This window comes from Streptomyces sp. NPDC059008 (assembly GCF_042749045.1).
Classification (GTDB): domain Bacteria; phylum Actinomycetota; class Actinomycetes; order Streptomycetales; family Streptomycetaceae; genus Streptomyces.
The window spans coordinates 1-57,671 of the sequence record NZ_JBHYJC010000036.1 but is presented as its reverse complement, the minus strand read 5'-3'; the positions used below and the strand labels follow the sequence as shown (position 1 = coordinate 57,671).

45 protein-coding genes and 2 pseudogenes are annotated in these 57,671 nt (G+C 70.1%); 23 read left to right on the top strand and 24 right to left on the bottom strand.

The genetic code is table 11. The features are described 5' to 3' along the window. Positions 1-194 precede the first annotated feature (194 nt). On the top strand, positions 195-1,943 hold the full coding sequence (locus tag ACFWZH_RS30315; protein ID WP_384438285.1) for a hypothetical protein: 1,749 nt from the start codon (positions 195-197) through the stop codon (positions 1,941-1,943). Positions 1,944-2,058: 115 nt separating this feature from the next. Here ACFWZH_RS30315 and ACFWZH_RS30310 read toward each other — a convergent pair whose 3' ends face one another. Both ACFWZH_RS30310 and ACFWZH_RS30305 read right to left on the bottom strand, forming a co-directional pair. Then, positions 2,059-2,967 (bottom strand): PDR/VanB family oxidoreductase, encoded by a 909-nt coding sequence (locus tag ACFWZH_RS30310; protein WP_384438282.1) that lies wholly within the window; start codon positions 2,965-2,967, stop codon positions 2,059-2,061. 2 nt (positions 2,968-2,969) lie between these two features. Continuing rightward, positions 2,970-3,605, bottom strand: a complete 636-nt coding sequence (locus ACFWZH_RS30305; protein WP_384438279.1) for an MSMEG_1061 family FMN-dependent PPOX-type flavoprotein — start codon at positions 3,603-3,605, stop codon at positions 2,970-2,972. Positions 3,606-3,741: 136 nt separating this feature from the next. Here ACFWZH_RS30305 and ACFWZH_RS30300 point away from each other — a divergent pair, with 136 nt between their 5' ends. The 3 genes from ACFWZH_RS30300 (at position 3,742) to ACFWZH_RS30290 (ending at position 7,317) form a co-directional block, all read left to right on the top strand. Then, a complete protein-coding gene (locus ACFWZH_RS30300; protein WP_384438276.1) occupies positions 3,742-4,404 on the top strand; it encodes a TetR/AcrR family transcriptional regulator in 663 nt (220 codons plus the stop codon). 175 nt (positions 4,405-4,579) lie between these two features. Then, positions 4,580-4,975 carry a VOC family protein gene (locus tag ACFWZH_RS30295; protein ID WP_384438273.1) on the top strand — a complete coding sequence of 132 codons (396 nt, stop codon included), beginning with the start codon at positions 4,580-4,582 and terminating at the stop codon, positions 4,973-4,975. A 251-nt stretch (positions 4,976-5,226) separates the two neighbouring features. Further along, positions 5,227-7,317, top strand: coding sequence for an NACHT domain-containing protein (locus ACFWZH_RS30290; RefSeq protein WP_384438270.1), 2,091 nt, complete (start codon positions 5,227-5,229; stop codon positions 7,315-7,317). Positions 7,318-7,445: 128 nt separating this feature from the next. Here ACFWZH_RS30290 and ACFWZH_RS30285 read toward each other — a convergent pair whose 3' ends face one another. Both ACFWZH_RS30285 and ACFWZH_RS30280 read right to left on the bottom strand, forming a co-directional pair. Then, positions 7,446-8,666: a M20 family metallopeptidase gene (locus ACFWZH_RS30285; protein ID WP_384438267.1), complete on the bottom strand. Its 1,221-nt coding sequence runs from the start codon at positions 8,664-8,666 to the stop codon at positions 7,446-7,448. An 82-nt stretch (positions 8,667-8,748) separates the two neighbouring features. Continuing rightward, positions 8,749-9,174 carry a hypothetical protein gene (locus ACFWZH_RS30280; RefSeq protein WP_384438265.1) on the bottom strand — a complete coding sequence of 142 codons (426 nt, stop codon included), beginning with the start codon at positions 9,172-9,174 and terminating at the stop codon, positions 8,749-8,751. A gap of 752 nt (positions 9,175-9,926) precedes the next feature. On the opposite strand from ACFWZH_RS30280, the gene ACFWZH_RS30275 reads away from it, so the two are divergent. From ACFWZH_RS30275 to ACFWZH_RS30265, 3 genes are all read left to right on the top strand, one after another. Then, positions 9,927-10,640, top strand: a complete 714-nt coding sequence (locus ACFWZH_RS30275; RefSeq protein WP_384438262.1) for a TetR/AcrR family transcriptional regulator — start codon at positions 9,927-9,929, stop codon at positions 10,638-10,640. A 137-nt stretch (positions 10,641-10,777) separates the two neighbouring features. Beyond that, positions 10,778-11,983 (top strand): acyltransferase family protein, encoded by a 1,206-nt coding sequence (locus tag ACFWZH_RS30270; protein ID WP_384438259.1) that lies wholly within the window; start codon positions 10,778-10,780, stop codon positions 11,981-11,983. A gap of 85 nt (positions 11,984-12,068) precedes the next feature. Next, positions 12,069-12,788, top strand: a complete 720-nt coding sequence (locus ACFWZH_RS30265) for a DUF6333 family protein (RefSeq protein ID WP_384438256.1) — start codon at positions 12,069-12,071, stop codon at positions 12,786-12,788. 345 nt (positions 12,789-13,133) lie between these two features. On the opposite strand, the gene ACFWZH_RS30260 is transcribed toward ACFWZH_RS30265, so the two are convergent. From ACFWZH_RS30260 to ACFWZH_RS30240, 5 genes are all read right to left on the bottom strand, one after another. Continuing rightward, the gene (locus tag ACFWZH_RS30260; RefSeq protein WP_384438253.1) at positions 13,134-13,481 is read right to left on the bottom strand and encodes a hypothetical protein; all 348 of its coding nucleotides are present in this window, start codon (positions 13,479-13,481) and stop codon (positions 13,134-13,136) included. A gap of 49 nt (positions 13,482-13,530) precedes the next feature. After that, positions 13,531-13,800, bottom strand: coding sequence for a response regulator transcription factor (locus ACFWZH_RS30255; protein ID WP_384438250.1), 270 nt, complete (start codon positions 13,798-13,800; stop codon positions 13,531-13,533). A gap of 128 nt (positions 13,801-13,928) precedes the next feature. Continuing rightward, on the bottom strand, positions 13,929-14,951 hold the full coding sequence (locus ACFWZH_RS30250) for a hypothetical protein (RefSeq protein WP_384438247.1): 1,023 nt from the start codon (positions 14,949-14,951) through the stop codon (positions 13,929-13,931). A gap of 368 nt (positions 14,952-15,319) precedes the next feature. Then, entirely contained in the window at positions 15,320-15,784 is a 465-nt protein-coding gene (locus tag ACFWZH_RS30245; protein ID WP_384438244.1) for an ATP-binding protein, read from the bottom strand. Between the two features lie 550 nt (positions 15,785-16,334). Beyond that, positions 16,335-16,895, bottom strand: coding sequence for a DUF4232 domain-containing protein (locus tag ACFWZH_RS30240; RefSeq protein WP_384438241.1), 561 nt, complete (start codon positions 16,893-16,895; stop codon positions 16,335-16,337). Positions 16,896-17,265: 370 nt separating this feature from the next. Here ACFWZH_RS30240 and ACFWZH_RS30235 point away from each other — a divergent pair, with 370 nt between their 5' ends. After that, complete coding sequence (locus tag ACFWZH_RS30235; RefSeq protein WP_384438238.1) at positions 17,266-18,717, top strand: MFS transporter; 1,452 nt, start codon at positions 17,266-17,268, stop codon at positions 18,715-18,717. A 277-nt stretch (positions 18,718-18,994) separates the two neighbouring features. Further along, on the top strand, positions 18,995-19,765 hold the full coding sequence (locus ACFWZH_RS30230) for a MerR family transcriptional regulator (RefSeq protein ID WP_384438235.1): 771 nt from the start codon (positions 18,995-18,997) through the stop codon (positions 19,763-19,765). 322 nt (positions 19,766-20,087) lie between these two features. Here ACFWZH_RS30230 and ACFWZH_RS30225 read toward each other — a convergent pair whose 3' ends face one another. Then, the gene (locus ACFWZH_RS30225; protein ID WP_384438232.1) at positions 20,088-21,761 is read right to left on the bottom strand and encodes an amino acid adenylation domain-containing protein; all 1,674 of its coding nucleotides are present in this window, start codon (positions 21,759-21,761) and stop codon (positions 20,088-20,090) included. A gap of 716 nt (positions 21,762-22,477) precedes the next feature. Here ACFWZH_RS30225 and ACFWZH_RS30220 point away from each other — a divergent pair. Next, positions 22,478-22,792: a hypothetical protein gene (locus ACFWZH_RS30220; protein ID WP_384438229.1), complete on the top strand. Its 315-nt coding sequence runs from the start codon at positions 22,478-22,480 to the stop codon at positions 22,790-22,792. A gap of 683 nt (positions 22,793-23,475) precedes the next feature. After that, a complete protein-coding gene (locus ACFWZH_RS30215) occupies positions 23,476-23,826 on the top strand; it encodes a hypothetical protein (RefSeq protein WP_384438226.1) in 351 nt (116 codons plus the stop codon). Between the two features lie 164 nt (positions 23,827-23,990). On the opposite strand, the gene ACFWZH_RS30210 is transcribed toward ACFWZH_RS30215, so the two are convergent. After that, positions 23,991-24,398, bottom strand: a complete 408-nt coding sequence (locus ACFWZH_RS30210; protein ID WP_384438223.1) for an HAD family hydrolase — start codon at positions 24,396-24,398, stop codon at positions 23,991-23,993. Between the two features lie 41 nt (positions 24,399-24,439). On the opposite strand from ACFWZH_RS30210, the gene ACFWZH_RS30205 reads away from it, so the two are divergent. Together ACFWZH_RS30205 and ACFWZH_RS30200 are read left to right on the top strand one after the other, a co-directional pair. Next, the gene (locus ACFWZH_RS30205) at positions 24,440-24,649 is read left to right on the top strand and encodes a hypothetical protein (protein WP_384438220.1); all 210 of its coding nucleotides are present in this window, start codon (positions 24,440-24,442) and stop codon (positions 24,647-24,649) included. Between the two features lie 314 nt (positions 24,650-24,963). Further along, a pseudogene (locus ACFWZH_RS30200) lies at positions 24,964-25,077 on the top strand (e9imm peptide); the annotation flags it as partial. Positions 25,078-25,232: 155 nt separating this feature from the next. Here ACFWZH_RS30200 and ACFWZH_RS30195 read toward each other — a convergent pair. From ACFWZH_RS30195 to ACFWZH_RS30175, 5 genes are all read right to left on the bottom strand, one after another. Beyond that, positions 25,233-25,976: an SDR family oxidoreductase gene (locus ACFWZH_RS30195; RefSeq protein ID WP_384438217.1), complete on the bottom strand. Its 744-nt coding sequence runs from the start codon at positions 25,974-25,976 to the stop codon at positions 25,233-25,235. A 186-nt stretch (positions 25,977-26,162) separates the two neighbouring features. Beyond that, the gene (locus ACFWZH_RS30190; protein ID WP_384438214.1) at positions 26,163-28,196 is read right to left on the bottom strand and encodes a phosphocholine-specific phospholipase C; all 2,034 of its coding nucleotides are present in this window, start codon (positions 28,194-28,196) and stop codon (positions 26,163-26,165) included. A 149-nt stretch (positions 28,197-28,345) separates the two neighbouring features. Further along, the gene (locus tag ACFWZH_RS30185) at positions 28,346-29,191 is read right to left on the bottom strand and encodes a calcium-binding protein (protein ID WP_384438211.1); all 846 of its coding nucleotides are present in this window, start codon (positions 29,189-29,191) and stop codon (positions 28,346-28,348) included. Between the two features lie 275 nt (positions 29,192-29,466). Further along, positions 29,467-30,069, bottom strand: coding sequence for a hypothetical protein (locus ACFWZH_RS30180; protein ID WP_384438208.1), 603 nt, complete (start codon positions 30,067-30,069; stop codon positions 29,467-29,469). A gap of 109 nt (positions 30,070-30,178) precedes the next feature. Further along, a complete protein-coding gene (locus tag ACFWZH_RS30175) occupies positions 30,179-30,982 on the bottom strand; it encodes an LPXTG cell wall anchor domain-containing protein (protein WP_384438205.1) in 804 nt (267 codons plus the stop codon). Positions 30,983-31,659: 677 nt separating this feature from the next. Here ACFWZH_RS30175 and ACFWZH_RS30170 point away from each other — a divergent pair. After that, a complete protein-coding gene (locus ACFWZH_RS30170) occupies positions 31,660-31,896 on the top strand; it encodes a hypothetical protein (protein ID WP_384438202.1) in 237 nt (78 codons plus the stop codon). 14 nt (positions 31,897-31,910) lie between these two features. Next, the gene (locus ACFWZH_RS30165; protein WP_384438199.1) at positions 31,911-32,396 is read left to right on the top strand and encodes a hypothetical protein; all 486 of its coding nucleotides are present in this window, start codon (positions 31,911-31,913) and stop codon (positions 32,394-32,396) included. Between the two features lie 628 nt (positions 32,397-33,024). Here the strand turns inward: ACFWZH_RS30165 and ACFWZH_RS30160 are convergent. From ACFWZH_RS30160 to ACFWZH_RS30145, 4 genes are all read right to left on the bottom strand, one after another. Further along, positions 33,025-33,849: an SDR family NAD(P)-dependent oxidoreductase gene (locus tag ACFWZH_RS30160; RefSeq protein WP_384438197.1), complete on the bottom strand. Its 825-nt coding sequence runs from the start codon at positions 33,847-33,849 to the stop codon at positions 33,025-33,027. A gap of 2 nt (positions 33,850-33,851) precedes the next feature. Continuing rightward, positions 33,852-35,258 (bottom strand): hypothetical protein, encoded by a 1,407-nt coding sequence (locus ACFWZH_RS30155; protein WP_384438194.1) that lies wholly within the window; start codon positions 35,256-35,258, stop codon positions 33,852-33,854. Further along, positions 35,255-42,652 (bottom strand): SDR family NAD(P)-dependent oxidoreductase, encoded by a 7,398-nt coding sequence (locus tag ACFWZH_RS30150; RefSeq protein WP_384438316.1) that lies wholly within the window; start codon positions 42,650-42,652, stop codon positions 35,255-35,257. The genes ACFWZH_RS30155 and ACFWZH_RS30150 overlap by 4 nt, the downstream gene beginning before the upstream one ends. Positions 42,653-43,374: 722 nt before the next feature. Continuing rightward, positions 43,375-43,584, bottom strand: coding sequence for a hypothetical protein (locus ACFWZH_RS30145; protein WP_384438191.1), 210 nt, complete (start codon positions 43,582-43,584; stop codon positions 43,375-43,377). Between the two features lie 136 nt (positions 43,585-43,720). On the opposite strand from ACFWZH_RS30145, the pseudogene ACFWZH_RS30140 reads away from it, so the two are divergent. Together ACFWZH_RS30140 and ACFWZH_RS30135 are read left to right on the top strand one after the other, a co-directional pair. Continuing rightward, a pseudogene (locus ACFWZH_RS30140) lies at positions 43,721-43,873 on the top strand (IS5/IS1182 family transposase); the annotation flags it as partial. A gap of 303 nt (positions 43,874-44,176) precedes the next feature. Further along, positions 44,177-44,944, top strand: a complete 768-nt coding sequence (locus ACFWZH_RS30135; RefSeq protein WP_384438188.1) for a GNAT family N-acetyltransferase — start codon at positions 44,177-44,179, stop codon at positions 44,942-44,944. Positions 44,945-45,128: 184 nt separating this feature from the next. Here the strand turns inward: ACFWZH_RS30135 and ACFWZH_RS30130 are convergent, their stop codons facing one another. Beyond that, positions 45,129-46,814, bottom strand: coding sequence for an MFS transporter (locus tag ACFWZH_RS30130; protein ID WP_384438185.1), 1,686 nt, complete (start codon positions 46,812-46,814; stop codon positions 45,129-45,131). Between the two features lie 65 nt (positions 46,815-46,879). Here ACFWZH_RS30130 and ACFWZH_RS30125 point away from each other — a divergent pair, with 65 nt between their 5' ends. Then, on the top strand, positions 46,880-47,278 hold the full coding sequence (locus ACFWZH_RS30125) for a MerR family transcriptional regulator (protein ID WP_384438182.1): 399 nt from the start codon (positions 46,880-46,882) through the stop codon (positions 47,276-47,278). A 293-nt stretch (positions 47,279-47,571) separates the two neighbouring features. Here ACFWZH_RS30125 and ACFWZH_RS30120 read toward each other — a convergent pair whose 3' ends face one another. Next, positions 47,572-48,537, bottom strand: a complete 966-nt coding sequence (locus ACFWZH_RS30120) for an SUKH-3 domain-containing protein (RefSeq protein WP_384438179.1) — start codon at positions 48,535-48,537, stop codon at positions 47,572-47,574. A 361-nt stretch (positions 48,538-48,898) separates the two neighbouring features. Here ACFWZH_RS30120 and ACFWZH_RS30115 point away from each other — a divergent pair, with 361 nt between their 5' ends. From ACFWZH_RS30115 to ACFWZH_RS30095, 5 genes are all read left to right on the top strand, one after another. Then, positions 48,899-49,858 carry a hypothetical protein gene (locus ACFWZH_RS30115; RefSeq protein ID WP_384438176.1) on the top strand — a complete coding sequence of 320 codons (960 nt, stop codon included), beginning with the start codon at positions 48,899-48,901 and terminating at the stop codon, positions 49,856-49,858. Between the two features lie 95 nt (positions 49,859-49,953). Further along, entirely contained in the window at positions 49,954-51,060 is a 1,107-nt protein-coding gene (locus ACFWZH_RS30110; protein ID WP_384438173.1) for a hypothetical protein, read from the top strand. A gap of 293 nt (positions 51,061-51,353) precedes the next feature. Continuing rightward, a complete protein-coding gene (locus ACFWZH_RS30105; RefSeq protein WP_384438171.1) occupies positions 51,354-51,920 on the top strand; it encodes a TIGR03086 family metal-binding protein in 567 nt (188 codons plus the stop codon). A gap of 624 nt (positions 51,921-52,544) precedes the next feature. After that, entirely contained in the window at positions 52,545-52,862 is a 318-nt protein-coding gene (locus ACFWZH_RS30100; RefSeq protein ID WP_384438168.1) for a hypothetical protein, read from the top strand. 429 nt (positions 52,863-53,291) lie between these two features. Further along, positions 53,292-54,452 carry a YcaO-like family protein gene (locus ACFWZH_RS30095; RefSeq protein ID WP_384438165.1) on the top strand — a complete coding sequence of 387 codons (1,161 nt, stop codon included), beginning with the start codon at positions 53,292-53,294 and terminating at the stop codon, positions 54,450-54,452. 136 nt (positions 54,453-54,588) lie between these two features. On the opposite strand, the gene ACFWZH_RS30090 is transcribed toward ACFWZH_RS30095, so the two are convergent. Both ACFWZH_RS30090 and ACFWZH_RS30085 read right to left on the bottom strand, forming a co-directional pair. Next, on the bottom strand, positions 54,589-55,473 hold the full coding sequence (locus ACFWZH_RS30090; RefSeq protein ID WP_384438162.1) for an SDR family oxidoreductase: 885 nt from the start codon (positions 55,471-55,473) through the stop codon (positions 54,589-54,591). A gap of 42 nt (positions 55,474-55,515) precedes the next feature. After that, on the bottom strand, positions 55,516-57,006 hold the full coding sequence (locus ACFWZH_RS30085; protein WP_384438159.1) for a condensation domain-containing protein: 1,491 nt from the start codon (positions 57,004-57,006) through the stop codon (positions 55,516-55,518). Positions 57,007-57,671: the final 665 nt, after the last annotated feature.

Below are 57,671 nucleotides of genomic sequence, written 5' to 3'. Positions count from 1 at the left end.
GCCGACGAAATAGGCTGATGGTGGATTTACGTGCCGTTTCGGGAGGAAGGAGCCGCTGCGGGCTTGTTGCTCTGCCGGCCACGCGCGGGCCGGCCGACGAGCAGGGCCGATCGCAGAGCAGGGCCGATCGCAAAGTAGGCGCCGGCCGACCAGCCTCGATCGGTGCCTGCGTACATCGCTCTGCAGGAGATCTCATGGAGTACTTCTTCGACCTCGGGGCTCACACCCGGCCCGTATCGACACGTTCGTCACACGCGCAGCGCTGGTTCGACCGTGGTCTTGCGTGGAGCTTCGCGTTCCACCACGAGGAGGCGGTCCGCTGCTTCGAGGCGGCGGCGGCCGCGGATCCCGGATGCGCCATGGCGTACTGGGGTGTCGCGTACGCCCTGGGACCCAACTACAACAAGCCCTGGGAGTTCTTCGACGACGCCGATCTGCGGCAGACGGTGCAACGGGCGCACACCGCCGTCGAACGGGCCGGCGCGCTGTGCGACGGGGCCACGCCGACCGAGCGCGCGCTCATCGCGGCGCTGGGCGAGCGCTACCCCGCCTCGCAGGCCGCGCAGGACTGCTCCATCTGGAACGAGCCCTACGCCCAGGCCATGCGTGCCGCATACGACCTCGCGCCCGACGATCTGGACGTCGCCGCCCTCTACGCGGATGCGTTGATGAACCTCACCCCGTGGCGGCTGTGGGATCTGCGCACGGGCGAGCCCGCCGTCGGCGCGCGCACGCTGGAGGCGAAGGCCGTCCTCGATCGCGCGTTGCTGACCGGGGCCGGCGCCGGTCACCCGGGCGTACTGCACATGTACATCCACCTGATGGAGATGTCGCCGACGCCGGAGAAGGCCCTGGTGGTCGCCGACCGCCTGCGGGGGCTGGTCCCGGACGCGGGCCACCTGCACCACATGCCCTCGCATCTCGATGTGCTGTGCGGCGACTACCGGAAGGTCGTCTCGGGCAACAGCGACGCGATCAGGGCTGACGAGAAGTACCTGCGGCGAGCCGGCGCGATGAACTTCTACACGCTGTACCGCTCGCACAACTACCACTTCAAGATCTACGGTGCGATGTTCCTGGGCCAGTGCGAGGTGGCGCTGGAGACGGCCGCGCAGCTTGAGGCGTCCATCCCCGAGGAGCTGCTGCGTGTGGAGAGCCCGCCCATGGCCGACTGGCTGGAGGGCTTCTTGGCCATGCGGGTGCATGTGCTGATCCGCTTCGGCCGGTGGGGGGACATCCTCGCGCTGCCGATGCCTGGTGATGCGGAGCTGTACTGCGTCACCACGGCGATGCTGCACTACGCGCGCGCCGTGGCGTACTCCGCGACGCGGGCGACGGCACGGGCCGAGGCCGAACGGGGGCTGTTCCGCGATGCGGTCGAACGGGTTCCCCCGACGCGGATGCTGTTCAACAACACCTGCCGGGACATCCTGGCGATCGCCTCGGCCATGCTCGACGGCGAACTCGCCTACCGTCAGGGCGAGTACGACGTGGCGTTCGCCTGCCTTGAGCGTTCCGTCGAGCTCGACGACAGCCTGCCCTACGACGAACCGTGGGGCTGGATGCAGCCGACCCGCCACGCCTACGGGGCGCTGCTGCTCGAGCGGGGCCGGGTCGAAGAGGCCGAGGCCGTCTACCGGGCCGATCTCGGGCTTGACGACACCCTGCCCAGGTCCTTGCAGCATCCGGGGAACGTCTGGGCCCTGCACGGCTTCCACGAATGCCTCGTGCGGCTCGGCAGGACGGGCGAGGCCCGCATCGTCGCCCAGCAACTCACCCTGGCCACCGCACTGGCGGATGTCCCCGTCGAGGCGTCGTGCTTCTGCCGCCTCGAAGCCACGGGCACGAAGAGCGGCTCCGGCCCCGGCTCCGACTGCGGCTCCGGCCCCGGCTCCGGCCCCGGCTCCGGCCCCGGCTCCGGCTCCGGCTCCGGCTGCGGCTGAATCGGTGACGGCAGCCGGCGCTCGGCTCCTGCGGGCGGCGGGGTGGGTGGGTGGTTCGTCCGGTGGGCGGTCGGCGGTCTCAACGGTCTCAGAAGTCTCAGAGGCCTCAGAGGTCTCAGAGGTTCAGCACCAGACGCGGGGTCAGCGCGCGCGACACGCAGGCGTACATGCGGCCTGCGGGGGCGCCGATGTCGTCGCGGTGCTCGGGCTCGCCCTCCAGGACGGTGAGTTCGCAGCTTCCGCAGACGCCCTCGCGGCAGCCGGACGGCAGGGGGTGCCCGGCGTGGGCCAGGGCGTCGAGCAGGGTTTCGTCGGCCGGCACCTGGACTGTGCGTCCGGACTTGGCGCACAGCACTTCGAACGGGGTGCTCGGCGCGAAGGACCGGGCCGCCGGGTGGAACCGCTCCGTGTGCAGCCGGTCGGGCGGGAACGCGGCCTCCGCGGCGGTGAGCATCGGCGCGGGGCCGCAGCAGTAGACCAGGGCGGCGGGGTCCAGCCCGGCCGCGAGGGCGCCGAAGTCCGGCCTGCCCTGTTCGCGTGTGGCGACGGTGCGGACGCGCCGGCCGTGGACGGCGCGCAGTTCGTCGGCGAACGGCATGGTCGCGGCCGACCGTCCCACGTACACGAGCGAGGCCGGGACCTGCGACGCGGCCGCCGCGCGCAGCATCGGCAGGACGGCGGTGATGCCGATGCCGCCCGCGAGGAAGAGGTACTCGGGTGCGGGGACGAGCGGGAAGTGGTTGCGGGGCAGCGACACGTTGAGGGGGTGTCCTGGGCGCAGGAACCGGTGGATGTATTCGGACCCGCCCCGGCTGAGGCGCTCGTGTCGTACGGCGATGCGATAGGACGTGCGGTCGGCCGGGTCCCCGCACAGTGAGTACTGCCGGGTCAGCCAGTTCGGCAGTGTGAGGTCGATGTGTGCTCCGGGTTCCCAGGGCGCCAGTGGTCCTGTGGTGCCGCGCAGGACGAGGCCGACGGCGTTGTCGGCGACCGGGTCGATGCGGTCGACGATGGTCTGTTGCATGGTCAGTAGAGCTTTCGGTAGGTGTCTTCGAGTCCGCGGTCGATGAGGCCGGGGTCGATGTCGAGGCCGAACTGGGCCGTGGCCATCTCGCCGGGCGTGGGGATCTCGTCGGCGAGGGCCTGGCTGGTGGGGTCCCACAGTCGGGAGCGGATGAGGGCGCGTCCGCAGTGGAAGTACGCCTGGGTCACCTGCACGACGAGCGCCAGTTCCGGCGTGCTGGCCTCGGTCCGCATCCTGGCGAGTACGTCGGGCTCGTCGGTGGGGTAGGCGCGTCCGTTGACCCGCAGCGTCTCGCGCAGGCCGGGGATGAGGAAGAGCAGGCCGATGCCGTCGTTCTCGGCGAGGTTGCGGAAGGAGTCGGCGATCTTGTTGCCGGGTCGGTCGGGGATCGCGAGGGTGTGGGTGTCCAGGACTTTCACGAACCCGGGGTAGTCGCCCCGGGGCGAGCAGTCGGCGCGGCCCGCGGCGTCGGCGGTGGCCATCGTCAGGAAGGGCGAGTGCGCGATGAAGCGGTGGAAGTGCTCGTCGATACGGTCGAGGATCTTCGCCTTGGTCGTCGCCTCCGGTTCTCCGAGCCGGACGAGGACCTCGGTGGGTGAGACCCGCCGGGGGCGCGTAGGGGGCTGCGGCTGCGTCACGGGTACTCCTTCTCGGCGGGCGAAAGACCGCGTCAAAGAGCGCCATGCGCCGCTGCGTCGCAGGTCATGGCAGTATTGTGAGCAATTACTCAGGTTCTGCGCTACTCGCATTCGCACGCGCTGTCCAGGAGGTGTCATGGCGTCGCAGCGTCACGGACTTCAGCCACGTAAGCAGCCCCGTCAGGGCCGGGCCGAGGTCACCCGGCAGCGGATCCTCGCCGCCGCTGCTCATGTTTTCGCCGAGTACGGCCATGCCGCCGGGACCACCAACCGGATCGCCGAGCGGGCGCGGGTCTCCATCGGCTCGCTGTACCAGTACTACCCGAACAAGGACGCGATCCTCGTCGAGTTGCTGATCGGGCACCTCGACGCCGGGATGGGCGCTCTCACGCGCGGCGATGACGGTCAGGCTCCCGATTCCCTCGAAGAGGTCGTGCGCCGTTATGTACGCCTGACGATCGACAACCATCGGGACGATCCGCAGCTGCTGCGCGTCATGCTCGAACAGGCGCCGCGCTCCCCCGAGTTGCTGGAGAAGACCTCCCAGTACCAGCAGGCGCGGACGGTCTACGCCCGTGAGCTGATCGAGAACCACCCGGAGGTCGGGGTCGCGGACATGGAGGTCGCTGCCCGGCTCCTGGTCTCCACGGTCGAGCTGGTCGTTCACCAGCTCATCGCCGCGCCCGACCCGCTCGACCCCGCCCGGCTGGAGAGCGAACTGGTCGCCATGCTCACCGGCTACCTCTCGGGTGGGCCGGGCGCAGGACGGTCGAGGAGCGAGGACGTCCGAGACATCTGAGACATCCAATATGTCCGAGACATCCTAGAGATCCGAGACATCTGAGGCGTCTGAGAAGCCAGGCGATGGGCGAGGGGAGGTCGGCGTTGCCGCGGTCCTGGCTGCGTTTCCGGGTGGCCCCCGGGTAGTCGAGGGGTACCGGCAGGTGCGGGCCTGCCCCGGAGGGAGGGTTCAGATGGCGGTCGCCAAGAACAGCGTCCTGGTGCTGGATGCTGCCGAGCCTGAGGAGTTGGCCGAGTTCTACGCCCGTTTCCTCGGGGGTACGTCACGTGTCGGCGGCCACCCGGACTACATCGAGATCGTCGAGACCGGGGGTGTGCGCATCGTCGTCCGGCGGGATCTGGGTGCCGCGCCGCCGAGCTGGCCCCGGCCGGAGTCCTCACAGCAGGCGCATCTGCACTTCCTGGTCCCCAAGGACACCATGGACCAGGCGGAGCGTGAGGCGATCGACCTCGGTGCACGTCCCCTGGAGACCCGGGACAACGGTGGGCCCTTCGACCTTCGGCGTTATGCGGATCCCGCGGGACACCCCTTCGTCCTGGCCGCCCGTGAGGGGCACGGGACGAGGTGACGACGGTGGTGACGACGGTGGTGTCGGCGGGCGCTGTGCACGCCGGCTCTGGCGGCCGTTTTGCGCGGGATATTCGGGGCGCTTCGCATGGCCGTGGCGTCACACTTTTGGGGAATTGACGCTCTGTAAGTGCGACGGATACAAGTGAAGAAGTTGGCGCGGCGGCATCGGAAGGTGCTCATGCCTGTCCGCTCCCCGGCACCGTACTTTCTGGGGGATGTTCGCTATGCCGGACGCCAGGTAGGTCTGTTGTGGCCGCGCGCAGGACGAGGGTTGCCGCTGCGATTGCGCTGGCGTGTGCCAGCGCCAGTTCGGGGGTTGCCACCGAACTCGTACCCGATCAGCTGCCCGACTGGCTGGTGAAGAACTCCGCGCTTTCGTGGGCCGCCTTCAGCATCACGGCGCTGTTGTGTCTGGGGGTCGCGGCATGGCAGGCATGGATGGAGCCGCAGGAGGATTTAGCGCCCGATGCTCCGGTTCAGCAGCAGCACCGCAGGCTGATGCTCCAGCGTCAGCGGGACTTTTGGGTCGACGGGGTCCTGCATCAGTCGCTGGAGGTGGTGACGAGGCTGGAGTTGGGGTTGGAGACCCGGTCGGACGCGGTGGAGCGCCCGTGGAACGTCGTGGTGTACGACGATCCGGACCGGCCGCGTGCGCTTCCGGCGGGGACGTGCGCCATCGATGTTTTCGACCGGTCCGGAGGCTCCCTGCTGGTCCTTGGTATGCCGGGGTCGGGCAAGACGACGTTATTGCTGGAGATTGCCGCGGAGCTGCTTGAGCGGGCGCAGTGCGACGGCGAAGCGCCGATGCCCGTCGTGTTCAATCTCTCCTCGTGGGGGAAGGCGGAGAGTCCGCTCGAGCAGTGGCTTGAGGACGAGTTGCATCGCCGGTACACCGTTCCGCGGCCGCTGGCTCGGCAGTGGCTCCACGACGAGATGATCCTGCCCCTTTTGGACGGTCTCGACGAGGTCAGGGTCGACCGCCGCGAGGGCTGTGTCAGGGCGATCAACGCATTCCTCGGTGCGAACGGCCCGCTGCAGATCGTCGTGTGCTCGCGGGTGGCGGACTACGAGGACATCGGCTCGCGGCTGCGTTTGAACCGGGCGGTTTTCATTCGGGACCTGACGCAAGGTCAGGTGTTGGCGCATCTGGCCGGCGCCGGAGCCCAGCTCGCAGGGTTGCACACGGCGATCGCGCATGACGACCAGTTGCTGTCGCTGCTTGCCTCTCCGCTGCTGCTGAATGTGGCCTCCTTGGTCTATCGGGGATTGTCCGCACAGGAATTGGAGGCCGAAGGCCGGGTCGCGGACCGGCGTTCGCACCTGATCGACAGCTATATCCGGCACACGCTGCGCCGCAGGCCGTCCCGCCGTGCCTACGACGACGAACGCGTCGTGCGCTGGCTGGGTGAACTCGCGCATCAGATGAGCCGGGACGACCAGACGGTGTTCCACGTGGAGTGGATGCAGCCCGGATGGGTCTCGAACCCGCTGCTGAGGGTCGTCACGGCGTGCTTGTCCCCTCTTGTGCTCGGGGTGGCGATGGCTCTGGCGAGCGGGTACGCGATCGACCACGCCAACACCCTGGGGGCCAGGCTCTTCGGCCTGGGCAACGACGTCCATGTGGCGGGGGTGTCGACGGGCTGGCTCACAGGTGCCGCGATCGGGGCGCTGGTCTGCGTCTTTGCGTTCGACCGCGCCATCCGTCCGGCCGAGATCATCTCTTGGTCGTTGCACTCCCTGCGGCACAACGCCGGCCGGCAACTGCGCTCGGCCCTGCCGTGGGGTGTGGCGCTGTCCGCCATCGTCGGGACCATCATGCACGTGTGGGGCCTTGCCACCACCGTGGTCTTCGCGGCCTTCTTCATGGCCCTGCCGATCACCTTCTACGTGGTGGTCGGCGGGGTGTCGCCGCAGCTTCGAGAGGCCCGCATCAGTCCGAACGAGGGGATGCGCCGCTCTTTGGTGAACGCCGTCGCCGTCGGTCTGCCGGGCGGGACGGCCATCGGCATCCTGGCAGGAGTGGCGTTCGGGGCGCGGATGACGTTGCTGTTCGGTGTGATCGACGGGCTGACGTGCGGGACTTCCGTGTTCGTCCTGACGGCGTTGCACACCGGAGGGCGTGCCTGGCTGCACCACTACACCCTGCGGGTGATGCTGGCGCTGCAGGGCCGCATCCCGCTGAGGTGGGTGCGGTTCCTGCAGGACGCCAGCGACCGTATCCTGCTGCGCCGGGTCGGCGGCGGCTACATGTTCGTGCACGGCCTGTTCCTCGACCACTTCGCGGCCCTGCATGCCCGTGGCATGGACGGTTCGGCGCCTGCCGGGCCGTCGGCCCGGTGAGGGCGTCTGTCGAGGAAGACGGCGCCCACCCACTCCCCCGGCGGCCCGAGCCGGTGGCGAAACCACGCCACCGGCTCGGGCCGACGAGGGAAGCGAGCCGTACTTTGCCTCGTCGGCCTGCGCCGTTGCTATGGTGCGGATTCGCAGAGGAAGGCCTCGGTGACCGCGCAGTGCACGGCGGTGCCGACGGCGAGCGCGTCCTCCTCGTACACCACGTGGTTGGAGTGGTTGTCGGGCACCGCCCCGGGGGTACGGCCCGCCGGGCAGGCGCCGAGGTAGGCCATCGTGCCGGGGACGCGTTGCAGGACGTAGGAGAAGTCCTCGCCTCCCATGGTCGGGTGCGGCAGTTCCCGCACGTTCGTGGGGCCTAGGACCGTGGATGCCGCGCCGCGCACGAGGGCGGCGAAGTCGGGGTCGTTGTGCAGCGGGGGGTAGCCGTCGACGAGGTCCACGTCCGCGGTGGCGCCGTGGGCGGCGGCCACGCCGTGGGCGACCCTGGTGATGCCCTCGCGCACGGCCTGCCGGCTGGGTTCGGACAGCGTGCGGTAGGTGCCGAACAGCTCCGCGGTCTCGGGGATGATGTTGTAGGCACGTCCCGCGGTGAGGCTGGTGACGGTGACGACGACGGGCTCGAAGACGCCGAGGGTCCGGGTCACCATGGTCTGCAGGGCCTGGACGATCTCGCAGGCGACCGGAACGGGATCGAGCGCCTTGTGCGGCGCGGCGGCGTGCCCGGCGCGCCCGCGCACGGTGATGCGCAGGGTGTCGGCGGCCGCGAACTGCGGTCCGGGCCGCAGGTGCACCGTGCCCGCCTCGTGGCGGGTGGCGATGTGCAGGGCGAAGGCGCCGTCCACCGGCGGGCCGTCGGCAGGGGCGAGGAGGCCCTCGCCGATCATCCGCTCGGCACCGCCGCCGACCTCCTCACCCGGCTGGAACATGAACACCACCCGCCCCGCCAGCCGGTCCCGGCGGGCGGTGAGCAGGCGGGCCGCGCCGATGAGCATGGCCGTGTGCGTGTCATGACCGCAGGCGTGCATGACACCGGCCTCCTGTGAGGCGAACGCCAGGCCGGTGTCCTCCTGCTGCGGCAGTGCGTCCATGTCCGCGCGCAGCAGCATCGTGCGCCCGGGGCGAGCGCCCTGCAGTACGGCCACGACGGAGCTGAGGCCCGCACCGACGGACACCGCGAGGTCCAGGTCGGCGAGTTCCCGCAGGATCGTCGCCTGCGTCCGGGGCAGATGGATTCCCACTTCCGGTGCGCGGTGGATCTCGCGCCGTACGGCCACGATGCCGGGCAGCAGGGCCCGGGCCTCGCTGAGCAGGGTTGAGGGCTGCGGGTCGGCAGTCATCGGGCGATCACCGCCTCGAGCGGGACGCGGCGGGTGTGCGGCAGGTGTTCCTGCAGGACGCGGTAGCGGTTGCCAAGGCCCATCAGGCCCCCTTTGGTGAGGAGATCGGTGAGGCGGTGTTGCCGGTCATGGACTGCGGCACGACCCTGTTGTTGCTCGATCCGGGTTCCAGGAGGTAGACGTCGGCGCCGGCGTCGCCGGCGGGTGGTGTGACCAGCCAGGTGGTGTCGGGGGCGCTGAGGTATGCGGCCCACGGTTCGGTGAAGGAGTGGGACACCGGCGTGTGCGGCAGGTGCGCGGGTGGAACGAGGGCCGCCAGGGCGGTCTTGGTGTTGAGCATCAGGATCCCGGTGACGTCGTTGATGAACGGCACCTGCTCATTGAGGCACCACGGAGCTGCCAGACCGCTTCCTCGACCGACGGTGGGGTAGTTCACTACCCCACCCGCGTCGATGTCCGAGAAGTCGCGCTGTTCCAGCTTGCCGGAGAACGATGCGAACGGCTCCACGGCCTCGCCGGGCCTTCCCGTGGACAGCGCATCTCGGTACCGAGCACCGAGCACCGAGTACCGAGTGCCGAGCACCGAGTGCCGAGCACCGAGTACGAGTGCCGAGTGAGGACAGCCCGTTCACGGTGCCGTCCACACCTGGTGTCCCTCGGACACGAGGGTGTGCGTACAGGGCGTGGCAGCTGTCCACTTCCGCGGCGGTGGCGATGAGCAGCGCGATGCGCATGGCAGATCCCTCCCAGGCGTCCGTATAGGGCAGATCCCTCTCAGGCGTCCGTATGGTGCGATGGTCCTCCTCCGGGGAGGGTGCATGGTGCTTCAGACGGGGATGAGGCCTCGTCAGCATCGGTGGACGTCCGGAAACGGCCCCTTGCCCGGCGTCTCGCGGCGGTCGGGGCGGTGGAGCCCGCCGCACAAGGACGTCGCGGCCGTGGCCAGCCCACCGCCGCACAAGGACGTCGCGGCCGTGGCCGGCCCACCGCCGCACCGGCTGATCAGTGACGTCAAGGACACCTCCCGCCTCGTCGCCGGCCGGCCCGGCGAGGTCCTGTGCCGAGGCGGCGCAGGCACCCGCACCGATCTTCGCCTCCTGGCGCACCGTGGACGGTCCGGTCTTCGCCTCCTGGCGCACCGTGGACGGTCCGGTCTTCGCCTCCTGGCGCACCGTGGACGGTCCGTGGACGGTCCGTGGACGGTCCGGTGCAACGTGGTCCGTTTGGACAGCAGTTGGCCGTGCGTCTAAGATTTTGGCCATGCGGTCAAAAAATGATCCTGGTGGCCAGTTCGACGGCGGGGAGGGTGAGCCGGAGTCGCGGGAGCCGGAGCGGTCGTTCATCGAGAAGGCGCGCCGCGCCCAGATCATCGATGCCGCCGTCGAGACCATCGCGGCACGGGGGTTCGCGAAGGCCTCGCTGGCGCAGATCGCCGAACGGGCGGGCATCAGCAAGGGGGTGATCTCGTATCACTTCGCCGGTAAGAGCGAGCTGATCGAGCGCACCGTCGAGCAGGTCTACGAGGGGATCGGCGCCTTTGTCGGTGCCCGGCTGGACGAGCGGGTCGGGGCGGGTGCGTGGCTGCGCATCTACATCGAGTCGGTCGCCGAGTACATGCTCAACCACCAGACCCAGCTCACCGCGCTCGGTGAGATCTTCCATCACTTCCGTACTGCCGACGGAGCGCCGCGCTATGGCATCGCGTCGAGCGAGCCGATCTACGTGGCGTTGGAGAAGGTCTTCCTGGAGGGGCAACGAAGCGGTGAGTTCCGCGCGTTCGACGTCCGTGTCATGGCCGTCAGCCTCCAGGCCGGAATCGACCACATGTTCGCGTACTGGAGTGCCCGTCCCGAGAGCGATCTGACCGCCTATGCCGGCGAACTCGCCGACACCTTCGAGCACGCCACGCGTGCGGACGGCCGTGCCTCCACGCGATCGCACGGAGCCGCACCCGACCGCGCCGGTTCGCAGTAAAGCGCGGTCAATCGCGGTGCAGCGCGGGAATCGCGGTGCAGCGCGGTGCAGCGCACTGCGGGCACGCTCAACTGACCTGGTTCCAGCGGGACTTCGGTTCCCTTCGGCTGGCCGCACACAACGGGGAGAGACTTTTCATGACCGGCGATCCGACATCCGCGGCCCTGCAGGCCGGGGCCGAGCCGGCCGCTGCGAGGCCAGCGCGCCCGCGGCTGCTCTACATCGACAATCTGCGGATCACGCTGACGGCGCTCGTGGTGCTGCACCACACCGCCGTCACCTACGGCAACATCCCCGCCTGGTACTACACCGAGCCCGCCAAGGACGGCTCCGGGCTGCTCCTGGACGTCTTCGTCATGTTCAACCAGGCGTTCTTCATGGGCTTCTTCTTCATGATCGCCGGGTATTTCACCCCGGCCTCCTACGACCGCAAGGGCGCACGCCCGTTCTTCCGGGACCGCCTGAAGCGGCTCGGCATTCCCCTGCTCGTCTTCCTGCTGCTGCTCCGTCCGCTGACGGGCCTTGGCGGGTACGCCGACATGCGGGCCGAGTTCGCCGCGCGCGGTGAAGCCCTCCCCTACTGGGTGTACTACGTGCTGAGTTGGGATGCGGGGCCGCTGTGGTTCGTCGAGGTGCTGCTGGTGTTCGCGGTGCTCTACGCGCTGGTCCGGCGCGGTGGCGCGCGTCGGGCGCTCGGCCCGGCCGGGGAGAACCGGCGCGCGGCGGTGCAGGTGTCGCGGCCCTTGCGGCCGCTGACTGTCGTCGCCTTCACCGTTGCGCTGGCCGTTGGCACGTATCTGTGGCGGATCGTGGTGCCCAGCGACACCTACGTGCCGTTCCTCGGGCTGCCCACCCCCAACTTCATGCCGCAGTACGCGAGTTTCTTCGTCCTCGGTGTGCTTGCCTACCGTCGGGGCTGGGCGCAGAGCCTGCCGCGCGTCGTGGGCTGGGGGGGTTTCGCCGTGGCCACGGTGGCGACGCTGGCGTACCTTCCCTTCGTCGTCACGGTGGATACCGCAACGCTCGTGGGGCACGGCAGTTGGCAGTCGCTGGTCACCGCCGCGTGGGAGTCGACGTTCGCGGTGGGTATGGTCCTCGGGCTGACGGTGGTCTTCCGTGAGCGCCTCAACCGGCAGGGGGCCACCGCCGCGTTCCTGTCCCGCCATGCCTTCGCCGTCTACGTCATCCATGCGCCGGTCCTTGTCGGGCTCGGCTTCGCCTTCCGCCTGGTGCACGCTCCGGCGGCGGTCAAGTTCGCGCTCGTCGGCGCCCTTGCCCTGCCGTTGTGCTGGGCCGTGGCCTATGCGGCGCGTCGCCTTCCGCGCGCCGATCGAGTGCTGTGAACGTCGCCTACGGCGCGGCGGGCGCACGGTCGGCGTATCCGGGCCCCCGAGGGGGCGTCGGTGGGGCGTCGCTACGGTGGCGGTCATGACCCCACACAGCTTTTGGACCTCGCCGCCCGACCGTATGGTGCGCGGCTCCATGGGCCACTGCAACATCACCGTCCTGCCGCCGCCGTTCGACGTCGACGCCAGGGCGCTGCCCGCCAACGACCCGGCCGGCGCCGCGCAGTTCGCCGCATCGCCGGGAACCGTCGACGAGGTCCTCGAAGACCTCGGGCCCCGGTCCGTCCTCGAAGTGCCCTACCCCCGCACCCGCGGCGACCTGGACGTCGTCCAGGCCGCCGCATGGGGTCATGTGCGGGGCATGTGTGATCCGGCGCTGGCCGACAGCGGCAACGACACCCCGCTGCTGGGCGAGGCCCGCGCGCTGCGGGAGCGGTTCCCCGACGCCCGCATCGTCGGCCGCGTCCACTTCGACGCCGGCGCCGACCACACCGAGGACATCGTGTGGCTGCCGGACGGTGCCATGTTCCACGCCTCGGGCTGGCTCGGCGACGAACCGTTCGAGATAGACGGCGACCCCGATGCCGTGATCGCCGCCCTGGGCCTGACCGGCGAGATGCTCAGGGACGCCGGGTTCGACCTGGAGGAGGACGAGCCCCATGAGGCCCAGTGGTCGGCGCTGGCCGCCCTCGCCCTGGGCGACGCCGATCCCTGGGGATGGCCCGACCTGCAGACCTCCGCGTTCCGTGTGCGTCACACCGCGTCCGCCGTCCGGGCGATGGAAGGCCGGTACTTCGGCTGAAACGGCTGACAACTCGCTGTTTCCGGGGCCCTGTTGATGCAGGGCGGCGGAGGGGGACGGATGGCGGCGCAGGGGGACGGATGGCGGCGCAGGGCGGTGCAGGGGGACGCAGGGGCAGGGGGACGCAGGGGGCAGGGGGACGCAGGGGGCAGGGGGAAGCAGGGCGGTGCAGGGCGGCGCAGGGGGCGGGCCTGGCCTCGGGGGCGGACGATGCGGGACCGTGTCGTGCGCCGGCGGGGCGTGAAGTCCCGCCGGGCCGCTGCTCCTTGACCGGCCCCCTTCGGCCGCCGCCGCCCTCACCGGCCCCCTCTGCCGCTGCCCTAACCGGCCCCTTCTGCCGCTGCCCTATCGGTAGGTGAACACCTGAAGCACCACAAGGCCCCCGACGACGGTCACGGTCGGCACGGCGATGGCCACCGAGCCGAGCGCCACGCCGGTTCGCGCCCGGCCACGGGCAGCGACGATCTGGCCTCGCATGTCGCGCAGCGCGCCGAGGCCGGAGACCACCGCGCATATCCCCAAGGGAACGACCAGGTAGACGGGAAAGAACCTGATCCAGTTCGGGACGGCGGACGGCAGCCACGGGCACCCGAGCATGACCGTCGCGGCGACGGCCAGGAGGAGCGAACAGGTGCCGTTGCGCCCGGCCGAGACCGGCGCCTGGCACTCGCGTTCCTCTTGCTGCTGCGTCATACGCATCATCGTGCGCCGAATGCCGCACGGTGCGCCTGAGTACCGGTACTCACGTCGGGGTCGGTGAGGCATGCGGGTGTCCGGGCCGCTCGGAGCGCAGGGCCAGGCGGATCAGCTCCGCGTGGGTGCGGGCACCGGACTTCGCACGGATGCGACGCAGGTAGCCGTCGACGGTGTGTACGGAGATGCCGATGCGGCGGGCGGTTGCGGCGTAGGTGCGGCCGTCGGCGATGTGCTGGAGGACTTGCCGTTCACGGTGTGACAGCACCGGGTGCGAGGGGGGCGTTGCGGTGAGGGGGGTGGGGGGTGCGTGGTGCATGGCTGTCGCCTTCTTTCGGTGCGCAGGAAGGTGGGCCGGATAGGCCGAGTGAGCCGGATAGGCCGGGTGGGCCAGGTGGGCCGGGTGGGCCGGGTGGGTCGGGTGGGTCGGGTGGCTGATGTGCGGGGTCAGTTCTTGTGCTGCTTGGCGCGGCGGTTGCGGTGCGTCCGCCAGGCCAACAGGCCGGCGGCGGCCACCGCGCCCATGCCCACCGGCGTCGTGAGGAACTGGCGTGCACGGTCGAGGGAGAACCACGCGGCGGGCTCCCGCATCCAGCCCTGGCCGCCTGAACCACCTGAACTGTCTGGGCCGTTGTGGCCGTTGTGGCCGTAGTGGCCGTAGTGGCCGTAGTGGCCGTTCCTTCCGGTCGGGTCGCCGCCGTGGGCCGCGTCGCCGGAGCCCCGCCCGGACCCCGACCCTCCGAAAGAGCCTTCGAAGGAGCCCTGGGAGGTGCCGTCCTCGCCCCGCGAGCCGGCTTCGCCCGCGGCTTTGCCGCCGCCGCTGCCGGACCGGCCCCCGCCACGGTCACCGTCGCCGCCGCTGTTGCCGCCGCTGTTGTTGCTGTTGCTGTCGGGGCGATCGCCGTCGGGGGTGCGGGTGCCGGCTGTGCCACCGTCCTCCCCGCCGCCCCGGCCTCCTGCGCCGGAGGAGCTGCCGTCGCCCGCCGCACCGCCGCCGGGGCGGCCCGAATCGCCGCCGGCGCTGCCGCCGCCCCCGGTGGGGCCGCCCCTGTCCTCGTCCGGCCCGCCGCCGCGGCTGCCGCCGTGCCCGTCGTCCTCGTCGTCCTTGTCCGCCGGAGGCGGGGGCGGGGGCGCAGTGGGCGGTATGCGGAGGGATCCGCCGGGCGGGATCTTGACGGGGCCGGTCGGCGGGTCCTGATCGCCGATGAACCCTCCGGGCGGGATCTTGACGGTCCCGACCAGCGGGCGCTGCGGCGGCGGCTCGACCGTCGTGTCAGGTCCGACCGGCTTGCCCGGGCCGCCGGGCCCCGGGCCGGGCATCGGCTGGAGCTCAGGGGCGCCTCCCGCCCGGGAGGCGGCGGCCTGTGCCGAAGTGGCCGGAGTCTGTGCCGACGCCGCGGAGGCTGCCAGGGGCGACAGGGCCATGGCTCCGGCCAGCGCGGCGATGATGTGGGCTCGATAGCGACGCATCGTGGTCTCTCCTTCATCGGGGGCCTGGTGCCCCGCTCGTATGCAGGAGTCGCGACCGTCACGGACGCCAACAGGTTTTCTCCGGCCTTTTCCACGAGTCGCGTATCGCCTCGCCGCCGGGCCCGTGGCGCGTCGCCCTTCCGCCCCCCGCCAGAGTCGTGCCACAGCCCTGCTGGAGCCCCGCTGGAGACCTGCTGGAGCCCCGCCAAAGCCCCGCCAGAGCCGTGCCGGAGACCTGTCGGGGCCCTGTCGGGGGGGCGACCGCCGGCGTCGCGACACCTCCCGCGGAGGGCTTTTCGGAGAGCTTGCGAAGAGCCTGTCCGTGGCAGGTGCCGCGACGCCGGCGGTCGGGGCGGTGGGTGCGGGTCTCAGTGCGATGCGTCGGCCGTGACGCGCATGCCCACGCGGACCTCGCGGCCCTCGTCGTGGTCGTGGACCTCGGTCCACTGCGCCAGGAACTCGACGATCCCGGTGCCGCGGCCGTGCTCGTCGGGGGCCAGGTCTGCGTGCCCGTTGGTGTGCCGGACCACGGCGCCCGAGTCGGTCAGGGTGATCAGCAGCTCGCCGGCGTCCAGGGCGAGGAGCAGGGTCATCAGGGCGTGACCGTGCTGGACGGCGTTGGAGGCCAGCTCGTCGACGATCAGAGCGGCGGAGTCACGCGCGTCCTCGCCGACGCCCCAGCTGCTGAGGAGATCTTCCGCGAAGTGGCGGGAGGCGGGTACGGAGGCCTCCTGCGAGGGCAGGGTCAGGACGGCCTGGTGGCCGTCGTGCGGGGCGTGAGCTGCCGTATGCGAGGTGTTGCGCTTTTCGTCCAGGGGGTCGGAGAGAAGCATGGCCGCGATCTTTCAAGAAGGGGGTCGACCGGCTGGGAAGTCCCGTTGCCGTGTCCTACACCTGTGAGATCCGCGGCCCTGAACAGGGCCAACACCTTTCCGTGGCGCATTCCAAGAATTTTCCGCACGGTTCCGACAGCAGCATGGGCATGCGCGCGCGGGGGTGCGGCCGTGCCTGCGGCTTGCCGCAGGCGGGCGCGTCCTGCCGCAGACGGGCGCGTCCTGCCGTGGCGTTACCCGGCGGCGGGCTTCTTGGCGAGGCGGCCATAGTGCGCAGGCAGCAGCGCATGCGTGCGCGGAAGTCGGGTCGAACGGCGGCTTGTCTTGCGGGTATGCCGGGTCGGGCTCCCCTTCGTCCGCTTCTTGGACCTCCTACATCAAGGCGGTCAGACCGTCGGGGACGAGGAACCGGCCGTCATCCCACGAAGGGGTGTCATACCTGCAGCCGTCCAGCTGTCCAGCCGTCCAGCTGTCCAGCTGCCTCGTGCCGGTGGAAGAGGCCGATCGCCGACTTCGGCCTTCTCATTGTGCGGTCGGCGCCCACACGCGCTCAGTGCGTGGCGGCCTTGAGCGCGGTGTCGGCCTGTGCCCAGGACGGCTGCCACCACGTGGTCACCGGCTCCCACACCGCCACACCCCGGGGCAGATCGAGGGCGTCGGCGTCGATGGTGCGGCCGCGGTGGGCGGGGTCGGCGGCCACGGTCACAAAGGCGACGATCCGGGGTCGCGTGCCGCCGGCGGGGTCGACCGTGCGCACCGCGGCGTGGGCGGTGGCGCCCGCGGCGAGGCGGTAGGGGGCGCTTGAGGTGGGCGGTACCGGCTGCGCCGCACCGTCCAGGTCGCCGAAGGTGACCGTCGGGATCCGGTCGACGACACAGGCACGGGCCGCCTTGTTGGTGACCTTGATGTGCAGTACCTCGGAGCGTCGCGTGGCGGTCGCGGACACGCTCACCGCGGGCTCCTTGCAGGTCGGTGTCGGCGCCGCGGTCGCGGTGGCCGCATCGGCCGTGGGAGCGAGGCCAGCGAGAGCGGCGGCCGCAGCGGCGGCAGTGGCGGCAGTGGCGGCAAGAGCGGCGGCCGGGGCCGTGAGAAGCGAACGAGCGGCGCGCATGGCGGTTCCCCTGTGGTGGTTGGTGTGTCACCAGCTGTGGTGGTTCGGCATGTCACCAGCGATGACCGACGGGGCCGCCAACTGGTTGCACAGCGGCGCCCGTTCGGCGGCAGACGCGCACGGCGCTCGGGTCGCTGCGCTGTGCCGACCCTTCTAGGAGCCGACGGTGAAACGGCCGGTGCGCAGCCCGGCGGTGCGCAGGCTTCGGGCCCGGCGGTGCGCAGCCGGGTGGTGTGCAGGCTCCGGCCCGGCGGTGTGCAGGCTTCGGGCCGCCCGCCGCGGAGGCCGGGGGCTTTGTGCGGTATCTGCTGTTTGGCGGCTTATGGTGATCGTTGTGGCTGGGCGCTGGTGCGCGGGAGGAGTTGAGGCCGTGGCGTGCGCGGAGCCGGCTGGTGGTGGCCGGTCCACCTCCCCTGCGCGGCCGGGCGCGGGGTTTGGCGGGCGGTCCTTGGTTCCGCTGCTGGCCGTGTGTGCCGGGTACTTCATGGTGATCCTGGACGTGACGGTCATCAACGTGGCGGTGCCGGTCATCGGCCGGGAGATGTCGGTCTCGGTCACCGGCATCCAGTGGATCACCGACGGCTACACCCTGGTCTTCGCCGGGTTCTTGCTGATGGGCGGCGCGTGGGGCGACCGGTGGGGCAACCGTCGGGTCTTTTGCGCCGGGGTGGCGGTGTTCACCCTGTCCTCCGCCGCGTGCGCGGTGGCCTCCAGCGGGCTGTTGCTGATCGCGGCCCGTGGGGTGGAGGGGCTGGGCGCGGCGTTGATCGTGCCCGGTTCGCTGGCGTTGCTCCAGCAGGCGTATCCGGCCGGGGCGGCTCGTTCGCGGGCTTTCGGGTTGTGGGGGGCGATGGCCGGCATCGCGGCGTCGGCCGGGCCGTTGCTGGGCGGGCTGCTGGTCTCCACTGTGGGGTGGCGGTGGGTGTTCTTGATCAATGTGCCGATCGGTGTCGCCTGCCTGGTGTTGACGCTGCGGCAGGTGGCGCCCTCGGCCCGGCTGGTGTCGCGGCCGGTGGACTGGCCGGCGCAGTGCGCGGTCGTGGCGGCGGTGGCGTTGCTGACGGCGGCGCTGAACGAGGCGGGGCGGCGTGGGTGGTCCGATCCGGCGGTCGTGGCCGGGCTGGGTCTGTCGGTACTGGCCGCCACGGGGTTCGTGGTGCGTGAGCGGCTGGCCCGCTTGCCCGTCGTCGCGCCGAGCCTGCTGCGTTCGCGTGCCCTGGGCGGCGGCGCCGTCATCGGTTTGCTGTTCAATTTCGGTTTCTACGGCATGGTGTTCACCGCCAGCCTGTACTTCCAGCATCAGCGGGGCTTCAGCGCGCTGGGTACCGGGGTGGCGTTGTTCCCCGCGGTGGCGATGACGATGTTCGCCTCCGTACTGTCGGGACGGCTGGCCCGCCGTACCGGGGATCGGCCTTTGGTGGTCGCCGGCATGCTGCTGGCCGGGTGCGGGCTGGCCGGCTGGGCCGCGGCCGGCAACGATCCCGCCTACCCGCTGCTGATCGCGCCCATGATGGCGGCGGGATTCGGGACCTCCTTCGCGTTGACCGGCGCCACCTCCACGGTGATGGGTGCCGCGTCCACGGCGTATTCGGGGACCGCTTCGGCCCTGTTCAACACCGCCCGACAGATCGGCAGTTCCACCGGCGTCGCCCTCGGCGGCACCCTGCTGGCCACCGCCGCCGACTACGGCCAGGGCCTGCGCGTCAGTATGACCGTCGGCGCGTTCGCCTACGCGGCGGCCGCTGCTGTGGCATGGCGGTGCGTGCCGCCGAAGGCGCAGAAGGAGACTCCTGACGCGGGGAGAGCGGGCGGGACGCGGTGAGCATGCCGGGCGCGGTGAGCGTACGAGACGCGGTGAGCGTCCGGGCGCGGAAGGTGGGCTGGGGCTTGGGCCTGGCCTGGGCTTGGGCCTGGCCTGGGCTTGGTCCTGGGCTTGGTCCTGGGCTTGGGCTTGGGCTGGGGCTTGGGTCTCCCGCAGGGGGAGAGTGGAAGGTGGGGCATGGACAGCGGCACCCTTTACTCGATTACTCGATCGGTGAACTGGCCGGTGTACCGGGCTGAGCGTAAGGACGATCCGGTTCTCCTGCGACCGCGGCATCGTGCCGCCGGCCGATCGCATCCCTGCCGGATACCGTCGCCACGGCCCCGATGCCGTAGCTCGTCTGGCTCTGGTGCGCACACTGCGCGAGCTGGGTGTGGGCCTCGACGCGATCCGGCAGGTCACCGATCGCGAGCGCACGCTCGGCGACGTCGCCGCGGAGCATGCCACTGCCCTGGACGTGCAGATCAACGTGCTGCGTCTACGGCGAGCAGTGCTGGTCGCCGCAGCCAGGGGTGAGCGGAGGTGGAGGAGAGGGAACGTGTGCATCGGCTGGCCGCCTTGTCGACGCCGAACGGCCCCGCCTGGTGGAGGACTTCCTCGGTGCCGTCTTCGAAAGCCCGCACGGCGACTTCGCGCATGCCGCCCCGCGGCGTTCGACGCCCCCCAGCTCCCCGACAGCCCCACACAAGAGCAGGTCGCAGCATGGGTGGAGGGGCGCAGCTGTCACTGGACGAGGACTTTCGCGCCACTGCGGGGCGTGGTCTGCGACCAGGCAGCCGACCTGGCCGACGGTGCCGCCACTCCGCCACGCCGCCACGCCGCCACGCCCGGACATCGTGGCCGTGGCCGCGACCTTGCGGGGCGGCCGTGGCCCTGGGCGTCAGCCCCGACTCACCACAGTCCGGCTCCGTTGTCACCGGGCTCACCGCAAGGTGTCCGCCGGCCGACGGACACCGTGACGACGCCCGGCTACGTAGCCGGCTGCTGCACCGGCTCCAGGCCACGCACAATCCGCGCCGGGACCAGTACTTCACCCTGCCCACCGTGAGCAACAGCTGCCGGCCCGGAACCCCTGGCACCAATGATCGACTGGTCCGTTCAGGCCCTGAGGACGCAAGCGGCCCCGATGACGCGGCCGTCGGACGGACGAAAGGCCCGGTCACCTCCGCCTGCCCGGCTCACCAGGACCTGCAGTTCACCAGAGCCTCCGGCTCACTGGAGCCTGCGCCTCGCCGGAGCGTGCGGCTCACCGGGACCTGCGGCCCACCGGGGCCTGCGGCTCGCCGGGTTCGTGGCCCCGCTGCAGCGTCTGCGCGGCTTTGTCACCGCCATCGGTGCGGGCTGCCACGCGTCGTCCACGGCCAGCGGGTTCAGAAGTGGCTGGGGAACGGGCCAGCGCCGGGGTCGAGGTCAAGGTCGAGGTCGGGGTCGGGGTCGGGGTCGGGGTCGGGGGCAGGGTCGGGGGCAGGGTCGGGGGTTTTGGCCCGGTCGTCGAGCCAGCAGCGCAATGCGGTGCGGTCCACCTTGCCGTGGGGGTTCAGCGGCATGGTCTCGATGGTGTGTACGGACGCGGGCAGCATGTAGGACGGCAGACTGCGGGCGGAGGCCTCACTCACCGCGGCCGGGTCCGCCGCACCGGACAGCACGGCAGTGATCGTCGCCGCGTCCGGCCACATCAGACACACCGCCTCCACCGCTCCGGCCCGACGCAGCACCGCCTCGATCTCGCCCAGTTCGATCCGGTAGCCGTCGATCTTGACCTGGTGGTCGTTACGGCCGATGCAGATCAGCTGGTCGTGGTGGGTGCGCACCAGATCGCCCGTGCGGTAGTACCTGTGACCGTCGCGCTCGAAGAAGCGCTCGGCGTTCAATCGGGGCGCCTGCCAGTAGCCGGGGGTGGTCTGGGGGCCGGCCACACACAGTTCGCCGGTGGCGCCGTCCGCAACCGGCGTCAGGTCCTCGTCGACGATCAGCGTGTGCAGGCCGGGATAGGGACGGCCGATGGGAACGTTGTCGTGCACGCACTGCGCGGGACTGGTGTACGGGTCCCAACGGTAGGCCGTACAGGCGATGGTCAGTTCGGTCGGCCCGTAGAGGTTCTCCACGACCGAGGCGGGCGCGGCGGCCTGCCAGGCTTCCGCAGTGGCCTGGGGCAACGCCTCACCACAGAACAGACTCCAGCGCAACGTAGGCATCGAACCAGGCGTGAGCAGACCCCGCCTACGCAGTGCCGCCGCCACCGAAGGCACCGAGAACCACACGGTGATCTGCTGACGTTCCAGGTAGTCGAAGGGCCACGACAGCTCCTGGGGATCCATGACACAGACCCGCGCCCCGTTCTCCCAGGCCATGAACAGGTCGAAGACCGACAGATCGAAAGTCTGCTCACCGATCTGCGTCAACCGGTCCCGAGGCGTGATCCGGTAACGGTCCTGGTTGACGGTCAGGAAAGAGCGGATGTTGGCGTGGGTGATGGGCACCGCCTTGGGCTCACCGGTACTACCCGAGGTGAACAGCACATACGCCGCCTCGCCGGGCTCGGGCTCGGGCAGTTGCTCCAACCCGGTGACGCCCGCGAGGTCAGCGGCATGCAGAACCGGCCCATCACCGAGGCCCCCCACCAGGCTGGTGGGTGCGCTGTCGGGCAACAGGACCGCCGGACGGCGGGGCAGGCCGTCCAGGAGCTGGGGCAATTGCGGCAGCGACGCCGCATCGACGATCAGCGCATCGGGAGCAGACCGTTCCAGCATGGTACGGGTACGCCGCAGCGGCAGGTGGCGACTCAAGGGAACGAAAGCCGCCCCGGCGAACAGCGCAGCAGCCACCCCCAAGTACGCAGCCGGACTACGTGCGGCCAGGACACCGACACGCCGCGGCCGAGGGCCAGCCGCCTCCACAATCGCAGCCGCCCACCGACGAGCGGTCTCAGCGACCTCGTGATAGCTGTACTCGCGCCCATCCAAGCTCAGCGCGACATGGTCGGGCAGGCTATCGGCATGCTGCAGGAGCCCGACGCCCAAACGTCGGTCCGGCACTGTGACCATCTCAGATCCGTGGACGTGCGACGGACCGCCCGCACCGGGGGCCGACGGTGGCCGACGGACGCGAGACGGCAGGGGCGGCCAAGCCCAGCGAGGCCGGCGAGGCCAGCGGAGGCGGCGGGGGCGGCGGGGTATCACGGTGCAGGGCCCGGGGTGTGGGGGTCATATCTCCACCCTGACCAGTACGGGCCATCGGCGCCTGTCGACAACCGCACCGAGCCGACAGCAAGAGCGAGCCGAGGACAGAAGCGGGACCGACGGCAAGAGCGGGACCGAGAGCAGGAGCGGGACCGACAGCAGGAGCGGAGCCGAGGACAGAAGCGGGACCGAGGACAGAAGCGGAGCCGACGGCAGGAGCGGAGCCGACGGCAGAAGCGGAGCCGACGGCAGAAGCGGAGCCGACGGCAGAAGCGGGGGGCGAGGGCAGGAGTGGGGGCGAGCGTCGGGCGTGCGTGTGGGGGTCGGCCACGGAAAGTCCCCGGGGCGCTTCCGGCTCATCAGGCCGAGGAGGGGCGGTGAAAGTGCAGCGAGAGGCAAGCGAAATGGCTCTTCGAAAAGCCGGTCCGCTGGACGTCCAATTTCACTGAACGGCCGGTCTATTTGACGCCCATTTCACTGGCGGACGGTTCACTGCACGACCGGTTCGCCGGAATGCCGGGGCTCACTCGATCAGCCGCACTCGAGGCGAAGCCGCCCACGGGGACGTGCATGGTGATTTCATGAACACTACTCAGACGAACCGCCCGAAGAAGGCCGTATCGCGAATACTTGCGGCCAGCGCCGCCCTGGGCCTCGCTCTCGCCGCCACGGCGGCCACCGCCACCTCCGCCACGGCCGTAACGCCCACCCCCCACGGCGCAGCCGCCTCCAAGTCCAGCCCGGCCGGCGACCACGACGACGGCTGGGGCAACACCTGGGGCTACGGCGGCGGACACTCCGGCGGCCACTCTGGCGGCCACTCCGGAGGCGGCAACCACGGCGGCAACGACGGCGGCGACGACTGCAGCGGCCTGATCGTCCTGCTCTGCCTGTAACGACACCCCACACAGCCCGACCCGACGGACGACACACCACAGCAGGAAAAACAACAGCAGGAAAAACAACGCCGGACAGCAGGAAAGACGACGGCGGACGGCGGACGGCAGAAAGGACCACGGCGGTCGGCAGGAAAGACGACGGCGGGCGACGGGCGACGGGCGAGCGGGGACCACGCGAAAACTGCCGCAACCCGGCAGACCGCAAGGCGCCCCCCTCGCGTCCCTCCACGCGCCTCGCCGCCGGACCACGTGCCCCCAGCGCCGGCGGGGGACCAGATTGGTGGCCCCCTGCGAGGTGCGTGGGCGAGGCCTCATAGCCTGCTTCCACGCGCCTCGCCGCCGGACCGCGTGTCCGCAGGGGCGAGCGGGAACCTGGGCGGTGGCGGTGGCCCCCTGTGAGGTGCGTGGGTGAGGCCTCATAGCCTGTGGGTCGCACTCGAAGCGGTGCCAGGCACCACCAGCAGTGCCAGGTCGACCGCGCATCACAGGGGGATCCGCATGTCCGCGTACTCACCACCACCCCAAAACCCCACACCCCAAGGCCCGGTGCCCCACGGCTCGGCGGCCCATGGCCCCGCACCCCAAAGGGCGGTGCCCCCGGGGCGACTGCCGGTGGACCACTCCCCCACGGCCAACCCCCCGCCTACGGCCAACCCCCCGTACAACAGCCGGGCGAGCCGATGTTCACCCCCACCGGACCCGAGCAACGCCCGTGGCTGCGACCACTGATCGCGGTAGCCATCCTGGCCGCTGTCGGAACCGGCTTTTGGGGGCTCAGCGCCCTGACCGACGACGGCAAACCCCCCGTGAAAGCCGCCCGCGACGCCCGAGTCGGCGACTGCCTGGAAAACCGCGGAACACACACCGACCCAGTGCTCTTCACCATCCCCTGCAACGACACAAAAGCCGACTACAAAATCGTCATCGACGCAACACTCCAAGGCACCTGCCCACAAGAACTGGACAAATACACCGAACGCGGCGGCCGCCAAGGACAAACCACACTATGCCTCAAACCAATACGACACTGACCCAAACCCACACCCACACCCCGACCCGGCCCCAGGCCCGGACACAGACACAACCACAGGCACGGGCGTAGGCATGGACACAACCACAGTCGCAGGCGTAGGCCGGGCCAGGCCAGGCATGATCCGGCCGGGCCGGACCCGGCCGGTGGTCACTGACTGAGACATCAGGCGATGACGCCCACCAGATGCTGCCAGTAGGGCCGGGCGAACTCAACCAGCAGTTCAGGATCGCTACCGACGACAACCGGGCAGCCAACCAGATCCAGCAGAACCAGACCGAAGGCGCGGTCGCCGTAGGCGTAGCAGTCGGCGGGCGGCCAGTTGTGTGCGGTGAGCAGGGTGCGTGCGTGCTCGGCCTTGGCGGGGCCGATCATGGTGGTGAGTACTTCGCCGGTGTAGCGGCCGTCTTTGACTTCCAGGTCGGTGCATAGGATGCGGTCGGCGATGGGGTCGAGGCAGGCAGTGAAGGACCCAGAGACCAGGACGGTGGCCAGGCCGTCCGAGCGGTGGATGTGCAGGGCGTGCAGGATGTCGGTGTGGAAGAGGTGCGCACCGCACACACCAGGGTGCACCCGCCCACACCTCCCAACGCCCCCCACTGCGCCATGCCGAGATGGCGGCGCTGGATGTGTGGGACCGCGGCCCCTCCCCCGGCCGCACCCGACGCATGGCCCCCATCATGCAGGCACTGACCACCGTATGGCTGACACCGCTGGGCATCACCGCACACCTCACCAACGGCGGAGCCACCTTGATCCTCACCAGCCACGAAGCCACCCGCCTGCACGCCGAGGCCTCCGCCGCCGACGCCCTACCACCCTGATGCACCTCACCGGCTCCGCCGAACTGCGCATCCCCCCGAGCCCACCACGGCCAACACACCCAACTGTGGGAAGTCCTCGCCGAACTACGCGACGCAGCAGCCATCTCAGCCGGCCTGGCCACCACCTCCTTCCCCCCACGTGCCCTACACCACCGGTCCAGAGCCCGACTGACACCAACCGAACACACCACCGAGGCCGTCGCCCACCGACACCGACCCGGGCAGCCCAGGCCGGCGCCCGGTTGAGGCCAGTACGCGGAAAGCGCGCGCCCGCCGCCGCGGGGGCCACCCCGGTTGCTTCCATGAGCTCGGGGCTGGACACACTCGACAGGGCCCTGGGATGTAAGAGTGGCTATGTCAGTGATTTGATCTTCTGGCCGCCGGAACAGGAACTCTCGGCCGATGAGGTGGTCGATCAAGCCCTGGCGCCCCCGGCCTGCGGGGCGGTCTTCGAACGTGCCCGGGCGCCACGTGGGAGGCGGCACATGCGGCGGGACCGTCGCGGCAGTCTTCCGCCGGCTCCAGCCGTGGCCCGTCAAACCGCTCCCCAAGGCCTGTCCGACCCCGCCCCATCGGACAGGTCCTAGTTCGGTTGCCCGATCGGCCGCACGACCAGCGTGTTCACGTCCACACCGGGTGGCTGGGAGATCGCCCACACGACGGTGTCCACCAGTTGCTCGGCGGAGATCATCGGGCCCGCCGCGTCGGCGCCGCCGGGGCGGTCGTCCCAGAACGGCGTCAGCACCCGGCCCGGTGCGATCAGCGTCGTACCGACCCCGTACCCGGTCGTCAGCATGCGGACGTTCTCCGCCAGCCCGGTCACCGCGAACTTCGTCATCGAGTAAAGGTTCCCCGGCGTGTTCTTGAACCCCGCGACGCTCCCGATCAGCACGATCCGGCCCTGCGACGCCTTCAGTGCCGGGAGCGCCGCCCGCACCAGCAGTGCGGGGCCCAGGACGTTGGTGAGCACCATGCCCCGCCACTCCTCGGGGTCGCCGGTCTCGACGGTGCCGTTGGTCGCGTACCCGGCGTTGGCGATCGCGTAGTCCAGTCGCCCGAACACGCGCACGGTCTCCTCGACCGCCGACGACACCTGTCCCCAGTCGGCCGCGTCCCCCTCGAATGTCAGCAGCCGGTCGCCCGCGCCCGCCTCCGCCGCGGCCTCGGCCAGCACGGCCAGCTTCTTCGTGCTGCGTCCGGTCGCCGCGACCCGGTGGCCGAGGCCCAGCAGGCGGCGCACGGTCTCCGCCCCGATCCCGCTCGACCCTCCGGTGACGAAAGCGACGGGCGCTTCGGTGCTCTCGATGGACACGTTCCCGTTGGACATGGTCTCCCCGTGTGCTGGTGCGCTGCGCGCGCAAGTGCGGCGCGTCGCTGCCCGACGCTAGATCGTCCCGGCCCGCGCGTCCACGCCATTGCCGATCACGGGCACCGGCACCGGCACCGGCACCGGCACCGGCACCGGCACCGGAGGCGTCTTCCCACGCCGTGACCGGGCCGGCCTTCTGGCCGGCTAGCCGGTGATGCTCGGGCTCCCGGTTTCGATGTGCCCGGTGAAGCGCCGCGACCAGACGGCGTCGGTGTTGAGGGTGACCGTGAAGTCGTACCACCCGTCCGCGCGGGAGACGGCGTTGAAGTAGTCCTCCGCTTCGGCGCCTCCGGCGACCTGGTAGGTCCAGGGACCGTCGGAGCGGTAGTGGTGGGAGGTGACGGTGAAGGTGACGGGCTGGGCTGCGGAGTTGGTCATACGGAACCAGATGGCCGGTTTGCCGGTGTCGGGGGCGGCCGCGTAGCGGCTGTGGACCTCGGCGGTCCTGCCTGCGGTGGTGGCGTTTCCGGCGAACCGGCGCAGGAAACGGTTGGGGCCGAGCAGGGACAGGTCGTACTTGCCGTCGCCGTAGCCGGCACCGATGTTGAAGTAGTCGGTGGTGGTGCCGCCCGCGTCGACGGTGTACTGCCACGGGACACGGCTGCGGTAGGCGTTCGGGTGGACCGAGAAGTGCACCGCGTTCTTCGCCGCTGCGCCTTCGTTGGCCATCTTGATCCAGGCCAGGATCTGGCCGCTCGCACCGACTTCGAGCCGGTCGAGGTATCCGTCCGGCTGGTAGGGCAGGGCCCTCGCCGGCCTGGTGCCGGGCTCCTGAACCGGCAGCGCGTTGGTCGTCGGGGTCGGGTTCGGCAGCGGGCCGCAGGTGGCCTGGCCGATGACCTTGGCGGTGTCGGGGAGCGAGGGCAGGCCGTACACCGGAGAGTCGAAGTCGAAGACGCCGGTGAGGTCGCCGGTCACCTTCCGGCGCCAGGCGCTGATGTGGGGGCCGGCCGCGGGCTTGCCGAGCGACGCGGTCCACTTCTCCAGAAAGCGGAGTACGGAGGTGTGGTCGAACACCTCGGAGCTCACCCAACCACCGCGGGTCCATGGGGATATCACGATCATGGGGACGCGGAAGCCGAGCCCGTACAGCACTCCGTTCAGGAATTCGCCGCCGGTTCCCGCGGGCGGGGCCGGCGGCGGGACGTGGTCGAAGAAACCGTCGTTCTCGTCGTAGTTGAGGAACAGCACGGTGCTGTCGAAGACGGCCGGGTCGGCGGCGAGCGCCCGGATCACCAGGTCCACGAAGTGCGCTCCGTCGCCGGGCGGGGCATAGGGGTGCTCGGAGAACGCCTCGTCGGCCACCACCCAGGAGACCTGCGGCAGCGTCCCGCCCACGACGTCCGCCTTGATCGCGGCGGCGATGTCATCCGGGGTCGAGCCGGTGACGCGGGGCACCGAGGCCATGCCGCGGTCGTGCAGCGGGTCGCCGGACTTGGCGTCCACGAACTTCTTGAAATACGCCAGTCCGTTGTCGCCGAAGTTGTCGTTCGCGTTCTCGTAGACCTTCCAGCTCACTCCGGCGCTCTGCAGCGCCTCCGCATAGGTCTCCCAGGTCAGGCCGGACTCCTCGCCGCCGTCGTAGCTGGTCGAGTCGACCTTGCCGCTCCACAGGTACGTGCGGTTCGGTCCCGTCGCGCTCAGCGTCGAGCAGAAGTACGCGTCGCAGATGGTGTAGTTGTCGGCGAGGGCATAGTGGAACGGAATGTCGTTGCGGTCGAGGTAGCCCATCGTGCGGACGTTGCCGACGCCCGACACCCAGCTGTCGAGCTGGCCCTTGTTCCATGCGGCGTGCTGCGAGGTCCAGCTGTGCGGGAGGTCGCCGTTGCACTGGGCGAGGGTCTCCGAGTCCGCGCCGCCGGCCGGAGGCGTGGCGCTCAGCTTCCACGGGTACTGCCGACCGGCGCCGTTGACCTGGTTGAACACCGAGTGGCCGCCGGGCAGCGTGATGCCACTGCGGTCGGCGAATCCGCGTACGCCCTTGAGCGTGCCGAAGTAGTGATCGAAGCTGCGGTTCTCCTGCATCAGCACGACGACGTGCTGCACATCGGCGATCGTGCCCGTCGGGGCGGATGCCGCGTACGTCCGCGTACCGGCCTGCGCGGCCGTCACCCCGACCGCTCCCGCTGCGGCGCCGGCCGACAAGGCCACGAAATTCCGACGACTCATCCCCGCCACGTGCTCGCTCCTCATCAGTCCGATGCGGCCGGTCACTCGGCGGACGAGAAGAGTGCCGGGGATCGGCGAGGTTCAACAGACAGTCGACGATGACACCGGGTGAATCGGGGATGAACGGAAGCCTGTCACCAGCCGTGGGGGGAACCAGCTCAGTCCTGGTGCAGTTCGTTGCGGCCGGGGCCGCCGGAGAGCTTGTCGGTGCCCGCGCCGCCCCACAGGACGTCGTCACCGCTGTTGCCCCACAGCGTGTCGTCACCCGCCTCGCCGTACAACCGGTCGTTGCCCTTGCCGCCGTACAGGACGTCGCCGCCGCCCTTGCCGTGCAGGACATCGTCGCCGTCGTCGCCGTGCAGGTTGTTCTCCTCGTCGGTACCGGTCAGGGAGTCGTTGCCGGCTCCGCCGGAGCAGTCCTGCCCGCAGTGGGTGAGGGTGTCGTTCCCCGGGCCTCCGAAGGAGCCGAACCCGAACGGACCACCGCCGCCGTCGAGGCGGTCGTCGCCGTCGTCGCCGTGGAGTATGGCGGAGGCGGACCCCTTGAGCACGTCGTTGCCCATGCCGCCGTAGACGCCGGCCCATGCGTCGCTGTCCGGTTCGAGCGTCGCGGTGTCGTCCTTGTCGCCGAGGTCGATGTCGTAGCTGTCCGAGTCGTCCGAGTTCTGCGGGATCTCGACCGCGCAGCGCACGACGGTGCGGTCGTCCTGTGTGGGGTACGTGCACTCGTCCGCGCTCGCCGCGCTCGTGTCGATGGCGATGTCGTAGCGGTCGTGGAAGGTCAGGACGTAGTACGACTCGAACTCACCGCGGTGCTCGACCTCTTCGTCGACCGTCAGCTCGTTCTGCTGACCGGCGGCGGCCCTGTACCAGAGCTCGCCGTCCTCGTGGACGACGGTGGCCACGGCCCTCGGGGCTGCCTGGGCGGCCGGCGCCGCGAGCGCGGTTGCGCCGAGGGCGAGGGCGAGGGTGGCGGTAGCAGCGACGGTGCTGTAGGTACGCATGCGGAAGTGGCCCTTCGGGATGTCAGTGCGCCGTGGTGCTTGAGGTCACTGGGTTAGACCAGGGTCCCGAAAGCGGAGTTGCGCCATCGATCATGAACAACGGCGGACCAGGCAGTGGCCGGGACGTGGCCAGCTCGCCGAAGCCCTCGGCGCCCCTGTCGACGCTGGACCGGTACCAGGATCCGTCCGTCGTCAAAGACCATCGAGCGGTGAATCATGGTCGGGCTGCCGCCGTCGGGCCGCGACGGCGGCAGCCCTAGCCCTCCCCGCAGGTGTCAGCCCTTGCGGGGGTAGAAACCGCCGCCGGCGTCGCCGTGGGCCGTGCAGTCCATGTCGCGGTAGCGGTCGACGAAGGTGCCGGTGAGGCCGGTGAACGCGTCGTACGACTGGTCCAGGGGCAGGTCTTTGCTCACCCTGAACCGCAGCTGCACGTGGACGGACTCGCGGGGCTTCAGCGTCTTCGGGCCGGGGATGGTGCCGCGGGCGTCTCCATCGGCCTGGCGCAGCGTCTTCCAGGCGCGCTGCGAGGTGTCCCAGTACTGCAGATCACCGTACGGGCTCAGGTCGCGCTCGCCCTCGTTGTAGACGTAACTGCCCAGCTTGGCGCTGAGTTCGAACGACTTCAGCTCCTTCGCCGAGGCGTTGGTGAGCGTGGCGGTGTAGGTCGTCCAGTGAGTGCCGAGGGTGATCGACTTGGGTATGCCGAACGAGCGGCCCACGAAGGTGTTGTTGTGGTACTTCCCGTAGGCGGTGTCGAGGTCGTAGCACGTCGGGATCTCCGCGGCAGGGGCTGCCTGGGAGGCGGGCGCGGCGGCCACCACCACGGGGAGCAGGGCGGCCGTCGCGGCCGAGGCCGACAGGGCGCGGCGCAGTTTCATGAAGATCTCTTTCCCGGTTCTTCGGACCCTTGGAGCCTTGTTTCCAGTGCCGTTGAGCTCTCAGGCCGTGGATCCTTTGGTGATCAGGTTCTTGGAGAAATGGTGGGGCTTACGCGGTGACGTCCGTGGCGCCCGGACCGGCCGCGCCCTTCCGGCGGCGCACGCCGATGACCGCGCCCGCGCCGACCACCATCGCGGCTCCACCGGCGAGAGCGATCCCCGGGAGCGCGGACGAGGAGCCGGTCGCGGCGAGGTGGGCGCCGCCCTGCGGGCCGAGGCCACCGGTGGAATCGGGACCACCCGTACCGCCACCGGACGCAGCGCTCTGGCCGGCGTCGGCCGTGCCCCCCGGCTTGCCCGGCTCACCAGGCTTGCCCGGCTCCCCCGGCTTGGCGGTCGGGGGCTGCGTCGGCTTCGCGCCCGCGGGGAGGATGGTGAAGTCGTACCAGGCTTCCTTGGCCGAACCACAGGAACCGTCACGGTTGCGGTAGTCGCCGGCGGCGAGCGCGTACCCGGCGCCGGGCTTGGCGTCCTTGACCACGCGGGTGCGCAGTTGGAGCGTGATGGTGCTGCGCGGACCGACGGCGAAGGAACCGAACAGGTCGTCGGGCTCCGCGTCATGGAAGGTCTTCCACCGCCCGGTCCTGGCGTCGCGGTACTCGGTCTCCAGCTCCCAGTACGGCCGGTCGACATCTTCGCCGGAGGACACGTGCAGGAAGGGCTGGGCCTCCGCCAGGGGCTTGCCGGTGGTGTTGGCGAGCGTCATGGAGAAGGGGGTCCAGGCACCGCCCGCAGTCAGCTGGCGCGGCAGCCCGCGGACGGCCACGCGCAACTGGTCGGACTCGAACGCGCAGGACTGACCCACCCCGTCGGAATCACCGCCGTCCTTGCCCCCACCGGCGGCACCACCCACGCCGGCGGCTTCCTCGGTGGTCCCTTCGGCGGCCCCTTCGGCGGTCCCGGCGGCTTTCGGCGGCTTCCCGGGGGCAGGACGTGCGGCCCGGTCTCCGTCCTGGGAGGCCGAGCCACCGGCAGCGGCTTCGCCCGGGCGCCGCACCTCGTCCGGATTACCCGTTCCACCCCCGCTCGTTGCGGAATCCGCCGGCCGGTCCACCGGTCTCGCGGCATCGGGTAACTCGGGAGAGGCGGGCGTGCGACGACCGGCGTCTGACACCGGATCCGACGCGAACGCGGCGGCGGGCGCGGCCAGTACGGCGGCGGGCGCTAACACGGCAGCCGCTGCGGCGGCCGTCAGGGCTCGGCGAATCTTCATCCAGGAGACCTCTCGAATCCCAAGTGCCGTCTGGACGGCACAGATTGACGTTCGTCATGGTCAGGCCGTGCATGACGCGCAGTGTGGGTGAGCGCGCCCGCAGACAGGCGTTATTGCGCACATACGCACACCTGCGCCTCTTGTAGGAGCACTCGCACTGCGAAAAGGTTCCACACTTAAGTCACTGAAGTGGCGCATAAGGTGGGAGGTGTCCTGGGATTTCCGTTAGGGGGCCGTCTCCAATCGAGACACCGCTTTCGGCACCAATGTGCTTGCCGGAATGGCACGGCAGATGCTCTCCGGGAACCGCCCGCAAGATGCCCTGGAACTCGTGCGTCTCGCGCAAGACGGCGTCCGCACCACCGCAGAGCCGCGCCTACGGGCGATGCTCCACACCCGCGAGGCGTGGGCACGCCGTTGGTGCCGCCGCGCACACTCAGTCGGGCCGAGTCCGTCAGCAGCTCGCACAGCTCTACCCGTATACGGTCGGCAGGGACGTCCCCGGCCCGCTGCGCGAGGCCCGGGACCACATCCGCGAGCTGCTGGCGACGTAGGAGATACGGAGCGAATGACCACCATCGCCGTAACGGGGCACATGGACCTGACGGAAAGCACTGTGCTCCTGGTGCAGGAGGCGCTGCGGGATCTGCTGCGCGAGCACCGCGCGAGCGACCTGATCGGGGTCAGCTGCCTCGCACGCGGCTCCGACACCCTGTTCGCCGAGGCCGTGGTTGAGGTGGGCGGCCGGCTCGTCGTCGTCCTCCCCTCGCGTGACTACCGGCAGGCGAAGGTCAAGCCCGACCACGCCCCCGCTTTCGATCGCCTCGCCGCTGTTGCCGAGGTGGTGACCATGCCGTACGACGCCGCGAGTCGGGAGGCCTACGAAGCGGCCAACGGCGAGTTGCTGAAGCGGGCCGACCGGCTCGTAGCGGTGTGGGACGGGGTGCCGCCCACAGGCAAGGGAGGGGGCACCGCCGACACCGTCGAGCAGGCCCGCGATGCAGGCCTTCCGGTGGATGTCGTATGGCCGAGCGGGGCCGCGCGCGGCGCCTAGGGGGTGTCCGATGGGTCAGGGTCGGATAAGGCCGCGGCGTCTGGTGCACTGCGTTCGCTGCGCGAACTCCGTCTCGGCTCCTCATGTGCTCCTTTGGATGCCGAGTTGCATCGCAATGCGCCGGAGCGTCTCGATAGCGGAGCACTGCCCCTGACGAGTCGCGATGGCCGGGTTGCGGTAGTCGCCATCGTCTACGACACGTTTTGCCGGCTTGCTCAGTGATGCGTGCCAAGTCCTGACCGACGTTGAGCGTCGCCACTTCGTCCTCGTCGAGCGTTGCCCCGTGCTCCTCTTCAGTGGTGCTGTTCGATGTCCAGTCGGCCGGACGGGATGGCGGAGGACGACGCACCCTCAGGTGGCCTGACTTCCGGCTGTGCCCGTGCCCCCTTCCCCGCCGTACTTCTTCCAGGTCTCCCGCACCCTGTCCTGGGAGTGCTTGTGCTTCCTACGCGAGCAGACGACTCCGGCCGACCCCAACCGGGCCGGAAGGCAAACTCCACATCAACGAAGGCGATGACTGAGGAGGACGCGAAGGCCAGCCGTTCGCGAGCGTTGCCATGGTTCCAACTGAAGCAGGCTGGGCCGGTGAAAGGGACTTTCCACGTTGTGGCCCGCGCGGCAGGGGTGGTCAGTGGATGCGTCTGCCATCCCGGCGATGACGAGGAGGGGTCCAGACCGTGCTCGGATTGGTGAAGTCCCAGGTGAACGGGCGGATGAGGGGGTGTGGCAGGTGGCGCAGGGCCCAGCTTGCGCATTTGTAGCGGCGGCTGGGGATGCTGACGTAACGGCCACGGGCAAGGTCGCGCAGGGCAGTGGCAACCACGTGGCCGGGGGTCAGCCAAGCCCAGGAGGGAAGGTTGGGGGTGCCCAGCTGGTTGCGGTCGAAGAAGTCGGTGGTGGTGAAGCCCGGAAGGAGTGCCATCATGCGAACGCCGCTGGCCACGACTTCTTGGGAGCGGGCGACGGCCTCGGTGAAGGCGAGCACCCATGCCTTGCTGGCGGGGTAGGTGGTGGCCAGGCCGCCGACGCCCAGGGCGGTGAAGGAAGAGACGTTCACCACCTGGCCGGATCCGCGCTCGATCATGCGGGGCAGCGCCGCGTGGGTCAACCGCATGACGGCACGGATGTTGAGGTCGAGCAGAGCGGCTTCGGCGGATACGTCGTTGGCGTGGAAGGGCCGGCTCAATACTGTCCCGGCGTTGTTGACGAGGAAGTCGACCGCTTCCCCGGTGGAGAGCCGATGTTCCACAGTCGCGCAGCCGTCGGCGGTGGCGAGGTCGGCGGGGATGGTCTCGACGTGGACTCCCACCGAGGTACGGAGGGTACGGGCGAGGTCGTCCAGGGCGTTGCGGGTGCGCGCCACGGCGACGAGGTCGTAGCCGCTCCGGGCCAGTTGTTCCGCGAAGGCCCGGCCAATTCCGGAGGACGCGCCGGTGATCAGTGCGGTGGGCACGGTCACACCGGCTGTTCGATGTGGTCGGCGCGGAAGCCGACGGATGTGGCGAAGATGTCGAGCAGTCCGCTCAGTGGTTCGGCGGGCAGGCCGGGCTTCCACAGCTCCACGCCCATCTCACCGTGGTAGAGCATCGGCCAGCGCACGTAGCACCTCGGGTCGTCGGGGGTGTGGACGGCACGCGAGCGGCGCACGGTGTCGGCCGCGACCTGGGCGGTCAGATCGCTGCCGCAGCCGAAGCCGTAGGGGTAGCGTTCCCGGTTCGGCGGCACGGTCTCGATGTGCGCGTCGTCGGCTCGTTCCACGCCGACGTGGGCGTGGATTCCGGCCCGGATGAGCGGGACTTCACGCTCGCCTTCCGGGTGCGGCTCCCAGGCGCCGGACGTCGTGCGGGTGACACGGACCTTGGGGACGGCGTGGAGGAAGGCGCGTACCTCCCATGCCTCTACTGATGGCCCGAGCGGGTGCCGGCCTTCGGGCGCGAGGACGCGCAGGGGACTGTCGGGCGGGTCGAGCGCGACGATGGTGACGTCGTCGGGGCCGAGGTTGCGCTTGTCGACGTCCCAGCTGCCGGAGGCGCTTACCACCAGAGCGTCGAGGTCGGGGGCGACGAGGAAGAGCATGCCCTCGCTCATGCGTTTCCAGCCCATGTACTGCTCGTACAGGCGGGCCAGTTCGTCAGACACGTAGCGGCCGATGGCGGTGGGTGGTGGCAGCAGTCCCAACTTGCCCATCGTGCGGCCGGCGCGTGCCAGCTGGGCGGGGGCTGGGCTGGCGTCCCACGTGCGAGCAGGTACGGCGTCCGGCACCACCTCGTAGGCGTCAGAGATGTCGCGGGCGCAGGCGGCAGCCACCAGGCGGTCACGCATGCGGTCCGCGACCTGAGGCGCCGTCTCGGTGGGGTGCCCTCCCTCCATGGTGCAGAAGGTGACTTCCGTGATCTGGCCGGGGCGGTCGCCTCTGGTGACAAAGAGGATCTTGGGTGCCGCAGTACGGGCCATGGCGGTGCGGGCGGTCTCCACCACGTCCGCGTGCGGCAGCAGGCTCAGCCGTTCAGGGATCTCGGCGAGCACCACGACCTGGCGGGAGCCGACCCGCAGGCCGTGTTCCTGGCAGGCTGCGACGGCCACGGGCGGCATCTGTTCGGGCAGCCGCTCTCGCAGTGGTCCCGGTCCGTCGGGGATGCCGACGGCGACCAGCAGGAGGTCGATATCACCGCGCGAGTGCTGCATGACGGTGTGTCCCTGCTCCTCGAAGGCCGTGAGGAGCTGTCGGCCGAAGGCGGCCAGGGTGGGGCCGGCGTGCTCGCCCAGTCCCACGGCCTGGACGAGCAGGGGCCGCCACCAGGGCAGTGCGGACAGGTCGTGCGGCGGCGCCGAGGCTGCGGGGCCGAGGTGGGTGTCGGTCACTGTTCTCTCCGGATCAGCGGTAGAACGCGGCAGGCGAGGTCGTCGAGACAACTCAACGAGGTGAGTTCGAGTACGGAGATGTCGCAGCCGAGCCGCTTGCGGACCAGCGCGGACAACTCGACGACCATGAGGGAGTCCATGCCCAGGCGCTCCAGCCGGCAGGTGCGGTCGACGCGATCGACCGAGGTCTGTAGGACCCTTGCGGTCAGCTCGGCCAGGATCTCGGCAACCGTCTCGGTGGCGTCCTCGGGCGGCAGGTTCTCCAGCCGGGTCCGTACGTCCTGCGGGCTCTCGGCGGCGCACTCGGGGCCGGTGTCTTCGACGCCGTGGAGCAGCCGGGCGTCGAGGGCCGGGAAGAGCTGACCGAGGCGGTGCCAGTCGAAGCGCCCGACGAGCGCCGTTTGCGTCTCACCCCCGATGAGTTCCCGCAGGGCGGACCATGCCTCGTGTGGTGCGAGCCCCTCCAGGCCGCTTCGTGCGAGGGTGTCCATCAGGCCGGCCCGCTCGGCGTAGCCCGTGCTGCGGATGGCACCCCACTCCACGGCCAGTCCCGGGAACCCCGCCCGGCGCCGCTCGCGCACCAGTGCCTCGGCGAAGGCGTTGGCGGCGCCGTACGGGCCCTGGTGGCGGTTGCCGAGCGTGGCACTGACGGAGGAACAGGCCACGAAGAAGTCCACGCCCTTTGTGCGGGTGGCGCGGTCCAGGACGAGGGTGCCGGTCACCTTCGGATGCAGGACCGCACTGAAGCGCTCGGTCGTCAGTTCGCCGAGCGGGGCGTCGTCGATGTGCATGGCTGCGTGAATGACGCCCTTCACAGGGCGGCCGGCGTCCGCGGCCTCGGCGAGGATATGGGCGACGGCGTCGGGATCGGCGATGTCGGCCGCGTGGACGCGCACGTCGACTCCCTGTGCCAAGAGCCGCTCGAGCAGGGCGCCGGCTTCGGGGGTGTCGGCACCGCGGCGGCCCACGAGGACCAGGTGCCGGGCGCCCTCCTCGGCCAGGTACGCCGCGAAGGCGGCACCCAGCCCTGACAGGCCGCCCGTCACCAGATAGCTGGCGTCGGCATCGAGGCGCAGGCCCTCGGCGGGGCGCTCCACGAGTGGGGCCTGTGCGAGATCGATGACGACCTTTCCGATGTGCTGAGAGTGCAGCAGGGTCTGGAACGCCTCCGCGATCCGGTCGGCTGCGTAGATCTGGTGCGGCAGCGGCCGGTATCGCCGGTCGGTGACACGCCGGGTCAGCTCAGCGAACTGCGCGACGGCCGTCTGGGGGGCCTGGGTCGCCAGGCCGGCGACGTCCACGCCGAAGTAGGCGATGTTGTTGCGGAACGGGCCGAGCAGCAGTGGCGTGTTCGCGTACAGGTCACGCTTGCCGAGTTCGACGAAGCGGCCTCCAGGGCGCAGGCACTCCAGGCTGCGGGCGATGGCTTCCCCGGCGAGGGAGTTGAGGACGACGTCCACGCCGCGGCCCGCGGTGGCTGTACGCACGTCCTCCGCGAAGGCGAGGTCACGGGAGCCGAAGACGTGGTGGACGCCCAGAGTGCGCAACAGTTCCCGCTTGGCCGGGGTGCCGGCGGTGGCGATGACGTCGGCGCCCATGGAGTGGGCGTACTGGACGGCGGCCAGGCCGATGCCGCCCGCGCCGCCGTGGACGAGCACGGTCTCCCCGGGGCGCAGGCGGGCCTTCTCCTCCAGCGCGTACTGCACCGTGAGGAACGCGGCGGGCAGGGTGGCCGCCTCGCTGAAGCGCATGCCGTCGGGGATGCGTCCGGTCTGGTCGGCCCGCACCACGACGTGGGAGGCCAGGCAGCCGTAGCCGGAGGCGTAGACCCTGTCGCCGGGGGCGATGGCGGTGATGCCGGGTCCGGTCGCCGACACGATGCCGGCGCACTCCAGGCCGAGGCGTGGGCCGCCTTCGGGGGGCGCGTTCTCGTCCGGCACCAGTCCGGTGGCGACCATGACGTCCCTGTAGTTGAGGGCGGCGGCCCGGACCTCGATCAGGAGCTCTCCCGCACCCGGCGCTCGCGGGGGCTCGGGGATCCAGCTGAGCTGGTGCCGGAGGCCGAGTTCGCGGAGCTGCAGGCGGAAGCGGTCGCCCTGGGCCGGGCGTCGGGACGGCGGGGCGGAGGAGACCAGACGAGGCTGGAAGCGACCGTCCGGGGTCAGAATGGTCTCCGGGGCGTCGTCCGGGGCGAGCAGGTCGCCGACCAGACGCTCGGCATCGCGCCCGGGGTCGTCGCCGGACTGCAGCGAGACGCAGCGCACGCGTACCGCCGGATACTCGGTGGCCAGGACGCGGCCCAGACCCCACATCGGCGCGTCCGCCGGGCTGAGCGGGCACTCGGGAGCGGGAAACAGACCAGTGGGCGGAGTGACCAGACACAACTGGCCCCGCACTGCGCTTAGTTGCTCGGCCAGTTCCCGCAGCGCGCGGGCCCGGCAGGCCGTCAGGTCCTCGACGCGGTCGGCTGTGGTCGTGTCGCCCGCGTTCAGGAGCACCACCACGCGGGGCGGGTCATCGGGGACGGCCGCGGCGAGCACGGACAGCGGGGCAGTGTCCCCCAGGCGGTGCAGCGGCGCCGCCAACCTCGTGGCCACCGCCTCGCCCAGTTCCGCCGCGGTGGGCTCGGCGGCAACCGCCCAGCAACCCACTTCCTGGTGCGGCCGGGCGAGCGCCGGTACGGCCCGGCTTCCGGCGCGGCGGGCAAGGAACACGGTGGTGTCCCGGCGCGGGTCATCGGGGGCGACTCCCGTGTGCCCCACATCGTCGAAGCCGGCGCCGTACAGGCACCGCGTCCACGCCTCGCGCGACATCAGGGGCGGCCCGCCGCGCCGGTCGTCCGCGCAGTCCCCGTACTCGTCGAGCAGCCCGAACAACGAGCCGACCAGATCGGCATCCAGGCTCTCCAGGCCGAGGAGGAGCCCGCCCTCGGGGAGCAGACCGGCGACCCGATCGGCGGCGCGGTGCACGTCGGCAGCGCCGTGGAACGCGTTGGCGGCGAGGACCAGATCGAAGCTCGCGTCGGCGAAGCCCTGGTCCGCGGGGTCCTCGTCGAGGTCGAGGGTCCGGTACTCGATGACGTCGTGGTCGCGGAAACGGGCCTCGGCGCGAGCGAGGAGCGCGGTGCTGACATCGGTGAAGGTGTAGCGCGTTCGGTCGGCGGGCAGCTCCGGCAGGACCGCGGCGGTCAGGCCGCCTGTGCCGGCGCCGATTTCGAGCACCCGCAGCGCTCGCCCCTCGGGCCAGTGACGGACGATCTCGCGGATCAGGCCGCGAGCGTAGAGATGGTGCAGCCTCCAGTGCGGTGCGTCGCTGTACAGCTGGGACATCAGGTGCCGGTCGGCGTCGGCGAAGAGCATTTCGCGCGGGCCTGCCGCACCGCGCAGGATGTCGGCCAGGTGCGGGCGACACCGGTTGAACAGCGCGCTCGTGGCCCCCCAGTCCGGCAGTTCCCCCAGTTGGGCGCGGACCTGTGCTTCCGGGTCGGGCGGGATCTCGGTGAATCGCCAACGGGCGGGGTCGATTCCGGATTCCTCACGCGGGGCGAGCAGTCCGCAGTCACAGGCAGCCCGGGCCATCAGCTCCAACAGCGGACCGTACTGCGTCCGCACCCCGACGGCTTCGAGGTTTCCGATCCCGAAATCCTCTATACCGGGGAGGAGTTCACGAAAGGCGACGCCGGCATAGTGGCCCAGCACACGCCAGTTCAGCTCCGCGAACCTCGGGTAGCGGTCGTCCGCGGCCGCGGTGAGCCGGCGGCGTTCCTCACGGGTGGCCTCCAGCAGCTGCGCGGGGGCGGGCAACGCAGGACATGGCGCGGGCCCGCCAGGCAGAGGCAGAGCGCGCAGGGCGACCTCATGGCGGGCAGGGGGTTTGGTGCCCTCGTGGTCGAAGCGGCGTAGCCTGCATCCGGTCAGCTCCAGGCTCACCCGGCCGTCGGGATCCAGCACGTGCACGTCCCACACCGCCTCCCGGTCGCCGACCGTCACGGCCTTGACGTGGACGAAGCCACGGGCGGCGGGCTCACGCCACAGACGGGCGCCCTCGATCCCCACGGGCAGGAACAGCCGCACGTCACCGGGCCCGGCCAGCGTCCGGCAACCGGTCTGCAGGGCCCCGTCCACCAGGGCGGGATGGGCGAGGTAGCCGGCGGTGTCCGCCTGGAGGTGGTAGGCGGACAGGACCTCGCCGTCTCCCGTACGCAGCTCGGTCAGCACCTGGAAGGCGGGACCGTGTCGCACCCCGGCCCGGCACAGTGCCGCATAGTGGTCGGCCACCGCTTCCGGAAGCTCCAGCCGAGCCGTGAGCGCAGCGAGGTCTACACGGTCCGGCGCGGCTCGGTGCAGACGCCGCACCCGTCCCCGGGCATGCTGCTGCCAGCTGCCCGTCCCGCCGGTGCGGCTTGCGACGCTGACCGTTCCCGTCTGCGGCTGGAGGGAGGTTTGCAGCAGCACCTCATCGGTGCTGTCCTCACCGGGCAGGACGCAGGCCGCCGTGATCAACAGGTCCGTCACTTCCAGCGCTGCCGTGTCGAGGGCCTCACGGCCTGCCTCGAACGCCGCCTCCAGATAGGCGGTGCCCGGCAGCACGCGGGCGGTGCCCACATGGTGGTCGTCCAGCCACGGCGCACGCGCCGACGAAAGAGGGCCGTGCCAGACCGGATCGGCCACCGCGGCCCGCTGCCCGAGCAGCGGCCGCTCCACCGTCCCGTCGCTGGTGACCCTGCCCCACCAGTTCGGTGCGCCGTTCCAGTGCCGTTCACGCTGCCACGGATAGGCGGGCAGTGCCACGACGCGTCCCGGGCGCGGGAAGAGAGCGCGGGCGTCGTAGCGTGCGCCCGCCGCCACGGCGTGTGCCACGGCGGAACGGACGCCACCTGGGCCGTCGCCACGCCGGGTGCAGGTGCGGACCACGGCCACGGTGCGCTCGCGGCGCCGCGGTGCGAGACGACGGAGGTAGGGGCTGAGGACCGCGTGCGGACCCACGTCGACCAGCACATCGGCCCCCAGATCAAGCAGGGTCTGGGCCGCAGCGCCGAACAGTACGGGGCGCCGCACGTTGTGCCACCAGTACGCCGCGTCGAGGCGCTGGTCCTCCGCCAACAGGGCGCCGGTGACCGTGGAGACGAACGGCAGGCTCGGCCGCCGGGAGTGCAACGGGGCCAGCGACGCGCGCAACGGCTCCTCGACCGCGTCCATGGCCCTGCTGTGGAAGGCGTGATCGAGGTCGAGGGGGCGGAAGAAGACACCGCGGGCCGTGAGTTCCTCGCCCCATGCGGTCAGTGCCGCGGTGTCCCCTGCGACGGTGGTGTCCGTGTGACTGTTGATCCCGGCGAGCTCCAGTCGGTCTCCGTACGGGGTCAGCGCCTTGAGGGTGTCCTCCTCGGACATACCGACGGCCGCCATGCTTCCCTCACCCGCGGTGAGCGCCTGAGCCCGGCTGCGGGCGGCGACGACCAGCGCGGCGGCGTCCAGGTCGAGCGCCCCGGCGGTGTACGCGGCGGCGATCTCCCCGACGCTGTGCCCAGTGACCGCGGCCGGGCGGACGCCGCGGGCCGCGAGCAGTTCCACCAGCCCTACCTGGAAGGCGAACAGCAGCGGCTGGGCCACCTCCGTGGCGCGGATCCGGGAGTTCTCCGCCCCCGCGCACATCTCCTCGACGACCGACCAGTCCAGGTGACGGCCGAGTGCCGCGTCCACCTCCTCGACCGCCTCACGGAATATCGGCTCGGCGGCGAGCAGGTCCGCCCCCATGCCCGCCCACTGCGAGCCGTTGCCGGCGAACGCGAAGGCCACCGTGCCGTCCTCGACCGCCGACGCGGAGGCCAGACCAGACACCGGCCGCTCGCCCTGGGCCGCGCCACGCAGCGCCCGCGCCGCCTCGCCGGGGGCGGAAGCGAGAACCACCGTGCGGTGCTCATGCAAGGTGCGTCGCCGCGCTGAGGTGAAGGCAAGGTCGTGGAACTCCCCCTCGTCACACGTCTCGAGCCGCGCGGCCATGCGCCCACACGCCTCATCGAGCGCCTCCGGAGACCGGGCGGACACCACCACCGGCACGGGGCCGCCGGAATGGGCCCGGTCGGCCTGGTCCTGCTGCGGGGCAGGGCCGACGACCACATGCGCGTTGGCGCCGCCGAACCCGAAGGAGTTCACCCCGACCACGGACTCCGGCCCCATCTCCACGGATTCGGCGCCGGTGACGGGCCGGAGGCCGAGGCCGGCGAAGTCGATCTCGGGGTTCAATGGTTCGGCGTGCAGGGTGGCCGGCACGATCCGGTCGCGTAGCGTCACCACGGCCTTGAGCAGGCCCGCAACGCCTGAACCGGCCTCCATGTGACCGATGTTGGACTTCACCGAACCGATCCGCAGCGGGCCGGTCGCACGATGCCGTGCCAGGGCCTCGCCGATCGCGATGCACTCGATGGGGTCCCCCACCGGCGTCCCGGTCCCGTGCGCCTCCAGGTACACCAGCCGGTCGGCCCCGATCCCGGCGTTGCCGTACACCTCCCGCAGCAAAGCGCTTTGAGCCTCGCCGTTGGGCAGGGCGAGGCCCGCCGTGCGGCCGTCGTTGTTCGTGCCGCTGGCCACGATCACCGCGTGTACCCGGTCACCGTCGGCAAGGGCCGCCGACAGCGGCTTGAGCAGCAGCAGCCCGCCGCCCTCGGCCCGTACGTAACCGTCGGCATCGGCGGAGAACGCCCGGCAGCGTCCGGACGGCGACAGCATGGCAGCGCCGGAGAAACCGCTGTAGACGTATGGGTCGAGCAGGATGTTGATGCCGCCGGCCAGGGCCATCGCCGACCGTCGGGTGCGCAGGTGTTCGCACGCCTGGTGGACCGCGGTCAGCGCCGAGGAGCAGGCCGTGTCGACCGTGATGCTCTGGCCGTGCCAGTCCAGCAAGTGCGAGATCCGGTTCGCGGTGTTGCCACCGGCCGTGCCGGAGACGGTGTACGCGTTCCCGCTCTCGGGCCGCGCCCCCTGAAGCGTTCCGTAGTCCTGGCTGGAACACCCGATGAACACGGCGCCGTCCGACCCGGCGAGCCGCCCGGCGTCCATACCGCCGTCGTCGAGGGCCTCGACCGCCATCTCCAGGAGCAGCCGCTGCTGCGGGTCCATGCGGGACGTCTCCCGCGGCGAGATCCACGAGAAGTACCCGCAGTCGAACCCCGCGATGTCGTCCAGGAACCCGCCCGCCACGGTGTAGGTCCGCCCGGGGCGCCGCCGCCCGCCGTCCAGGAACGACTCGGCGTCAAAACGGTCGTGCGGCACGTCGGTGACGGCGTCCCCACCCGACAGCAGGAGCGCCGCCAGCCCGTCGAGCGACTGAACACCCCCCGGCAGCCGGCACGCCACGCCCACAACGGCGATCGGCGAACCACCCCGGTTCTGGTCCATCTGCACGCGAAGCTCCCTACGTCGAACCACCAGCACCGGCGCCATGGGACAAATGACAGGTCTTCCCCATAGGGGATAAATAGTATTAACCACCATTTACATAAATATGCGCCATTGACCTGGATGGACGCTCCCCCGCGTGTCGTGCGGCACTTGCGGGAGTCGTCGCCCTTCTGGCGGCGTTCACCTGTTTGCCGCTGACGCGGTGACCACCGGAGCGCGGACGTGCAGCACGGGCCACGCGGACGAGGGCAGCGAGTCGTACCGGCCGGTCCGGCCTCCAGAGAAACGCCTCGGCTGCGGATCCCCACAGATGCAGGCCGTCGCCCGCGGCCGTCCGTACCGGTCGACAGCGCCGGGGGCGACGGCCGCGGGCCGAAAGTTGACCGAGCAGGTCGCACCCTCTCCATCCGCGGTGACCTGCATACTCGGCCAGCTGCCGGCTTCTTCCGCTCTACCGGAGCCAGCAGACCTCGCACGTAGTCCCGCATCCGCCACCGCAGATCCACCCGAGACAACCGGCCCGCCACCCGCGCGAAAGCCGTCTCCAACTCCGTCGCCGACAGACCGGCTTCGCCACCCCCACCATGCCCATGACAACGAGCCGACCAGCTCAGGCAACGGTTTCTGACTGGAGTACCAGGGCCAAGGTAAAAGCGGGGTGCCCCGCCCGGTCCGCACCACCGACTACGGCGCCCGCACCGACGCTGCCCGTGGCAGGTTCAGCCCGGAGTGCATCGGGCGGAGGTGGGGGGCGTGCTGCGGATCATCGGCTCGATCTGCACCGGCGTGGTGCGGGCCATTGGGTCTTGGGTCTGGCACCGACAGCCGGGCTCGTCGGCCAGGCACAGGATGTGCAGGGCTTTGGCGATGCAGCCGTAGCGGGCGATGGCGTCGCCCGGCGAAGTCGACCGGCCGACACGCGAGAACATCCGGATTACGTCCATGGAGAACCAGATCAGGGCTCGGCCTGGCACTCAACGCCCTGGTGCTGATTAACAGCCGTCTCCGCGACCGCCTCGTTAGGGTGCGTCGTTTCAATGAGCCGAAAGAAATGAGAATCTGCGCCTGGGCCGCCACCGTTGGACCGTGGAGCGGACGGTGGCCTGGCTATTCGGCTGCCGCCGTCTGCACCGCCGTGACGAGCGCAAGGCCGCACACTTCCTCGCCTTCGCGGGCGTCGCCGCCACCCTCATCTGCTACAGACGCCTGGTCCGGTGACACCGTCCGTTCCCCGGCCGGCTGGGAAAAACCACTTGTCCGCTCCGGTCGGTCATGGAAGGGTGTGCCGCGCTCTGCGATCTTGCAGGCATTCTCACGGTGAGGAACGAAGCCAATGTTCTCGGCGCCCCCCAGCGGCCGCCGTCGGCACTGAACGCCCGCTCCGCAGCAGCCTCAGCCTGCCGCGCTGTTCCCTACGGCGGCCCCACGACACGGTGCCTGACGCACCGTCACTCTCCCTCGCCCCGAACTTCCTGAGTTCGCCAGGGCTCCTCCAGAGACTTCGTGAGGTCAACACCCACCATGGACATCCAGGTCCAGAGCTTTGCCGTCACCAACCTCCGCCGCCGTCCCGTGGTCGTCGAAACCGGCGGCTTCGTCGCCGGCCTCACACCCGATACCGACAACCCCTACCTGAACTACGCGACCCCGCTACCCGGCGCCGAACCGAATGGGCAGGACGTCGCGGCGCTGATCGGGATCTTCCGGGAGCGGGGTCTGCTGCCCCGGCTGGAGTTCGCACCGCAGGCCGCCCCCGCCGTGGCACCGGCCCTGCGGGCGGCAGGCTTCGGCACCGAGGCGGTGCACGAATACCTCATCTGCACACCCCACACGCTCACGCTCCCCCAGCCCTCCGGCTCTCCGCGTGTGGACAGCCCGACCACCGACGAAGAGTTCGCCGAGCTCGATGCCGCGCTGGCCGAGGCATTAGGTGGCGTCTTCACACCCTCCGCGCAGGGTGCGGCCCGACTGCGCCGCACCCAGCAGAGCGGTGGAGCAGTGCGCTTCGTCCGCACCCCGCAGGGCGGCATCGTCGGCGGGGCATCCTGCTCCCCGTCGGCCGAGGGCACCGCAGAGCTGTCCGGCGTCGGCACCCGCCCCGCCCACCGTGGCCGCGGCATCGCCGCCGCAGTAACCGCCGCGCTGACCGAAGCGATGTTCGCCCAGGGAGCCGGATCAGTCTGGCTGGAGTACTCCGGGGAAGGATCCCGCCGCGTCTACGAGCGCGCCGGCTACCGGCCGCAAGGCACTCGCCTCTACCTCTCCTTGCCCCCGGCGCAGCAACCCTGACAGCACCAACATGCTCGGGGCCGCGGCCGCCTGCCGCCCCGAGTGCAACTCCTTGCAGGCTATCGGCGGGTATTGGGCCCGGACCATCCGTATACGCTCAGGGCTCGCGCTCATCTTGCCCGCCGGCAGGGCAAGGCGAGTGCCACAGCAGGCGTTCACCAATCGACGGCGCAGGAGTCGGCTGCTACCGGGCCGGGGCCTCGCCGGTGGCGATTTTCGTGGTGCCTGCGGCGGCTTTGGTGCCTGCGGTGGCTTTGGTGGCTTCGGCCTTTGGGGTACCAGTACCGTCTGTGGTGGGTTTGGTGTCCGCGACGCCGCTCGGCTCTGTAGTGGTGTGGCCAGGGCGGGTTCGCGGCAGCAGCCATACGGCCAGTATGGCCAGGGCGGCGACGAGCAAGGCGCTGATGCCGCTGATGACGTTCAGGCCGTGGGTGAAGGCGGCGTGGGCGGGGTCGAGCAAGAGGCCCTGGAGCCGGCTGGGGAGGCCGTCCATCATGGCCATGGCGTCGGGCAGGCTTTCGCGGGCGGACTCGGCCTCCTGCGCCGGGACGTCGCTGGGGAGGGTGTCGGTCATCCGGTCGCGGTAGACGGCTGTGCCTACTGTGCCGAGGACCGCGACGCCCAGGGCGACGCCGAACTCGGTACTCGTCTCGGACATCGCGGCGGCTGAGCCCGCCTTCTCGGGCGGGGCCGCCCCGACGATCAGGTCGGTGCCCATCACGAACATGGGGCTGATGCCCAGGTAGACCATGACGAAGCCGGCCACGAGGACAGGCAGCCCGGAGGCGCTGTCGACCTGGGTGAGTACCAGGTAGCCGACCGCCGAGATCGCCAGTGAGGCCCCGATGACGTACGCGGCGGGCACCTTGCGGGCGAGTGCCGGAGTCAGGGCGGACGCCAGGATGAGTGCACCGGCGGCGGGCAGCAGCCATAGCCCCGCCTTGACTGGCGAGAGCCCCTCGACCAGTTGCATGTACTGGGTGATGAACAGGTAGACCCCGCCCATGGCCGCGATGCTGAGCAGCTGGATTCCCAAGGCGGCGCTGAACGAACGGTTCCTGAACAGCGTGACGTCGAGCAGAGGGCTGGCCAGCCTGGACTGCCGGTGCACGAACAGCACTCCAAGGACCAGACCGCCGGTCAGGGTGGTCACAGGCAGCGCCGCGAGGCCGTCCTTGGCCAGTTCCTTGATGCCGTAGATGATCGGCAGGATGGCGGCGAGGGACAGCACGACGCTGGTCAGGTCCAGTCGACCGGCCTGGGTGTCGCGGTACTCGGGAAGCAGCACCGGGGCGGTCACCAGCAGCAGGATCATCACCGGCACCCCTAGGAGGAAGACCGAGCCCCACCAGAACGCCTGGAGCAGCAGCCCGCCCAGCACCGGCCCCAGCGCGACACCGGCCGAGAAGCAGGTCACCCAGACACCGATGGCCGTGCCGCGCTGCCTCGGGTCACGGAACATGTTGGTGATCAGCGCGAGGGTGGACGGCATCAGGGTCGCCCCGGCTATCCCGAGCAGCGCGCGAGCCGCGATCAGCATCTGGGGGCTGGTGGAGTACGCGGCAAGCGCCGAAGCGACGCCGAACGCGGCCGCCCCGATCATCAGGAGTTTCCTGCGGCCGATCCGGTCGCCCAGCGTTCCCATGGTGACCAGGAAGCCGGCGATCATAAAGCCGTAGACATCGGCGATCCAGAGCAGTTCGCTGCCGCCTGGCTGGAGGGCGGCGCTCAGGTGCGGGACGGCCAGGTACAGCACGGTGGCGTCCATGGCGAGCAGCAGGGTGGGGAGCGCGAGCACGGCCAGCCCGAGCCATTCTCGTGGCCCGGCCAGCTGTCGGGGGAGGGTCGTGTGGGGCGTTTCCGTTGACATGCCGCGTAAGCTAAACCCTCACGCCGACGTCAGAGTCAACTCGCTTTCGGGGAGCTTGTGATCACATGCGTATCGGGGCGTTGTCGCAGCGGACCGGAGTCAGCGAACGGGCACTGCGGTACTACGAGGAGCAGGGGCTGCTGAATCCGCTGCGGCGTCCGAGCGGGTACCGCGAGTACACCGATGAGCATGTCCACACCGTGCGCAGCATCCGCACACTGCTCGCCGCCGGTCTGGGCACCGCGACCATCGCCGACGTACTGCCCTGCATGGTCGACGAGGGCGGGCAACTCGCGGCCGCCTGCCCCGACCTGCTGGTCGACCTGACCAAGGAGCGGAATCGGATCACCGCCGCCATGGACGAACTACAGGCCGCACGCCAGATGTTGGACGCCATCATCGCCGCGCCCGTCCCCCTTGAGGCAGCCCAAGCACTGGACTGCAACGAGGTGGTCGGCCACTGAGGGAGGTGCACCGCAGGCCCGTCGTTCTGAGTCACCAGCCCCTCAGCCGTCAGTCCATGAACCATCGGCGGAGGTGGCCAAGTGGCCGGTGGTGAGCGTCGGTCGTGTACGCGGCCTCTCTTCTCATACCTGGCGAGTTCCGTTTGGAGCACCGAGCGGACCAGAGGAAGATGCCTGCGACGTGGAGGCCCTCGTCCGACGCGGCACAACACGACACGACACGGTCGCCGGCACGACGAGACGGTGGGACCAGCCGTCATCTCATGTGGCGCCGCGGTTGCAGCGCCTGGCCGTCAATCGCCTCGCCCGATGAGCGCCCGCAGGGCTCCCTCGGGGGTGTCCGCCAGCAACTCGGCGTAGTCCATGCCTCGATAGATCACGCCATTGGGGGTCATGGCCAGATACTGGTTGCGGCCGTTCGCCATGCCGAGGGGGTAGAGACGGGGCTCCCCGGTCTGCTCGCCGAGCACTTCGAAGATCTCCGCGTCCCACTTGGCCAGTAGGGGGTCGAACCGGAACTCCATCCAGGACGAAGCCTCGACCGGTTTCCCGGGGGCGAACGCCAGCCCTCCGAACTCGGTGAGAAAGCACCGCGCCGCGTCGTGGATCTCGAACCGATCGTGCTCGAGCAGGATGGCTTCCCATGTCCCGGTGGGCACCGACCGGCCCGGGTACCACCCGGCGGCACGCAGCACCCGGTCGGTCGTTGCGGTCCACCGCTGGTCGCTGTTGCCGCCCTCCACCCGCTGACCGTGTGGATCCCGCGCCGGGGTGGACTCAGCCGCGACCAGGGGCAGGGGGACGTTGAAGCAGCGTGTCTCGACGAGCTTGTTCAGCGCCTCGTCAGGAGCCTCCGCCAGCAGCTGGACGGTGTCCTCCCCGAGCGGCGCCAGGTAGACCGCGCCGCTCGGGGCGATGGCCAGGTGGCTGGTGCGGCGGTTGGCCTGGCCGATGGGGTAGAGCGAGACCCCGGCTCGTTGACTGAGCCGGGCGAAGGTCTCCGCGTCCCACTCGGCCGTGAGGGGGTCCAGCCGGAAAGGCGACTGAGCCGTGACCGGACCCGGCGGCCAGCCGTCGTTCACCAGCGCGCCGAACTCGGCAAGGAAGCGCCACGCGGCCTTGTGCATCTCGAAGCCGCCGTGCTCGCGCAGGATGGCTTCCCAGGTGTCGGTGGGGACCGAGCGGCCTGGGTACCACCCCGACTTCCGCAGCACAGCATCGGTCGCTGCGGACCACCGCGGCTGGTTTTCCACTGGCATCCTTGAGGTGAAGTCATGTGGAGTCACATGAACGTGAACTGGTGGAGGTTGACGATCGCTGCTGGATCGCCTGGAGCTTCCCACGCAATTATCTTCTGTCGGCACCGATCGTGGGCTGTAAGAGACGGTCGGCGCCCAGTAGGACCGGATCCTGTACTAGCGTCAAGTGACCAGGTGTCAGTCATACGCGGAGACGGGATATACCAGGTTATGGGGGACGGGCATGACGACGACCGCGTCATCGGGCAGTACACCGGAGCCGGGCAGTGGCAGTGGCACGCCTGGTGAGCCCACCGGGCAGAGCGGGGACTCGCCGTCCACTCCTGCTCCTGCGCAGGTGCCGCAGCAGAGCTCTGCCGGCTTGGGGGGCGGCCCCCGGGAGAGCATCTGGGCGATCGTCACCGAGGCGCTCGGCCTGGCGCCCGGAGCCTCCCGGCGCAGGAAAGTCGTGTTGTTGCTGGTGATGGTGGCGATCCCGCTCCTGGTCGTTTTCCGGGACACGCTGATTGACTACGTCATGATCAAGCCGAACGTGGCCAGAGAGAACGATTCCAACAAGGAGTACGACGCCTCCCAGTTGCCCTTCACGGTGTCCGTACAACCCGAGAACGGAGAACCCCGTCACTGGGCCATGGTTCTCGACCGGGAACTGACCGCCGACGAGGCACGGAAACTGACGTCCAGCAAGGACAGTTCGACCGCCTTCTCGTATATGAAGGCACTGGGCGGCCATCCGCTCTCGTACGCGGCCGTGTTGGAGCACGCCCCCAAGCGGTACACACAGCAGCAGACGTCAACGGGGCGCCTGGAACTCTCCGACACGTTCAAGATGAACGTGCTGAGCACTCGGTCCTCCCCCGTGGTCATCAACGACTGGAAAGTCACCGACATCACGTGCCGGAAGAGCACCGCGCGGACGGTCGTCGGCTATCCACCTCAGGGCGGAACCACCTACCAGGGGATCCGGCTCCACATTCCACCCCGCGCTGACGAACCCGTGCTGACCGACGATGCCGAGGGACAGGGCGAGTCCTACTTCGGCACCCACTACATCGAGGTCGGAGGGGGCCAGCCCTCGGGCGGGATCAGGGCGGAGGCGATCGCGCCACCGGGGCAGTCGTGCGAGTGGGGCATCAGCGTCCACTACAACGACTCCTACCAGAAGGGCAGGTGGGTCCAGCTGAAGGACGGGAAGGGGAAGCCGCTGCGCACCCGGACGGAGTCCGTTCCCCTGGACCCCCGGCAGAAGTGGGTCTTCGGCTCCGTGCCCTGGACGCAGTGCCCTGAGAAGCCCAAGGAGCCGATGTGCGACCTGCTGTAGCCGGCAAGGCCGTGGCGCTCGTTCTCCTGGCCTTACTGTGCGTCCAGGCATGCAGCCCGCAGCCGACAACTGAGCAACGGGACTCCAGGCCGTCAGTGCCCTACCTGGGCAATCGCGAATACGCCCTTCCGGACAGCCCGTTCACCCGCAAGGGCACGGTCATCACCGCCACATGCAATATGGGCGCACGCTATGCCAGCATTTCGGTTCAGGCCTGGGATCCCGAGACGTGGCGACCGCGCGCGGAGCGGCAGTTCCCCATTCCGAGCGACGCCGCGTTCACCAACTATCCGGGCGCCAAGGCGGTCAACAGCCCTCTCGTGGACCTCTGCGGAGTGAGTCCGGACGCACCGTCCCCCTATCCCGTGAGCAGTTTGGAGTACACGGCTCCCCGGGTACGAGCCCTCTTCGACCTGGCGTTTACGCGCATGGCGGTAGTTCTCCGGGACCCCGCCGGCAAGACCACCAGCCACGTCGGCTTCGTGACGGGTGGCGCCGACCAGGACGAGGTCGTGCGCCTGGGCGGTACGGCGCACGACGACGAGCAGAACGCGGTGATGTCGCCCGACGGGCGCAGTGTGTGGTTCACGTACACGGCTCATGACGGCAAGAAGAGGATCGGATCTCGGTCCGTCGCGGGGGACCACCGCCTGTCGGACGAGGGCCCGGCCGCCGGACACGGCGTCCCCCTCACCATCTCGGGCAAGCCACCGCGTGCTGTCCAGGCGAACATGGTGCGCCTCGCGCCGAACGGCCGCCGGCTCACGGCGAACGCGCCGAAGGTCTTCGGGAACGTCTTCGACACCTGGAACTCCTCGGGTCCGCTCACGGGGGCATCGGCACACGGCGCCACTCTGCTGAGCGGATGTGTCGGCGTCGTGGGCTGGATCGGTGACGACCGGGTGCTGTGCCGCACATCGTCCGGCTCCTTCCAGGCTGTGGACGCCCGTACCGGCCGTGCCTCAGGCGCCCCGATCAGCGTGGTCGGCCCGTATGACGGGACCGTCGCGGAGGGGATGCTGGTCTCGGCGGACGGGAAGAAGTCCATCGTCTCCGTTCATCAGCCCAATGGTCGGAAGAGGGAGGGGGCGGAGTACGAGGGCCCCGATTTCAGGGTGGTGCCGACCACTTCCGGAGGATCGACGAGCCACATCTCCAGCAACCTCCTGAGCATGGAGACGATGTTTCTGGAGTGGTGGTGAATTCGGTGTGGCTTCGGCGCGGTGGCTGCGGCTGCGGCTGCGGTGTTCAGCGACTACGGGATCACAAACTCCGGCGCATCGAGCCATCACAGCTCCCCGAGGACTGCCCTCGGGCGCCCACTGCCAGCTACTTCCCGACGAACCCATGCGGACACTACCTGTCCGCATGCTGGTGCACTCTCCAGTTGCCGGCGCCTCTGGCCCGTACTTCGAACAGGTGCCAGCCGGCAAGCTCCGCGGCCCCTTCGCCGCGCAGGCTTCCCCAACCCATCCCACAGAGAGGCGCAACCACCGTGTCCCAGGACATCGAGCTGCTGGAAAAGGCCCTGAACCACACCACGCAGCTGCTGAGCAACGTCACCCCGACCCAGTACGGGCAGCCCACCCCGTGCGACGACTTCGACGTACGGGGCCTTGCCAACCACCTCGTGGCCGGAAACCCGTACTACGTCATCCTCGCCCAAGGCGGTGGCCCCGACTTCTCACTCTTCGCGCGGGACCAGATCGGCGACCAGCAGCCCGGTGAGGTCTACGCCAAGGGCGCGAAGGACGTACTCGCCGCCTGGCAGACCGAAGGGGCGCTGGACCGGCAGATGCCGCTGCCCGGCGGCGGCATGGGCCCGCGGATCGCCGAGCTGCACCTGCTGGAGGCCGTCCTGCACGGCTGGGACCTGGCCACCGCGACCGGGCAGGACCGGGCCGGCGACCCCGACACCGTCCAGGCCGCACACGACCGCTGGTACGGGAACTTCCCCGACGAGGCCCGCGCCCACACCGGCATGTTCGCCCCGTCCAAGCCCGCACCTGACGACGCACCGGCCCTCGACCGGCTCGCCGCCTACTTCGGCCGCACCATCTGACCCGACAAACCCCGGACACCGAACCGGAGACCCCTCCGGCAAGCCACCCCGCTCCCTCGGTGGGGCCCCGTCACCCCGGATGGAGCCCCACCTTCCGAGGCTCGTGCTCGCACGCGCTCCCCCTCCGTTAGGCGGGGAGGCGAAGGCGCACCGAGTAGCCCTGGCCGGATTCGGAGAGGTGGATATGTCGCGCCCGGCCGGCGCTGCGAGCGCCTCCTGGTCCTTCACCATCCCGCCCGTCGACTCCGCCTGTGCGCAGTCAGGGCGGTGAAGGTAGGCGTCAGCCCAACCGTCCTGACGTGCGGGCGGAGCGAGCCACCACCGCTTACGTCTCTCTGTCGGGGGAAGATCGAGACTGGCGGAGTTCTCCCCTGGCAGGCCTTGGACGACGGGGAACGGGGCGCGGAAGGTGATCGTGCGGGAACCCAGGGACGGCCCGTGCCGGCGGCCATCGTTTGGGTCTGGCAGCTCCATCTGCAGGGTGTACCACCACACGCCCGAGCGGTCCCGGTGCCAGCGGACCACGGCGGCCTTCAGGTGCTGCCCGTCCGGCAACGTGACGTCTGCCCGCGGGGCCGAGACGTCCGGGGGGGAGCTCGTCCTCGTCATCCCTCACGACACGTCATGGTTCTCGCCAAGTGCCTCGGCACCCGCTTTCTGCCCACAGCCGCCCACTTGAGCCTGGCGGGCATCTGGCTCACGCCGATGCTTGACGTTCCCGAGGTTGCCCAAGCGGTCAAGGTGTCAACGGCGCACTCCCCCATTGTCGGCGGAACCTGGGATCCGCATGGGGACGCGGCGGCCCGCGCGGGCAAAGCGCAGGTGCTGGAACTGCCTGGGGCTGATCACGGCCTCGAAACACCAGGCGACGTCCAAGGCTCCTTACTCGCCTTGGCCACCGTCATCCGTGCCGCCGAAGACTTCGCCGCCGACCTGACCTGACGCACCGCCTGAGCGTTCCGGTCGTACCGCTCAGTGCTCCAGCAGTGTCCCCTGCTTCGGCTGCGGTCTTGCGCGGGGAGCGGCAGTCGCTAGCGTGTGGACCGCGGCGGATCCACAGCCGCGGTCAGTTGGCAGCCAGCACGATGGAGGGACGCATATGGGTGAAGCCTCATCTGACATGGCAGTCGCGCGGCAGCCGGAGGGCACCGCGCTGACAGACGGCGAAGCGGCGCTGGCCGCGGAGCTGGACGAGACCAGGATCGAGCCGACTACCAAGGACGCGTAGGGGTGTTACTCGGTGGGGCGGGTGCCGAGGAAGGGTCGTGCCGACCGCGACGACGGGAAGCGTCAAGGCCCGCTGCACCAGCCCCACCGGCCACCACCGCTGCCCAGCGGACCAGCACCACGGTCGAGCGGGCTGCCCGGAGCATGGGACTGCACCCCTGCTGGCGACGACACGCCCACATCGAAGGAGTGGTCTGCCTGTGGGAGTGCTCGCTGGCCGACAACACCGGTGCACCGGTGCCGGGAGCGAGCGGGATCGGTAAGGGACATGACCAGGCAGAGGCCCGGCTTCGTGCGCTCACCGAGGCTCTGGAGAGGTTCCTGACCGGTCCGGCGAGACTGAATGAGTCGCCCGTCCACTTCGTGGGTGCAGGAGAGCTGGCTGCCGGCCCACTGTCCCGGGACGCGAGCGCGCCCCTGCTGACTCGGCTCTCCGGCAGCGAACTCGCCTGTCACTCCTACCAGTCACTCCACCCAGGGGACAGCGCGATCAGCATCCCGCTCTACTTTTCAGCCCCCTGGTACACGGACCAGGACGGGAAGCACTACCGCGATCGGGTCGGAGACCGGACCGACTACCGGGACCTGTCCCGGTACTCCGTCAGCTCCGGCTACGGCTTGGCGCCCACCCCTGACCACGCCACCGTCCACGCGCTGCTGGAGACCATCGAACGTGACGCGTGCTCTCTCCTGATCCTGCGCGTCCTGCTCTCCGGCCGGCCGCCCACCGTCGTGGACCCGCGCACCCTTCCCGACGATCTCGTCATCCTGCACGGCCAGGTCGAGCACGAAGCCGACGGCCCAGTCCACCTCATCGACGCCACCAGCGACCTGGACATCCCCACCATCCTCGCCTACCGCGCACCCGCCGACGGCCGCCCCTACCTCCGCGGCCAGGCCACCTCCCTCTCTCCCGCCCAGGCCGTCGCCGGCGCACTCACCGAACTACTCGAATCAGCGGTCGCCCGCCGGCACACCAGCCCGCCGCCCCTCCCATTGACCGATCTGGAGCCGTACCCGGCCCTGCACCGCTGCGCCCGCTTCGATCTCACAGCTGCCCTGCACCGGGCACGCACGACGGCATTCGCTGACCGGACGACGTTCCCTCCCTGCCCCGGTGCACAACTGGACGAAGTGCTCAGCCGGCTGACCGCCCACGGGTTCACCGCTTACCGCCGCCGCATCGCCACACTGCCGGGGAACGTGAGTGCCGTCCACACCGTGGTGCCGGGCCTGGAACGGTTCTTCGCCGTCGTCAAAGGGGCGCTCACCCTTCCCGGACCACGAGGACGATCCTCCCGCTGAGGCCGCAAGAGGAGAAACAACGCCACTCCCTGACGGGTGCCTGACGAACGGCGAAGGGCGACCTTCCGGATCGTCCGCGCGATCCGGGTCTGGGAGAGTCAGATCGCTGTGCGCCCGAGCTGTCTGACGCTCTTTCCTATCGGTCTACCACCACGCTCAGGCTACGGTCCAGGACGGCGTCCGGCAGCAGCCGCGACAGCGTCGTGGCTACCCGAGCGTCGGCACCGACGCAGTAGCGGGTCCTGGGGCGGGCAACAGTCAGCGCCCGGAAAATGGTGCGCGCGAAATCCTCCGGGCGCGTCTTGCTCGTCAGGGCCCGCTGCTCGTTCGCCCTCAGGAACTGCTCGAAGGACGCTCGGTAGTTGTCAGCAATGGTTTTGGGGGCCTTGCTCATTATCCCCTCTCCGGACTGCCGCACCTTGCCCCAGATTGGGGTTGAGATTGCGCCCGGCTTAACGACCACGACCGAGACACCGAACGGCCGCAGCTCGCGGCGGAGCGCGTCGCTCAGCCCCTCTTTCGCGAACTGCGCCGTGGCATATACCCCCAGATATGGGACGGCCACACTGCCCACGCCTGAGCTGATATTGACTATGCGTCCGCGGCTGCGCCGCAGTTGCGGTAGGAAGGCTTGAGTGACGGCGACAGTACCGATCACGTTGGTGTCCAACTGCTGGCGCAGGCTTTCGGGGGGCACGCACTCAAGAGGGGCGGAGACACAGCTCCCGGCATTGTTCACCAGCGCCCACACGCCCTCGTCGCCCATGGTCTCGGCGACCTCGGTGGCGGCCGCCCGGATGGAGTCCTCGTCGGTGACATCCATGACTACCGGGCGCAGCCGTGCGGAGGACGCCTCGTCGCGCAGCCTCTGGGCGTCCTCGAGTTTGCGCACAGCGGCGAAGACCTGGAATCCGCGCTGCTCCAACGCAAGCGCGGCCTCCTTTCCGAGTCCGGAGGAGGCACCGGTGATGACGACGGCGCGTCCGGCCGGGGACAGTGGCTCGGGCTGACGGCTCAGCATTTCGATTCCTTCGAAGGTGGGGGTACGCCGGCTGTCTGTTAGTCAGCCGGAGGCTTGGCGCACATCGGGCGCGCTCGATAGCGCGGAGAGCAGGGTGTGTAGGGATTCGTCGGCGATGCGGCGGGCGCGTGGTGCTGGGACGAGTCCCTCGACGAAGCTGAAATTCCAGGTAAGTTGGCCGTGGCTGGTAAGGACGGTTGCCACAATTGCGCCGGTCACCGAGATGCCCGCGACGAGCTGGGTGCCGGAGACGCGCCAAGGGCCTATCCGGTCGGGGAAGCCACGGCGGCCCAAGTTGGAAAGACACATGTTGATCGGGCCCTGCTCGTCCATATAGCGCATGAACGAATCGGCGTCTACTGGTGTCTTGGGTCCCGCCTGGTCCAGCAGATTGACCAGGGACAAGTGCTCCTCGCGCCTACGACGGGCCGCCAGGCCCTGGCTGATGACGCGGGCCATGGGCCACAGAGGTACGCCGGGCCGGTACAGGACACGGGAGGGAAGGGTGGCCGCGTACGTGCCGGCTTCGTCGTGAGCAACGGCGGGATCGAGCTCGGCTCGGAAGTCGAGCGGGGATCCGATCGAGAGGTAGGCCGGGTCCTGTGTCCCCGCCTCCGTGGCGACGGCGGTCACCATGGCGGCGGCCAGGGCTCCGTGCACCGTGACCTCGTGCTGCCTGCAGGCATCCACGAGCAGCTCCAGCTCCCCGGCGGTGAGGGATCTGTGCACCATCCGGGTGCGCCGCTGGTGGAAGGGGATGGGACGGCTGGGCACGATGCGATGTGGCCGCAATCTGCGTGCTTCCTCCGCGTCGCGCTCCATGAGATCCGTAAGAGCAGCGGCGCCTGCCTCGCCCTGGTGGTGGCGCGGCAGCAGGTCCTCCGCGGCGGGCAGCGCCCGGCGCGACGTACTTGAGGGTTCCTCGCCGGCGCTCAGCTGGGCGGCGATGTCGATCCATTCCTTGAGCAGCGCCAGGCCCGTCATGCCGTCGGCTATGCAGTGCGATGCCGTCAGAATCAGGTCGTGGACGTGCTCCCCGCCGCCCTCCAGTGTGATCACGACGGCTCGCAGCAGCGGTCCGGTGCGCCAGTCGATGCGCTCGGAGAGCTCGCGCTCGTTGACCTCGTGCTCCCACCGTGTGCCGGCATCGGGGTCCAAGGCGGGCACCTGGACGTGGCGGAGCGGGATCGGCGTATGCGCAACGTCCACTGGGCGGAATGCGGGGGCTTGGCACTCCTGGGCGCTGATCGCGGTGCGCAGCAGGGGATGACGGGACTGCAGGACGCTCAGGGCGCGGCGCAGCAGTGGCATCGGGAGATGGCCGTGGATCCGGCTGCGGAAGATGCCGTTGAGGGGTGAGGTCTGGTCGGCGATCCAGTACCAGCGCTCCAGGGGGCTGAGGGGGCGTCGGATAGCAGGGACGCCGGGGAAGGAGAGGGCTTCGGCGCTCGGGCGGGCGAGTTCCTTCCGGGGCGTTTGCCGGTAGTGGTCGGCCTGGGCCTGCTGCCGCTCGGGGGTGTCGGCCTTCGTCATGATCGACATCATGCCGACCCGCGAGTTGGGCTGCGGCCAGCCAGACGACAACGCGGCAAGGAGGAGCGAAATAAAGCCAAGTACCGTGAGCGACCATCGCAAGCGCATACCAGACCCGGAGACTGCGCGGCCCATCGGGTTATCAGAGGCGTTTGCTGGAGCGATCGCGCTGAGAGGAACTTGTCCGAAAGCCGCTGCGGCGGCGCGGGGCTCGACCTCGTCTGGCGCGGCACACAGTAGCCAGCGAACGCCTACATGCGGAAGTTGAGTGGAGGGCCCGCCGAGCACGGTTGGCAGCAGGTGGCGTCCTGGCGTAGGAGCTTTAGCGACGCTCCCTGAGCCTAATGTTGGAAGTAGTTTGCGAGCCCACTGCGCGGAACATGGCCGCCGAGTTGACGAGTCGCTGGTCACCATAGTGGGCCAACGATGCCGGCGTTTGGCGTCCGCGACAGCCCGAAGCGCCAGCTCACACGGCCGGGCCAGCACTGCCCGGTGGACTCGCAGGCTTCGGTGTGCCCTCGCAAAATGTGCTGTCTGGTCGCAAGTGGGTATCGGATTCCGGTCCACTAACCTCGGGCTTTCACGTGGCCTGGCGTCCGGGACGTGATTGAAAACGCGAGAAGTGCCCCTGACCTGCAACGATAGAGCTTGTCAAGGTCCTGTCA

Excerpts from the sequence above, each read along its gene's own strand:
- ACFWZH_RS30275 (WP_384438262.1), top strand. The coding sequence starts at position 9,927 with ATGCGGTCAAAAAATGATCCTGGTGGCCAGTTCGACGGCGGGGAGGGT.
- ACFWZH_RS30120 (WP_384438179.1), bottom strand. The coding sequence starts at position 48,537 with ATGCCAGTGGAAAACCAGCCGCGGTGGTCCGCAGCGACCGATGCTGTG.
- ACFWZH_RS30250 (WP_384438247.1), bottom strand. The coding sequence starts at position 14,951 with ATGCGTCGCTATCGAGCCCACATCATCGCCGCGCTGGCCGGAGCCATG.
- ACFWZH_RS30315 (WP_384438285.1), top strand. The coding sequence starts at position 195 with ATGGAGTACTTCTTCGACCTCGGGGCTCACACCCGGCCCGTATCGACA.
- ACFWZH_RS30215 (WP_384438226.1), top strand. The coding sequence starts at position 23,476 with ATGTTCACCCCCACCGGACCCGAGCAACGCCCGTGGCTGCGACCACTG.
- ACFWZH_RS30100 (WP_384438168.1), top strand. The coding sequence starts at position 52,545 with ATGGTTCTCGCCAAGTGCCTCGGCACCCGCTTTCTGCCCACAGCCGCC.
- ACFWZH_RS30310 (WP_384438282.1), bottom strand. The coding sequence starts at position 2,967 with ATGCAACAGACCATCGTCGACCGCATCGACCCGGTCGCCGACAACGCC.
- ACFWZH_RS30090 (WP_384438162.1), bottom strand. The coding sequence starts at position 55,473 with ATGCTGAGCCGTCAGCCCGAGCCACTGTCCCCGGCCGGACGCGCCGTC.
- ACFWZH_RS30220 (WP_384438229.1), top strand. The coding sequence starts at position 22,478 with ATGAACACTACTCAGACGAACCGCCCGAAGAAGGCCGTATCGCGAATA.
- ACFWZH_RS30085 (WP_384438159.1), bottom strand. The coding sequence starts at position 57,006 with ATGACGAAGGCCGACACCCCCGAGCGGCAGCAGGCCCAGGCCGACCAC.
- ACFWZH_RS30255 (WP_384438250.1), bottom strand. The coding sequence starts at position 13,800 with ATGCACCACGCACCCCCCACCCCCCTCACCGCAACGCCCCCCTCGCAC.
- ACFWZH_RS30240 (WP_384438241.1), bottom strand. The coding sequence starts at position 16,895 with ATGCGCGCCGCTCGTTCGCTTCTCACGGCCCCGGCCGCCGCTCTTGCC.
- ACFWZH_RS30300 (WP_384438276.1), top strand. The coding sequence starts at position 3,742 with ATGGCGTCGCAGCGTCACGGACTTCAGCCACGTAAGCAGCCCCGTCAG.
- ACFWZH_RS30265 (WP_384438256.1), top strand. The coding sequence starts at position 12,069 with ATGACCCCACACAGCTTTTGGACCTCGCCGCCCGACCGTATGGTGCGC.
- ACFWZH_RS30270 (WP_384438259.1), top strand. The coding sequence starts at position 10,778 with ATGACCGGCGATCCGACATCCGCGGCCCTGCAGGCCGGGGCCGAGCCG.
- ACFWZH_RS30095 (WP_384438165.1), top strand. The coding sequence starts at position 53,292 with ATGGGACTGCACCCCTGCTGGCGACGACACGCCCACATCGAAGGAGTG.
- ACFWZH_RS30195 (WP_384438217.1), bottom strand. The coding sequence starts at position 25,976 with ATGTCCAACGGGAACGTGTCCATCGAGAGCACCGAAGCGCCCGTCGCT.
- ACFWZH_RS30245 (WP_384438244.1), bottom strand. The coding sequence starts at position 15,784 with ATGCTTCTCTCCGACCCCCTGGACGAAAAGCGCAACACCTCGCATACG.
- ACFWZH_RS30135 (WP_384438188.1), top strand. The coding sequence starts at position 44,177 with ATGGACATCCAGGTCCAGAGCTTTGCCGTCACCAACCTCCGCCGCCGT.
- ACFWZH_RS30170 (WP_384438202.1), top strand. The coding sequence starts at position 31,660 with ATGCCCTGGAACTCGTGCGTCTCGCGCAAGACGGCGTCCGCACCACCG.
- ACFWZH_RS30285 (WP_384438267.1), bottom strand. The coding sequence starts at position 8,666 with ATGACTGCCGACCCGCAGCCCTCAACCCTGCTCAGCGAGGCCCGGGCC.
- ACFWZH_RS30225 (WP_384438232.1), bottom strand. The coding sequence starts at position 21,761 with ATGGTCACAGTGCCGGACCGACGTTTGGGCGTCGGGCTCCTGCAGCAT.
- ACFWZH_RS30180 (WP_384438208.1), bottom strand. The coding sequence starts at position 30,069 with ATGAAACTGCGCCGCGCCCTGTCGGCCTCGGCCGCGACGGCCGCCCTG.
- ACFWZH_RS30205 (WP_384438220.1), top strand. The coding sequence starts at position 24,440 with ATGGCGGCGCTGGATGTGTGGGACCGCGGCCCCTCCCCCGGCCGCACC.
- ACFWZH_RS30185 (WP_384438211.1), bottom strand. The coding sequence starts at position 29,191 with ATGCGTACCTACAGCACCGTCGCTGCTACCGCCACCCTCGCCCTCGCC.
- ACFWZH_RS30165 (WP_384438199.1), top strand. The coding sequence starts at position 31,911 with ATGACCACCATCGCCGTAACGGGGCACATGGACCTGACGGAAAGCACT.
- ACFWZH_RS30130 (WP_384438185.1), bottom strand. The coding sequence starts at position 46,814 with ATGTCAACGGAAACGCCCCACACGACCCTCCCCCGACAGCTGGCCGGG.
- ACFWZH_RS30295 (WP_384438273.1), top strand. The coding sequence starts at position 4,580 with ATGGCGGTCGCCAAGAACAGCGTCCTGGTGCTGGATGCTGCCGAGCCT.
- ACFWZH_RS30260 (WP_384438253.1), bottom strand. The coding sequence starts at position 13,481 with ATGACGCAGCAGCAAGAGGAACGCGAGTGCCAGGCGCCGGTCTCGGCC.
- ACFWZH_RS30125 (WP_384438182.1), top strand. The coding sequence starts at position 46,880 with ATGCGTATCGGGGCGTTGTCGCAGCGGACCGGAGTCAGCGAACGGGCA.
- ACFWZH_RS30150 (WP_384438316.1), bottom strand. The coding sequence starts at position 42,652 with ATGGACCAGAACCGGGGTGGTTCGCCGATCGCCGTTGTGGGCGTGGCG.
- ACFWZH_RS30145 (WP_384438191.1), bottom strand. The coding sequence starts at position 43,584 with ATGTTCTCGCGTGTCGGCCGGTCGACTTCGCCGGGCGACGCCATCGCC.